Origin of the sequence: Mycobacterium sp. SMC-13, assembly GCF_045311035.1 — a bacterium.
Classification (GTDB): domain Bacteria; phylum Actinomycetota; class Actinomycetes; order Mycobacteriales; family Mycobacteriaceae; genus Mycobacterium.
On sequence record NZ_JBJIAI010000007.1, the window covers coordinates 1 to 57,671 of the forward strand.

Here is a 57,671-nt window from a genome sequence, read left to right on the forward strand (position 1 = left end):
CCGCCATACGGACATCCTTCCCGCAGGACCAGCAGTCCCACCAGTTAGGTGTCCACCATCAGGGGTCAAGCCCAACACCGCAATGCCCTCCTCCTCTCTGCTCGCCCCCACCCGCACTGCCGTCACGGTCCGCCGGACCGTGCGCCGGGACGCCGAGATCACCCGGATGACCCGCTACCGCGGCGGCACCTATTCGCCGACCGTCGATACCGTGGTGTTCACCGACGGAACGACGGCGCGCACCGACCTGATCCGGCTGAACCCGAACATCGACGCGTACTCGCTGGACTTCCTCGGCGTGGCCCCCACCCGGCCGTCCCAGTACCGGCCGGCGAACTGGTCGGCGGTCCCCAACGTGGCAGCGCGTGCCTTCGAGGCCGAGGTCGACTGGATCATCCGCAACTCGTACCCCACCCTGGGTACGGTCGAGCTGAGCCGCCGGGTACGCGGGGCGGGCCACCTGAGCGGTGACGCCCACCTGGCCGAGCACGAGGCCATCGCCGCGACGCAGGCCGCGATCTGGCATTTCACCAACGGCCTGCGCCTGGACAACCGTCCCCTCAACGTGCCGGTCGCGATCACCACGGAACCAGGTGCCATCACCTTCGAATTCGACGGCGAACCCCAATTGGGCAGCTACACAGTCGAATTGACGAGCGACGCCGCCGTCTCGCTGGTGCTGCAGAAATCGGTCGACGGGACGTCATGGCGCGAAGTGGCCGCATCGGGACTCAACGTCGGGGCGGGCTACGGGCGTCACCGCCGGGGCATCGGGGTCGGTGCCACCGCGTCGGACAGCCGCCCGGGCCGTCAACACCGCGGGTACCGCTTCTACCGTCTGCAGATTCTCGCCGACAACGGGGCGTTCGTCGACATCGAAGACGTGCGCTTCACGCTCCATGGGTCCGGCCACTACCGCAACGCCGAACGCGTTGTCGCGCTGTACAACTACCTCGTGGCCGGTGCCGAGGCGGCACGGAGCCTGACGGTGGTGCCGCGGCTCACCGCCGACCGCGCAGTGGTCGCCGATGTGGTGGGACCCTTCCGGTTCGAGGCCACCGACGCCGCGACGCTCGCCGCCGCCGGCGGCACCCTCGTCGACGCGGCCGGGGAGTCGATCTCCGCCCCGGTCGCCCCCGGCAGCGACGTCTACCTGCGGCCAGCACCACAGGTTCGGCGGGTGACCATCACCGCGAGTGTGCCTGCGGCACAGAACGGTTTCGGCGGCCGCGTCATCACCGGGGTGGCGCACGACAGCAGCCTGACGCCCGTCGCACTCGCGGTGCCGACCCCGACCGTCATCGACTTCGAACTCACCTTCTAGCCGCGGGATTTGTGCACGTTTTTCCGCGGCCACCGCGGAAAAACGTGCACAAATCGCTCACTACATCGGCGCGTTCGCGGGCTGGAACACCCCGCTGCTGTCGGCTTCCTCTTCGGCGCGGATGACGTGCACGACGGCGTTGATCAACGCCAGGTGCGTGAACGCCTGCGGGAAGTTGCCCAGGTGCCGGCCCGTGCGCGGCTCGATCTCCTCGGCGTACAGATGCAGCGGGCTGGCGAACGACAGGAGTTTCTCGCACAGGTGCCGGGCCCGGCTCACCTCGCCGATCTCGACCAGTGCCGACACCAGCCAGAACGAGCAAATGGTGAAAGTGCCTTCCTCGCCGGACAATCCGTCGTCGGTCTCCTCGGTGCGGTAGCGCAGCACCAGGCCTTCCTCGGTGAGCTCTTCGGCGATGGCCATCACCGTCGCGCGCACCCGAGGGTCGTCGGCCGGCAGGAACCGGGTGAGGATCGCCAGCAGCAGTGAGGCATCGAGCGCGTCGTCGCCGTACCGCTGGGTCAGCACACCGCGCTTGTCGACACCGTGGGCCAGGACGTCGGCCTTGATCTCGTCGGCGATGGCACGCCACTGCTGCGCGTACGACTTTTCCCCTTGCAGCTCAGCGAGTTTCGAGCCGCGATCCAATGCCACCCAGCACATGATCTTGCTGGAGGTGAAGTGCTGCGGCTCGCCGCGCACCTCCCAGATGCCGCGGTCGGGTTCCTTCCAGTGCTTGATCGCTTCTTCCACTTGGTTTTTCAGCACCGGCCACAGCATCTCGGGAATCTGCTCACGGGATTTGGCGTGCAGGTACACCGAATCGAGCATGGTGCCCCAGATGTCGTGCTGCATCTGGTTGTAGGCGCCGTTGCCGATCCGAACCGGCCGCGAATAGTCGTAGCCGGACAGGTGGTGCAGTTCTTCCTCGACGAGGCTGCGTTCGCCGCCGACGCCGTACATCACCTGAAGGGGATGTCGCTCACCGTTGTTGGCGCCGGACACGTCGGCGATGAACGAGAAGAAGTCGTCGGCCTCGCGGTCCAGTCCCAGGGTGTACAGACCCCACAGCGCGAACGTGGAGTCCCGGATCCACGAGTACCGATAATCCCAATTCCGTTCGCCGTGAGGGGTTTCCGGCAGCGACGTGGTGCTCGCGGCCAGCAGCGCGCCGGTCGGGGAGTACGTCAGGCCCTTCAGTGTCAGCGCACTGCGCTGCAGGTACGACCGCCACGGATGGTCCGGGAAGTCGCCGACGTTGATCCACTGCCGCCACGCCTCGCTGGTCTTCCACATCTTGTCGGAGGCCTCGTCGAAGGTCTGCGGCGACGGGTGCTTGGACCACGACAGCGCGACGAAAACCTTGTCACCCTCGGTCAGCCGCGTCCGGGCCCGCGCTTCGTGGCCCTCCAGGCCGATCCGCAGGTTTGTGGTCAGCCGCAGGGTCGGGTGCGCCTCCGGGTTCTTGCCGGCCCGCGCGATCGCCTCGCCGTAGGCCGCGGCCGAGTACTCCCACGTCGCGCTCTCGCGGTGGTAGTCGAACGACGGCTCACAGCTCATGACGAACTCGACGGTGCCGCTGACGCAGCGGACGGTGCGCAGCAGGATGTGCTCGGCGTCCCAGTCCATCGGGGTGCGACGGTGTGTGCGGGACCGGGTCTCGATGTCGTGCCACGGCCCCATCACGAGGGCGTCGCGCACGATGGCCCAGCCGGTGTGCGTCTGCCAGGTGGTCTCCAGGATGAGCGAGCCCGGCAGGTACCGCCGCGCCGACGGCACCGTCACCCCGTAGGGCGCCAGGCGGAAGTGGCCGGCACCGCGGTCCAGGATCGAGCCGAAGACGCTGGGGGAGTCCGGCCGCGGCACGCACATCCACTCCACGGAGCCCGCGGACGAGATCAGGCAGGTGTTCTCGCAGTCGGAGAGGAAGGCGTAATCCGCGATGGGTGGAAACGGCGTGCGGACCGCCGTCGAGATCGCACCGCCAGTCAGTGAATCGTCGCCCGCTGCGGCGAGGTGAGGAATCCCGTGGCCGTTCGCCAGGATGTGGCCTGGGTCGCTGGATTGGCCCGACTTGTCCGTTTGTGGCAGCACCATTCGCACATCATCGACTGCATCTGCGGTTGCCGTCCACCGAAAGCCCCGACGGGGCCTGCCGGATTCGACCCAGCGCGATTCGAAAGGGCACACACCGTAGGCTGAGAATCGATGAACGGCATTCTGAATTGGTGGGACGGCGTCGAGCTGTGGCTGTCCGGCCTGTCGTTCGTGGTGCAGACGATCATCGTGATGCCCGTGGTGCTGGCGCTCGCATACGGCCTGGCAGTGGTGCTCGACGTGGCGCTGGGCTACTCCATCACGCTGCTGCACCGGGCCCGCCACGTCGAGGAGGACGCGCTGTGAACGGACTGCCGCAGTCACGAGTGACGCTGATCCTGGTGCTGCTGGTGGTGCTCGTCATCGTCACGTGGCTGCTGACTCGCTGAGCAGTGGCTACGAGCCGGCCTCTGATATTCTTCCGGCCATGCACGCAGCGTCCGGCACAACCGAGGGCCACATCCTGGCCCTCATTGCCGTGGGTACCCGCGCTGTTGCTGACGTCGCCTGTTGTCGCTGACCCCGTTTCCGTCCGCGGTTTCCGGGATCGGCGTCGGCTTCTGCTATGCCCACGTGCTGATCGATCACCTTGCCGTGTGACGGGTAGTCCATCCGTAAACCAGCAAGGAAGGCCCATCAATGCACAAGATCATCAAGAACTGGCGGCCCGCCACCGCGGTCGCTGCCGTCGTGGCCAGCACGACAGTGCTCGCCGCATGCGGTGGCGGAGCGAGTGACGTCGCCGGCGGTGGCGGTGCACAGTCGGGCGCCAACACCACCCTGACCCTGGTGGCCTACGCCGTGCCGGAGCCCGGTTGGAGCAAGATCATCCCGGCGTTCGCTGCCACCCCTGAGGGCAAGGGCGTCGCCGTGACCACGTCGTACGGCGCATCGGGCGACCAGTCGCGCAAGGTCGAGTCCGGTGCTCCCGCCGACATCGTCAACTTCTCGGTGGAGCCCGACGTCACCCGCCTGGTTAAGGCCGGCAAGGTCAGCAAGGACTGGAACGCCGACGCCACGAAGGGCATCCCATTCGGTTCGGTGGTGTCGCTGGTCGTGCGCAAGGGCAACCCCAAGGGCATCAAGGACTGGGACGACCTGCTCAAGCCGGGCGTCGAGGTCGTCACGCCCAGCCCGCTGAGCTCGGGTTCGGCCAAGTGGAACCTGCTGGCGCCGTACGCCGTGAAGAGCAACGGCGGCAAGGACGCCCAGGCGGGTATCGACTTCGTGCGGCAGCTGGTCGTCGAGCACATCAAGACCCGTCCGGGTTCGGGCCGCGAGGCCACCGATCTGTTCCTGCACGGCACCGGTGACGTGCTGATCAGCTACGAGAACGAAGCCATCAACGTCGAGCGTCAGGGCAAGGACGTCGAGCACATCAACCCGCCGCAGACCTTCAAGATCGAGAACCCGGTGGCGGTCGTGACCTCGGGCCCGCACCAGGACAAGGCCAACGCGCTGAAGAACTTCCTCTACACCGCGGACGGCCAGAAGCTGTGGGCGCAGGCCGGGTTCCGTCCGGTCGATCCGGCCGTGACCGCTGAGTTCGCCAAGGACTTCCCGACGCCGGAGAAGCTGTGGACCATCGCTGACCTGGGTGGATGGAAGACCGTCGATCCGGCGTTGTTCGACAAGGAAAATGGCAGCATCACCAAGATCTACAAGCAGGCCACTGGATGACGAGCACTGTTCAGTTCGACGGCGTCCCGGCCCGGCCCGAGTCCAATGGTGACTCGGCCGGGCCGGGCCCTGGCGTGAGGAACGCATTGGGCACGACGTCGTTGCGCGTGGGAGCGGCGAGCATCTGGCTGTCCGTCATCGTGCTGCTGCCGCTGGCCGCGATCCTGGTCCAATCCGCTCGCGGCGGCTGGGGATACTTCTGGTCGGCGGTGACGTCCAACTCGGCCATCGCGTCCTTCCGGGTGACGCTGGAGGTCTCCGCGGCCGTCGCGCTCATCAACCTCGTCTTCGGGCTGTTGGTGGCGTGGGTGCTGACCCGGGACGACTTCGTCGGCAAGCGGCTTGTGGACGCCGTCATCGACCTGCCGTTCGCGCTGCCCACGATCGTGGCCAGCCTCGTGATGCTCGCGCTCTACGGTCCGGCCAGCCCGGTGAATCTGCATCTGCAGCACACCAAGTGGGGCATCGGCGTCGCGCTGCTGTTCGTCACCTTGCCGTTCGTGGTGCGGTCGGTGCAGCCGGTGCTGCTCGAACTCGACCAGGAGACCGAAGAGGCTGCCGCGTCGTTGGGCGCCAACAACTTCGTCATCTTCACCAGGGTCGTGCTGCCGGCACTGCTGCCGTCACTGCTGTCGGGAGCCGGCCTGGCCTTCTCCCGCGCCATCGGCGAATTCGGTTCGGTGGTGCTGATCGGCGGCGCGGTACCCGGCGAGACCGAGGTGTCGTCGCAGTGGATCCGCACCCTGATCGAGAACGACGACCGTACCGGCGCGGCCGCGATCTCGATTGTGCTGCTGGTGATTTCGTTCCTGGTGCTGTTCGTGTTGCGGGTCATCGGATCGCGGGCGGCCAAGCGTGAGGAGCTGGCGCCATGACCCTCTCGCCGCTGATTCGCTACCTGGCCCGGTACGTGGCGCTGGCCTACATCACCGTGCTCGTCATCGTGCCCGTCGGCCTGATCCTGTGGCGCACGTTCCAGCCCGGCCTGGGGGAGTTCTTCGCCCAGATCACCACGCCGGCAGCCATTTCCGCGCTGCAGCTGTCGCTGCTCGTCGTCGCCATCGTGGTGCCGCTCAACGTGCTGTTCGGCGTGCCGACCGCGCTCGTGTTGGCCCGCAACCGGTTCCGCGGCAAGAGCGTGCTGCAAGCGGTGATCGACCTGCCGTTCGCGGTGTCGCCCGTCGTCGTCGGTGTGGCCCTGATCCTGCTGTGGGGCTCGGCCGGCCTGCTCGGCTTCGTGGAGAACAGCTGGGGCCTCAAGATCATCTTCGGCTTCCCCGGCATCGTGCTCGCCAGCATCTTCGTCACCGTTCCGTTCGTGATCCGCGAGGTCGAACCGGTGCTGCACGAACTGGGCACCGACCAGGAAGAGGCGGCCTCCACCCTCGGCGCGCAGTGGTGGCAGACGTTCTGGCGGATCACGCTGCCGTCCATCCGCTGGGGCCTGACCTACGGCATCGTGCTGACCGTCGCCCGAACGCTGGGGGAGTACGGCGCCGTCATCATGGTGTCCTCCAATCTGCCCGGCCAGTCCCAGACCCTCACCCTGCTGGTCTCGGACCGGTACAGCCGCGGCGCCGAATACGGCGCCTATGCCGTGTCGACTCTGTTGATGGCGGTCGCGGTGATCGTGCTGATCGTGCAGGTAATCCTCGACGCCCGGCGTGTCCGGGCGGCACAATAGCTTTTCGATAGGAAGAACCGATCATGAGTGACGAGCAGAAGCAGGGCAGCACTCCCGCCATCACGGTGCGCGGTGCCAACAAGCGGTACGGCGACTTCGCGGCCCTCGACAACGTCGACTTCGACGTGCCCGAGGGCTCGCTGACCGCGCTGCTGGGCCCCAGTGGGTCGGGCAAGTCGACGCTGTTGCGGGCCATCGCCGGCCTCGACACCCCGGACACCGGCACCATCACCATCAAGGGCAACGACGTCACCGGGGTGCCGCCGCAGCGCCGCGGCATCGGGTTCGTCTTCCAGCACTACGCGGCGTTCAAGCACCTCACCGTGCGCGAGAACGTCGCGTTCGGCCTGAAGATCCGGAAGAAGCCGAAGGCCGAGATCCAGGAGAAGGTCGACAGCCTGCTCGAGGTCGTGGGCCTCAGCGGCTTCCAGACGCGCTACCCCAGCCAGTTGTCGGGCGGCCAGCGTCAGCGCATGGCGCTGGCCCGGGCCCTCGCGGTCGATCCCCAGGTGCTGCTGCTCGACGAGCCGTTCGGCGCCCTCGACGCCAAGGTGCGTGACGACCTGCGCAGCTGGCTGCGCCGTCTGCACGACGAGGTGCACGTGACCACCGTGCTCGTCACGCACGACCAGGCCGAGGCGCTCGACGTCGCCGACCGGATCGCGGTGCTGAACAAGGGGCGCATCGAGCAGGTCGGGTCGCCGACCGAGGTCTACGACAGCCCAGCCAACCCGTTCGTGATGTCGTTCCTCGGCGCCGTGTCGACCATCAACGGCACGCTGGTGCGCCCGCACGACATCCGCGTGGGCCGCAACCCCGACATGGCGATCTCGCAGGCCGACGACGACGTCGCGGCCACCGGCGTACTCCGGGCCAAGGTCGACCGCGTCGTCGTCCTCGGCTTCGAGGTTCGCGTCGAGCTGACGACCGCGGCCGACCACACGCCGTTCACGGCCCAGATCACGCGCGGTGACGCCGAGGCGTTGCAGCTCATCGAGGGCGACACCGTGTACGTCCGGGCCACCCGCATCCCGCCGATCGCGGGGCAGACGCAAGAAGTCGAGGCGGTCCTCGCCGGGGCCTGAGCCACGAGGGATCACGCACCGCGGCCGCGCAACCAGACTGGTTGCGCGGCCGCAGTGTTTTCGTGTTGACCCGGTGGCCGGGTGCGTCAGATGTACATCGCGGGGTCGATGTAGGTCGTCGGGTCGACCGCGGGTTCGCGCTGTTTCTCGGTGCGCGGGCGCACGATCGCCGGAATGCCGGTGGCGATGGAGTCCGCCGGAACATCATGTGTCACAACGGCATTCGCGCCGATCGCCGAATCGTCGCCGACGAGGATGGGGCCGAGAACCTTGGCGCCGGCGCCGACGGTGACGCGGTTGCCGATGGTCGGGTGGCGCTTGCCCTTGTTGAGGCTGCGGCCGCCGAGGGTCACGCCGTGGTAGACCATGACGTCGTCGCCGATCTCGGTGGTCTCGCCGATCACCACGCCCATGCCGTGGTCGATGAAGAACCGCCGCCCGATGGTCGCGCCCGGATGAATCTCGATGCCGGTGAGGAACCGCGTCACCTGAGCCAGCACGCGGGCCGGCCCGCGCCCGGCCGGCCGGGCCCACAGCCGGTGGGCCAGGCGGTGCGACCAGATGGCGTGCAGGCCGGAGTACACCAGGGCGTTCTCGAAGTCCCCGCGTCCCGCCGGGTCGTGGCTGCGCGCGTTGTCCAGGTCCTCGCGGAGGGTCGAAAGAGCCCCGGCGAACAGCGTCATTTTTGTTTCTTTTCCCGTCGCTTCGCTCGCCCCGGTCAGTCCCGGATGTGCTCGTACAGCGCCGTGGAGACGTACCGCTCGCCGAAGTCGGGGATGACCACCACGATGAGCTTGCCGTCGTTCTCGGGGCGCTTGGCGAGCTGCAGGGCCGCCCAGACGTTGGCACCCGCCGAGATGCCGCCGAGGATGCCCTCCTGGGTGCCCAGCTGCCGCGCCACCTCGATGGCGTCCGGGAAGGAGACGTCGATGATCTCGTCGTACACGGCGCGGTCCAGCACCTCGGGGATGAAGTTCGCGCCGATGCCCTGAATCTTGTGCGGCCCGGCCTGGCCACCGGTGAGGATGGGGGAGTCCACCGGCTCGACGCCGACGATCTTCACGTCGGGCTTACGGGACTTGAGGACGTGCCCGACGCCCGTGAGGGTGCCGCCGGTACCGATGCCGGCGACGAAGATGTCGACCGCGCCGTCGGTGTCGGCCCAGACCTCCTCGGCCGTGGTCTTCTCGTGGATCGCCGGGTTGGCGGGGTTGGCGAACTGATCGGCGGCGACGGAGTTCGGGGTCTCGGCGAGAATCTGCTTTGCCTTGGCGACGGCGCCGGCCATGCCTTCTGAGCCCGGCGTCAGCACGATCTCGGCGCCATAGGCGCGCAGCATCACGCGTCGTTCGAGGGACATGGTCTCCGGCATGGTCAGGATGACCTTGTAGCCACGGGCCGCACCCACCAATGCCAGCGCGATGCCCGTGTTGCCGCTCGTGGCCTCCACGATGGTGCCACCGGGCTTGAGTTCACCGGACTGCTCCGCGGCGTCGACGATCGCCACACCAATGCGGTCCTTGACGCTGTTCGCCGGGTTGTAGAACTCCAGCTTCGCGACGACCTGCGCGCCGGCGCCTTCGGTCAACCGGTTGAGCCGGACCAGCGGCGTGCGCCCGACCAATTCGGTGACATTGGCGTAGATCTTGCCCATCGGTGACCTCTCGTCGGCGCTAGCTTGGTGAAATTGTGGTGCCCGCGCAGGCACCTGCCGAATCTGCTGAATGGCAGGTGTCCCGTCAAGGGTTTCATTCATCACAAAATCTATCTGTTTGCGACAACGCGCGAGCCCGGGGTGGGTATTTCACACCTCGATACGGGAGCCCAGGATCACCGTGCGGTCGAGGGGCAGCCGGAAGTAGGCTGCGGCATCTGACGTGATGTAGGACGTGCCGATGAAAAGCCTTGTCCGCCATGGCGCCATCGATGGCTCCTTGCCCATCACCAGATCGACTTTGGACAGGAAGTAGGTCGCGCCGGCCAGATCCAGTGGACCTTCGGTGCGGGCCGAGTCGAGCAACGCCAGCGCGGCCGGCACGTCGGGCCGGTCCATGTATCCGTAGGTGGCGGTGACGTGGATGATGCCGTCGTCGCGGTAGCCCAGATCGTCGACCGCCAACCGGGCGCCGTCGGCGACCCTCGGCACCGTCGCCGTCTCGAGCGACAGCACCACGACGTGCTCGTGCAGCATGCGGTTGTACTTCACGTTGGCGCGCATGGCCAGCGGTGCGGTCTCGATGCCGCGGTTGAGGAACACCGCGGTGCCCGGCACCCGGGTCAACGGGGGATCGCTGGTGACGATCGATTCCACGAACTGCCGCAGTGGGCCTTCGACGGCGTCACGGGCCCGGGTCACCACCGCGCGGCCGTCCTGCCACGTCGTCATCACCGTGAACGCGATCAAGCCGATCAGCAACGGCAGCCAGGCGCCGTGGACCAGCTTGGTGAGGTTGGCGGCGAGGAACAACAGGTCCACCGTGAGCAGCGGGACCCCGATCGCGATGACGGACCACAGGGGCCAGTTCCACCTGGCGCGCGCGATGTTGAGGAACAGCAGCGTGGTGATGGTCATGGTCCCGGTGACCGCCATGCCGTACGCGTAGCCCAGCGCGGCGGAGCTGCGGAAGGCGAAGACCAGGGTCAGCACGGCGATCAGCAGCATGCTGTTGATCCACGGCACGTAGATCTGGCCCATCGTGGATGCCGACGTGTGCAGGATTCGCAGCCGCGGCAGGTAGCCGAGGTGCGCGGCCTGGGCGGCGACGGAGAACGCCCCGGTGATGACGGCCTGCGACGCGATCACCGTTGCCGCGGTGGCGAGCAGGACCATCGGCAGCCGGCCCCATTCGGGCGTCAGCAGGAAGAACGGGGCATCGTGGACGTTCGGGTTCTGCAGCAGCAGCGCGCCTTGCCCGAAGTAGCTCAACATGCAGGCCGGGAACACCAGCAGCAGCCAGGCGACGGTGATCGGTTTGCGGCCGAAATGCCCCATGTCGGCGTAGAGGGCCTCGGCGCCGGTCACGGATAGGACCACGGCCGCCAAGGCGAAGAACGCGATGTGGAAATGTCCGGCCATGAAGCCCAGCGCGTACAGGGGATTCAGCGCGCGCAGGATGTCGGGCTCCCTGATGATGCCGCCGACCCCGCAGGCACCGATCACCGTGAACCACACGATCATCACCGGACCGAAGAACTTGCCGACGACCGCGGTGCCCCGGTGCTGCACGCTGAACAACGCGATGATGATCACCGCGGTGATGGGCACCACCCAGTCCGCAAGGCCCGGGTCGATGGTTTTCGAGCCTTCGACGGCCGACAGCACCGAGATGGCCGGGGTGATCATCGAGTCCCCGAAAAACAGTGCGGCACCGAGGATTCCGAGCGCGGCGAGGAAGGCCGCGGTGCGCCTGCCGAGTTTGTTCGACGACTGTTTCACCAGGGTGATCAGCGCCATGACGCCACCCTCGCCGTCGTTGTCGGCGCGCATCACCAAGCTGACGTAGGTGATGGTGACGATCAGCATCACCGACCAGAACACCAGGGAGACGACGCCATAGATGTTGTCGTGGCTGATCGGCACCGGATGCGGGTCATCGGGATTGAACAGCGTCTGCATCGTGTAGATCGGGCTGGTGCCGATGTCGCCGAACACGACGCCCAGTGCACTGATGGACAGGCCCGCTCCCAGCCCCTTCCGACCGGTGTCGGGGTGTGTGCCCACGCGCGGCGTCTCCTTCGTCCGGATCGTTGACCAACCGTCCGGATCGTAGGCGACGTAGCCGTGCAGTGTTGTCAGGTTCGGACTGCGCCCGACGGCGGGTTGCGGCGGTTGACGCGCCGGCACACCAACAGCACCGTCGCCGGCAGCGCCATCATCGACAGCAGTTGCAGCAGCTCAGACATCGGTGGTCCCGAAAACTCGCATGGGGCCGAGTCAACCGGCGCCGTGGGCGCGGTGCCACGATCTATACGCAATCCATACGGCGCCGGCCGCGGTCTTGCCGGGATTCAGACGAGTTACGCGGCGCGCGGAATCGCGGCGACCTCGTCGAAGCGGTCCAGTACGGTCTCGGCGACGAGCCGGTGCGCGCCCAGCGGCTGGGCCATGGCGATGTGTTGTGCCGCAGCGAATTCGGCGACGCGGTCGGTGATCGTGCCGTGCGCCAGGAACCAGGGCGCGATGACCAGACGCGTCGCACCCTGATCCCGCAACAGCTCGGCGGCTCGGGCCAGGTTGGCGTGCGGGCCGGTGGCGAACGCCGTCGTGGCGTGCCAGTGGGTGCCCGCGGCGAGCCCGGGGGCCACGGTGGCGGTGCGTGCGTTGGCGGCGGCCGACGACGAGCCGACGGCCGTCACCAGGACGCCGACGCTCGCGTCCAGCCGGGACACCCCGCAGTGCGTCAGCCGCTGGCTCAGCACGTGGATCAGCCGATCGTCCTCGCCGAGCACTGGCGCTTGCCGGACCGCCGGACCGGCGTCGGCGATCATCGCGGGGATGTCGACGCGCGCGTGGTAGGCGTCGACCAGCAGCAGCGGCACCACGACGCCGTCGGCGGGAGACTCGGCCAGCACGTCCCGCAGATTCGGCGAATTCTGCTCGCAGAACGCCACTTTGACGTCGACGTCGCGCCGTAGGGCGGCCACGGTGCGGGCCACCTCACGGGCGTTCGCCGCAGACCGCGGATCGGCACTGCCGTGCGCGGTGAGGATCAGTTGCACTAGTTCCTTCCCGTCGCTGCGCTCGCCCAGGGCGAACTCAGGACGCGTGCAGACCGCACTCGGTCTTGGCCAGGCCGGCCCAGCGACCACTGCGGGGATCGGCGCCCTCGGCCGGCTTCTGGGTGCACGGTGCGCAGCCGATGGACGGATAGCCCTCGTCCACAAGCGGATTCACCAGAATGCCGTTGGCTTCGATGTACGCCTGCATGTCGTCATCGCTCCACGCGGCGATCGGGTTGATCTTCACCAGACCGAACGCCTCGTCGAAACTGATCAGCGGCGCGTTGGCGCGCGTCGGCGCCTCGACACGGCGGATGCCCGTCACCCACGCCGAGTAGCCCTTGAGCGCCTTGGACAGCGGCTGCACCTTGCGCAGGTTGCAGCACTGCGCCGCATCACGTGCGAACAAGTCCTTGCCGAGGAGCTGATCCTGCTCGGCGACGGTGTGCTCGGGCGTCACGTTCACTACGTGCACGCCGTAGACGGCCTCGACGGCGTCCCGGGTGCCGATGGTCTCGGCGAAGTGGTAGCCGGTGTCCAGGAACAGGACATCGACGCCGGGATGGACCTTGGCCGCCATCTCGACGAGAACCGCGTCCTGCATGTTGGAGGCCACGACGTACTGGCCGGAGAAATTCTCCTCGACCCAGCGCAGCAGTTCCTCAGCAGTGGCGTCGGCCAGTTCGGCAGCGCCGCGCGCCGCCAGTTCCCGTAGGTCAGTTTCTGAAACGTCCGTCATATCAGCGGTCACCTCAAGTCAGCTTCGTCGGCCCGAATGGCCCACTGGGCGAAACGCTCGCCGGCCTCGCGTTGTTTCACGAAGTTGCGCACGACACGGTCGATGTAGTCACCTAGCTCGGTGGCCAGCACCTTGTGCTGACGCAGCTTGCGCCCAAAACCGCTGTCCAGGCCCAGGCTGCCGCCCAGGTGCACCTGGAAGCCCTCCTCGGGGCCGTTGCCGTCGTCGATCATCTGGCCCTTGAAACCGATGTCGGCGATCTGGATGCGGGCGCACGAGTTGGGGCAGCCGTTGAGGTTGATGGTGACCGGCACGTCCAGTTCGGCGTTCAGGTCGGCAAGGCGCTGCTCCAGCTCCGGGACCAGCGTCTGCGCCCGGACCCGGGTCTCGGCGAACGACAGCTTGCAGTACTCGATACCGGTGCAGGCCATCAGGTTCTTGCGCCAGTGCGACGGCCGGGTCTGCAGGCCAAGCGCGTCCAGGCCGGCGATCAGTTCCTCGACCTTGTCGTCGGGCACGTCGAGGATGATCAGCTTCTGGTACGGGGTGAGGCGGATCCGGTCGGAGCCGGCGGCCTCGGCCAGGTCGGCGACCTTGGTCAGGATGGTGCCCGACGAGCGGCCGGCGATGGCCGCGACACCGACGGCGTTCAGGCCGTTCTTCAGCTTCTGCACGCCGACGTGGTCGATGGTGTGCGGCACCTGCTCGGGCGCCGGGCCGTCGATGAGCTTGCGGCCGAGGTATTCGGTCTCGAGAACTTCGCGGAACTTCTCCACGCCCCAGTCCTTGATCAGGAACTTAAGGCGGGCCTTGGAGCGCAGACGGCGGTAGCCGTAGTCGCGGAAGACCTTGGTGATGCCCTCCCAGACTTCGGGCACCTCCGCCAGCGGCACCCACGCGCCGAGGCGCTGGGCCAGCATCGGGTTGGTGGACAGGCCGCCGCCGACCCAGACGTCCAGGCCGGGGCCGTGCTCGGGGTGGTTGACGCCGATGAAGGCGATGTCGTTGATCTCGTGCGCGACGTCCTGCAGACCCGAGATGGCGGTCTTGTACTTGCGCGGCAGGTTCGAGAACTCCGGGTTGCCGACGTAGCGGCGCACGATCTCGTCGACGGCCCAGCTCGGGTCGAGCACCTCGGTGAGGGACTCACCGGACAGTGGGCCACCGAGCACGACGCGCGGGCAGTCGCCGCACGCCTCGGTCGTCTGCAGACCGACCGATTCGAGGCGACGCCAGATCTCCGGCACGTCCTCGACGCGGATCCAGTGGTACTGGATGTTCTCGCGGTCGGTGATGTCGGCGCTGTCGCGGGCGAACTCGACCGAGATTTCGCCGATGGTCCGCAGCGCGGCGCTGGTCAGGGCGCCGCCGTCGCAGCGCACCCGCATCATGAAGTAGGGCGCCTCGAGAAGGTCGGCGTTGTCGTCGCCGGTGTAGGTGCCGTCGTAGCCCTGCTCGCGCTGCGTGTACAGACCCATCCAGCGGTAGCGTCCGCGCAGATCGTCCTTGCTGATCGACTCGAAGCCCTGCTTGGAGTGGACGTCGATGATGCGCTGCCGCACGTTGAGGGCGTCGTCCTCCTGCTTGAACACCTCGTTGGGGTTCAGCGGTTCACGGTTGCCCAGCGCCCACTGGCCTTCGTCGCGGGTCTTGGCGGGTTTTGCTGTTGTCACTGGGTGGTTTCCTTCGCGCAAGAGCTGGCGTTGGATCACGCGTACACCGGGGGGCTGTCCGGCACTGCCGATCCTGTGCCGGCTGAAAGATTCTGGTGGTCAGAACTAGGGCATCAAGGCAGCATCAAGGCAGACAGCAACAGCTGCATACGCGCTTGAAGTCGACATGCCGCCGCATTACCAATGCGGAACCGAGGGCGCGGTTGAGGCTGGCGGACACCCGGCCATTCTGCCACGAACAGGACATTCGGCCTAACCGGGCCAGGTTCGGAATCATCGCGAGCAAAAAGTTCGCCAGCGGTGATGGGACACTGATTCACATGAGTGACGCCGACGCCAGCCGTCTCGGGCCGTTCGGCATCTATATCCATGTGCCGTTCTGCGCCACCCGCTGCGGATACTGCGACTTCAACACCTATACCGCCAGTGAGCTGGGCGGAGCCAGCCCGGAGGGCTGGCTGAACGCCCTGCGCACCGAGCTGGCGATGGCCGGCGCGCAGGTCGACCTGCCGGTCGACACGGTGTTCGTCGGCGGCGGTACCCCGTCCCTGCTCGGCGGCGCCGGGCTGCGGTCGGTGCTCGACGCGGTGCGGGACAATTTCCGCCTCGATCCCGGCGCCGAGGTCACCACCGAGTCGAATCCGGAGTCGACCTCGCCCGAGTTCTTCGCCGAACTTCTCGATGCCGGCTACACGCGGATTTCGCTGGGCATGCAGTCGACGGCGCCGCACGTGCTGGCGGCGCTCGACCGCACCCACTCGGCAGGCCGCGCCCCGGCGGCGGCGCGCGAGGCGCTGGCGGCCGGTTTCGCGCACGTCAACCTCGACCTCATCTACGGGACGCCAGGGGAGTCCGACGACGATCTGCGCCGTTCCGCGGACGCGGCGATCGAAGCCGGTGTCGACCACGTCTCGGCGTACGCGCTGATCGTCGAGGACGGCACCGCACTGGCCCGTAAGGTCCGGCGCGGCGAGATCGCGGCGCCCGACGACGACGTGCTCGCGGCCCGCTACGAGCTGCTGGACACGCACCTGAGCCGGGCCGGCCTGGACTGGTACGAGGTGTCGAACTGGAGCTGTCCCGGCGGCGAATGTCGGCACAACCTGGGCTACTGGGACGGTGGTCAGTGGTGGGGCGCCGGGCCGGGCGCGCACGGTTTCGTCGGGGCCCGGCGGTGGTGGAATGTCAAGCACCCCAACGCTTATGCCGAGGCGCTGGCCGAGGGCAGGCTGCCGGTCGCGGACTTCGAGGAGCTCGACGACGCCACCCGTCACGTCGAGGACGTCATGCTGCGGTTGCGGCTGCGCAGTGGTTTGCCGGTCGCGGTGCTCACCGCGGCCGAGCGCGACCGCGCGCAGGGGGCCGTGGCCGACGGCCTCGTGGCGGTCGCCGACGACCGTCTGGTGCTGACCGAGTCCGGCCGGCTGTTGGCCGACGCCGTGGTGCGCACCGTCCTGGACTGAACGCTTCGGCCGAACCGAAGCGGGCGGGTGCTCGTACCCCGCGGCCTGTCGCTATGGTTAGGCAAACCTTAGTCTTCGGGTGGAGTGGGTAATCGTATGACCAACGCAGAACCGTCGCCCCGTGAGCAGCTCAAACAGGCCAAGCTCGCGGCAGCGCAGGACCGCGTCGCGCTCAAGGAACTGCTGGCCCCGGTGCGCGGCCGCACCGCGCTGGCGCAGCTGTTGCAGCTGATCGCCGCGGCGGCCACGGTGGTGCCGTTCATCGGCATCGTCGAGCTGGGCCGGTACCTGCTGGGTGGTGGTCCGATCGACGCGGTGCGGGTGTGGACCATCGTCGCGGTCTTCGTCGGCGGCGGCCTGGCGGTACGCACGCTGGCCGGCGGGCTGGCGCTGACGCTCACCCACCACGCCGACGTGCAGTTGCAGGGCGAGCTCCGTCGCCGGTTGGTCGCCACGCTCGGGCGACTGCCGCTGGGCTGGTTCGGCGCGACGTCCTCCGGTGAAGTGCGCAAGGCCGTCCAGCACGACGTCGGCGAACTGCACCACCTGGTGGCGCACGCCGCGGTCGAGAAGACGGGAGCGCTCGCCACACCGGCGTTCGGCCTGGCGTACTGCTGGTACCTCGACTGGCGGCTGGGGCTGCTGGCCATCGGCACCATTCCGATCTACCTCGTGGTCTACGGCGTGCTGATGCGCGGCGCGATGGCCCGCATGGCGCAGATGAACGAGGGCATCGCGCAGATCAGCGCGACCATCGTCGAGTTCATCGCCGGGGTCTCGGTGGTCAAGACGTTCGGGGAAACCGGCAAGGCGCACAAGCGATTTGCCGACGCTGCCGACGAGTTCAACGACGGTTTCGCCGGATTCGTCGGGCCCATGGTTCGGCTGCGCGCGGTGTCGTCGGTATTCGTCGAGGCGCCGGTGGTGCTGCTGGTGAACCTCGCCGGCGGTCTGTGGTTCATCCGCAACGGCTGGGTGACGCCGATCGAGGTCCTGGGGTCGACGCTCGTCGCCGTCACCATCCCCACCGCCGTGCTGGCCGTCGGGTACTCCGCCGCCGCGAGCCGCCAGGCCGTCGCCGCAGCCGGCCGGCTGACGGCGTTGCTGACCGCCCCCGAGTTGCCGATCGCCCAGAACCCGCAAGTGCCGCAGGATAATTCGGTCAGCTTCTCGGGCGTCGAATTCTCGTACGACGGCACCAACACGGTGCTGCACGACATCTCGCTCGATCTGCCCGCCGGCAGCATCACCGCGCTGGTCGGCCCGTCGGGCAGCGGCAAGTCGACGCTTGCGACGCTCGTCCCGCGCTTTCACGACGTCACCGGTGGCGAGGTGCGCATCGGCGGCGTGGACGTCCGTCAGATCGACCCCGCGGTGCTGTACCGGCACGTTGGTTTCGTCCTGCAGGACGTGCAGCTGCTGGGCATGAGTGTGGCCGACAACATCCGCCTGGGCCGTGCCGATGCCGACGACGATGCGGTGCACGCCGCCGCGCGCGCCGCACACATCCACGACCGGATCCTGGCCCTGGCCAAAGGGTATGACTCGGTGGTCGGCGAGGACGCGCACTTCTCCGGCGGCGAGGCGCAGCGCATCAGCATCGCCCGCGCGCTGCTCGCCGACACCCCGATCCTCGTGCTCGACGAGGCCACGGCATTCGCCGACCCCGACTCCGAGGCGCAGATTCAGGCCGCGCTGTCGACCCTGATCGAGGGCCGCACAGTGCTGGTGATCGCCCACCGGTTGGGGTCGATCGTCGGCGCCGACAACATCGTCGTCCTGCGGGACGGGCGCATCATCGAACAGGGGCGCCACGACGAATTGCTCTCCCGGGAAGGTGTTTTCGCGCGCATGTGGCAGACGTACACGGCCACCGGTGAGTTGGAGGCGGTGCGATGACGATGATCAACGGGTTCCTGCGGATTCTCGGCCCCGAGCGTGGCCGCATGTACAGCTTCCTGGCCTGGGCCGTCGGTTACGGCCTGCTGCACGGTCTTTCGATGACGCTGCTGGTGCCGATCTCGCTGGCGCTGTTCGACGGTGACTTCGGTGCGGCGGGCCGCTGGCTCGTCGTCCTGGCGGTGGTGGTGCTGCTCAGCGCCGTCGCGCACTATGTGCAGGCCGCGCAGTCGATGCGGATGGCCCTGACCACGATGCGGCTGCTGCACCACCGGCTCGGCGACCACATGGTGACCCTGCCGCTGGGCTGGTTCACCCGCGAGCGGGTCGGCCAGGTGTCCCAGATCGCGGTCAAGGGCACGACTTTCGTCGGCACGAGCAGCGCGCACCTGGTGACGCCGCTGGTGGTCAACACCACCAGTGCACTGACCGTCGTGGTCGGGCTGTTCGTCTTCGACTGGCGCATCGGCGTCGCGGCCCTGGCGGGTGGGGTGGTCCTGATCCTGGCCACCCGGGCGTCCGCCGCGTTGATCGCGTCGGCCGAGGCGCGCACCCATGCCGCCGAGATCGAGGTGAACTCCCGTGTCATCGAATTCGCGCGCTGCCAGCCGGTGCTGCGCGCGTTCGGCCGGACCGGGGCCGAATTCGATCCGCTGACCGGGGCGCTGGCCGAGCAGGAGCGGGTCGGCAAGCGGGCGCTGTGGGCCTCGGTGGCCGGCATGATGCTGAGCGGCGTCGGCGTGCAGGCGGTGCTGGGCGGACTCATCACAGTGGGCGTCTGGCTGGCCGTCGGCGGTGCGATCAACCCGGTGACGCTGGTGGCCATCCTCGGGCTGGCGGCGCGCTTCACGTCGCCGCTGTCGGAACTGGCCGAATACGGCTCCGCGATGCGGATGGCCGGTGCGGAGCTGGATCGGATCACGTCGGTGCTCGACACGGCGGCGCTCCCGGAACCGGCTGCACCGCAATCGGTTACGACGCCCGGGCAGGTCGAACTGGACGGCGTCGCCTTCAGTTATCCGGGGCGCCGCGTGCTGGAGGACGTCAGCTTCGTCGCGACGCCGGGCACCATGACGGCGCTGGTCGGCCCGTCGGGCTCGGGCAAGACCACCATCACGCGGCTGTTGGCGCGCTTCTACGACGTCGACGCCGGCGTGGTCCGTGTCGGTGGCGTCGACGTCCGGGACCAGAGCACGGCGGAGCTGATGGCTCAGCTGTCCCTGGTGTTCCAGGATGTGTACCTGTTCGACGACACCCTGTGGGAGAACGTGCGGATCGGGGCCCCGGCCGCGTCCGACGACGACATCCGGGAAGCGGCCCGCACCGCCGGTCTGCAGTCCGTCGTGGACCGGCTGCCGGCGGGTTGGCAGACGCGGGTCGGTGAGGGCGGTTCGGCACTGTCGGGCGGTGAACGCCAGCGCGTCTCGATCGCGCGGGCATTGCTGAAAAATGCTCCGGTGGTGCTGTTCGACGAGGCCACCAGCGCGCTGGACCCCGAGAACGAACGCCACGTCGCGGCGTCCATCCGCGAACTGGCGGACCGCAGCACCGTCATCGTGATCGCGCACAAGCTGTCGACGGTCACGGCCGCCGACAAGATCGTCGTGCTGTCCGATCGCGGCACGGTGGACGACAGTGGCACGCATGACCAGCTGATGGCGCGCGGGGGCCGCTACGCCGACTTCTGGGCGCAGCGGACGTCGGCCAGTGGGTGGACCGTCGCGACGCGGGAGGCGAAAGCCGGCGCTGGGTCCTGAATCACAGGGGCGGGCAGTGTTTTTTGGGTGAGGTTAGGCTAAATTAACTTTCGTGACTGCTGAAGCTATAGACGCGGCGTCGGTGACGCGCATTGCTTTGCCCGCCGACGTCGTCCCGGCCGATCTGATCGCGCAACTGGCAGCCGAACTTCCCGAGCGCTCCGGCGCCGACTATGTCGGCTATGAGCACTCGGGCGAGTGGGTGCTGGCCATCGGAGTGCGCACCGCCATCGAATTCGACAGCGACGAATTGCGGATCGTCGACGCCGGTGGCGCAGTCGCCCGCCAGGCGTGGAGCGGCCGGCCCGGCGAGGTGCTGGGCGACGCCGTCGACCGGCTGCTCTTGGAGACGGACCGGCTTTTCGGTTGGGTCGCTTTCGAATTCGGCACCTACCGCTTCGGGCTGGCACAGCGACTGCCGGCGGGGACCCCGCTGGCGCGGGTCTTCGGCGCGCAGACGCAGGTGGTCGTCGCCGACGGCGAGGTGTGCGTGTCGGGCGACGGGGACATGGTGGTCGAGACGCTGAATCGGCTGCTGCAGTCCGGTATTCCGCCGGCCGGGGCCACCCGCGCCGTCGACGTGAGCGTCGACGGCAGTGACTACCCGTCGCGGGTTGCCGCCGCCGTCGCCGAGATTGTGGCGGGCGACTACCAGAAGGTGATCCTGTCGCGCCGGTTCGAGGTGCCGTTCGCGGTCGACTTCCCGGCGACGTACCGGGTGGGCCGGGCGAACAACACCCCGGTGCGGTCATTCCTGTTGCGGCTGGGCGGAATTCGTGCGCTGGGCTTCAGTCCGGAGCTCGTCGCCGCGGTGCGGGCCGACGGCACCGTGGTCACCGAGCCGCTGGCCGGCACCCGGGCCTTCGGCCGCGGCGTGGATCACGACCGCGCTGCCCGCGCCGACCTGGAATCGAACTCGAAAGAGATTGTCGAACATGCGATTTCGGTCCGCAGCTCGCAGGAGGAGATCGCCGAGGTGGCCAAGCCCGGCACCACGGTCGTCAGCGACTTCATGACGGTGCGGGAGCGCGGCAGCGTGCAGCACCTGGGCTCGACGGTGTCCGGCGAGCTGTCGGAACAGATGAACCGGATGCATGCGCTGGAGGCGCTGTTCCCGGCGGTGACGGCCTCGGGCATTCCCAAGGCCGAGAGCGTCGACGCCATCATGCGGCTCGACGAGTCGCCGCGTGGTCTGTACTCCGGCGCGGTCGTGATGTTCAGCGCCGACGGCGGTATGGACGCCGCGTTGACGCTGCGCTCGGCCTACGAGGCCGACGGCCGGACCTGGCTGCGCGCCGGCGCCGGGATCATCGCCGAGTCGACGCCGGAACGCGAGTTCGAGGAGACCTGCGAGAAGCTGACGACGCTGGCCCCGTATCTGGTGCCCCGCGCCTGAGCTAGAAGTCCAGGCCGGCCGGGGCGTCGGCGGGCGGTTCGCCGCCGGCGTCGGTGAACGCGTGGAGCGCGCGGACCAACCCCATGCGCTCACGGGCCGGCATGACCTCGACGATCCGGGCGATCTCGGCACGGCGGCGGGCGGTCACGGTGTCCACGACGGCGCGTCCCCGGCGGGTCAGCTCCACGACGATCTCGCGGCGGGAACCGGGGTTCGGGTGCCGGTCGATCAGACCGGCCGTGACCAGGCGCTCGGTCATCCGGCCGATCGTCGAGGGCTGTACGTCGAGCTGACCGGCAAGTGTCGTCAGGTTGCTCGTGCCGTGTGCCGCCAGGATCGCCAGGACCCGCAGCTGGGGGATTGTCAGCATGTCGTCGACGACCGCAACGGAGCGTGCCGTGATGTCCAGGAGCAGGCGCGATGCGGTCACGAGAGCGTCGGCGATGGTGTCGACCGACGGCTCGGCGGCGGTTCTCGGTTGGGCGGACACCGCGGTTCCTCCTCGTTGGGTAGAGACAATTTACCAGCTCGCCAATTTTGAAGCCGTTACCAAACGGTGACCTGCGGGGTATGGTGCACCGGTGGACAAGCCCGGATTAGCTACCGCGACGCGCGCCAGGCGCCGCTGGTCGGTGGCTCTGGCGGCGCTCGTCATGCCGGCCGCGGCGTTCGTCACCGCCGGCACCGCGACCCAGGCCGTCACCACCGCCACTGACGTGGATGTCTGCTGCGCGCAGGTGGTCCTGGCCGAGCGGGCCGCTTCCCATCCGGGTTCGCTGATCGTCGCCGAGGCCGCCGAGAGTTCGCGTGCCATGGTGCGCACCATGGCTTTGCCGGTGGGCGTCGCCGCCGAACGCGGCCTGCAGGTCGACACCATCCTCGCCGAACGCGCGGTCAGCGCGACGTTCCCGGAGATTCACACCATGACCGGGGTCCGGCCGGACGCGCTGCGCTGGCATCCCGAAGGCCTGGCGCTCGACGTGATGGTGCCCGACTACGGGTCGTCGGCAGGCAAGGCGCTCGGGGACCGCATCCTGCGGTACGTGCTGGCCAACGCGCAGAAGTTCGATCTGAACCATGTGATCTGGCGGCAGGCCATCTATTTCCCGGACGGCACTGCCCACCGGATGCCGGACTATGGCGGGCCCGACGCCAATCACTACACGCACGTGCACATCTCGACCAACGGCGGCGGCTACCCGACGGGCAACGAGTCCTACGTCTTGTCCGCTTCCGGGCCGACGTTGGTCAAGGGTTCATCGACGCCGACCGTGACGTTCGTCAGCGCGCACTGAGTTCGCCCCGCGCTGAGCCGGGCCCCGGCGAGCGCACCGATGAAGAGCGCCAACAACATCCAGCCCGCGCTCGTGCCCAGCCCGTTCTTGGCCATCAGCAGCAGCGCCACCCCGGCCGCGCAGACCAGCACACCGGCCGCGGTCGAGGCACGCCCCGTCGCCCGGACGCGCGCGTCCCACCAGCGCAGCCGGTTGTGCTCGAGCGGGGACAGCAGCAGGAACATGACCGTCATCACCACGGCGAAGACCAGCGCGCGGATCGCGATGTTGCGCCAGAAGTACGGGGCCGCCGGGTCGTACGCGTCCAGGCCCACCGCATGCAGGCTGAACGTCGCGATGGCGATGGCCGCGATGTGCCACAGGTACAACGTCATCGCCCCGCTGTTGCCCACGACGATCAGGTACCAGATGCGGGGACGCCCGGCCCACCGGCGGACCGCACCGGCGCAGGCGATGAACAGACTGGACATCCAGACGCATTGCAGGGCAAGCAGCAGCGTCGGCGGGGTGACGTTCGACATCCGTTCGGAGCCGGTGACCACCAGTGACACGTCGTAGGGGCCGTATCTGGCAACCAGCACCTGGACGGCCAGGGTGCCGATGGCCACGGCCAGCGCCGTCCTCGGTGCGATGAGCCGGTGCGCGTACGCCGCGCCGATGACCATCGGAATCAGCCAGACCACAATCAGATTCGCCGCGCCGGCTTCCAGCATGTGCGTGCTGATCCGGGCCCAGTCGCCGAGCGCCGCAGCCGCCATGAGGGCCGCGACGACCAGTGCGGCCGACCGTGCCGAGCGCAAGCGGGCCAAGGCGGGGACGAACGCCAGCACGATCAGATAGGTGCCGAGGAACCACAGCAGTGCGACGGCCTCGTTGCCCAGGGCCGCCGCGGACTCGGCACCCATGGTGAACCGCACCACGATCAGGGCGACGGTCCAGGCGCCCAGGTACCACAGCGCCGGTCGGCACAGGCGTTGCGCGCGGGTGAAAAGCCAGGTGCCCCAGGGCGTCCCGGCGCGCCAGCTGTGAATGCCCGCCGCGGCTCCGGCGAAGAAGAACAATGGCATGACCTGCAACATCCAGGTGGCCGGCTGCAGGCCGGGAACGGCGCCCAGGGTGTTGCCGATCTGGACGCCGTCGGCGGTGATGGTGGCCAGCAGCAACGCGCAGTGACCGAACATCACCACCAGCAGCGCACCCAGGCGCGCCACGTCGATGCTGCGGTCGCGGTCGGGCGCGGTGCCGTCGATCACGGTGTGGAAATCGGGCAACAGTCTCGGCATGAGCTGATGATGCCCGAGCGCCGGGCGGCGCGGATGAGTGTGACTACTCAGACCCGCCGGCGACCACCGCGACGTCGGCGGCACCGTCGTGCTGCCCGACGAACCGGCGAATGCGGGCCACCGCGAACACGATGCACAGCACCACGAGCGTGGGGCCGGTCGCGACGATGACGAACTGCGAGATGTCGACCGGGTAGTTGAAGATCATGTACAGCGCGAAGACGGGATAGAAACCGCACAGGAGCCCGAGCCCGACGCACAGCTGCGTGTGCAGCCGGTGCCAGTCCTGGATGCTCTGCTCGGTCCAGCCGCGTTCGGGCAGCGCCGGCTCGGCGAGCGCGGGGGAGATGACGCCGGCCATCTTCTTCGAATTCGGTTTGCGCAGTAGCCCGCTGATGGCGAAGGACCACACCAGCAGCGACATGGGGACGAGTTCGAGGGCCTGCACGATGCGCGGGTTCCTGGTGGTGAGCGCGATGATCAGCGAGCACGCGGCGCCGACGATCACCACGACGTTCGCGGGCTCGACCTTGCGCTTGCGCACCATGGTCAGGACCCCCTGCGCGGCGGCGGTGATGATGGCCCCGACCAGCGCCAGGTACGGTTCGAAGTCGAACACGCGCAGTACGTAGTACGCGATCAGCGGTGGAATGGTGTTGATCGCCGTGTTGACGATGTACTCGCGCAGGGTCTTCGGGGTATCGGACATGGAAGCTGGCTCCTAGCGGGGGTCGGTTTATCCCGCGAGCAGACGTAAAACTGTCGATATCTGGCGAAATTCGACAGTTTTGAGTCTGCTCGCGAGGGATTTCATGGTCAGGCGGATGTGGCGGCCGCGATCGCCCGGGTGATGGCCTTCTTGTCGACCTTGCCGACGGCCGTCACCGGCAGCGATGGCTGTGCGATCAGGGTGTCGGGCCGGCTGTGTACCGCAACGCCGCGGTCGTCGAGGTAGCTGTTGAGGTCGCTGAGGCTGACGGCGGGACCGCTGAATACGACCACCGCGCATATCTTTTCGCCCAGATAGGGGTCCGGCAGCGGGACGGCGGCTGCGGCCCGGATCGACGGGTGCGTGAGCAGGTGTTCCTCGAGATCGAGTGCCGAGATCGTCTCCCCGCCCCGGTGGATGACGTCCTTGATGCGTCCGGTGACCTCGAGGTAGCCGTCGGCCCTGCGGCGCACGCGATCCCCGCTGCGGTAGAAGCCGTCTGGGCTGAATGACCGCTCGTTGTCGGACGGCGCCCGGTAGTAGCCGTTCAGGGTGTACGGCCCACGCACCAGCAGCTCACCCTCGCCGCCGACCGGCACGTCGGCGCCCTCGTCGTCGACGATGCGCAGCTCGTCGTCCGGGCACAGCGGTGCCCCTTGGGTGTGGTCCAGAAGTTCGGGATCATCGCCGGGACGGGTGTAGTTGATCAGCCCCTCGGCCATGCCGAAAACCTGCTGCAGGCCGGGCGTCAGCGCGACGCGTGCGGCCGCCGCGTCCGGTGCGGACAGTTTGGCGCCGCCGACCTGGAGCAGTCGCAAGGTGTTGGGGCGCTGCGGTTCCCAATCGCAGGCCTGCGTCCAGAGGGTGGCCAGTGCGGGCACCAGAGCGCAGACGGTGACGCGGTGCCGGGCAATGGTGGCGAACGCGGACTCCGGGCTGGGATCGGTGGTGAAGACCGTGGTGGCGCCGACGGACATGGCGCCCAGCATCCCCGGGCACGACAGCGGGAAGTTGTGCGCAGCCGGCAGCACCGTCAGATACACGTCGTCACCGGTCATTTCGCACACCGCGGCGCTGGCGGTGGCGTTGTAGTAGTAGTCGTCGTGGGTGCGGGGGATCAGCTTCGGCGCCCCGGTGGTGCCGCCGGAGACCAGCAGCAGGGCGGGTTCCGCGGTGTCGATGGCCGGCGCGGCTGCCGGCGCGTGGCCGAAAAGGGAAGTCCAGCTGGTGAATTCGCGGGCCTCGCCGCTGACGACCACGTGCCGCAGGCGCGGGTGCTCGGCAACCAGCTCGCGCGCCATGTCGCGATAGTCGAAGCCGCCGAACCGGTCGGCGATGACGAGCGCGACAGCGCCGCTGACCGTGGCGAAATGACCGAGTTCGGCGCGTCGATGAGCGGGCAGGCACATGACGGGCACCGCACCCGCGCGCAGCAGTCCGAACAGGGCGATGGCGAAGTCGGTGGTGTTGGGCATTTGCAGCAGTACGCGGTCGCCGGTTTCGATGCCGAGAGCGGCGAAGCCGGCGGCGGCTTCGGCGGCTAGATGATCGAGTTCGGCAAACGTGTATGACGAAGACGGGTCGACGACGGCGACGCGGTCCGGCCACTGTCGCGCGGCGTCGGACAACAAGCTGTCCAGCGGTTTACCTGCCCAATAGCCCGCCTCGCGGTAACGCTCTGCGCGGTCGTGCGGAAACCGAACGAATCCATTCAGCAAATGCTGGTCGGCCTCGGTGGAGACAGTGGTGCGCGTCACGGCGGATCCCTCGGGGTAGGCATGGAGGTAGCGGCAATATAGGGTAGCCTAATCAAAATTAGGACAGCCTGTCTTTAACGTGTTCGGGAGGGTTTTGTGGGCGTCGTGGCAGTGAATTCGCAGGCCATCCGCGAGGAGGTTGCCGAACTGCTGGGTGCCCGTGCCGACACCCTCGACCCGGGCGCCGACCTGATCAGCCAGGGCCTGGATTCGATCCGCATGATGTCCCTCGCCGGACGCTGGCGGAAGCAGGGCATCGACATCGACTTCGCCGCACTGGCTGCCGAGCCGACCATCGCGGCCTGGTCCGAACTGCTGTCCGCGGCGGGCGGCCTGCAGCGCGCCGAAACCTCGGCACCCCAGGATGATTCGGAACACGACCAGCCGTTCGGCCTGGCCCCGATGCAGCACGCCATGTGGATCGGGCGCGAAGACGACCAGCAATTGGGTGGCGTCGCCGGGCACCTCTATGTCGAATTCGACGGCCACGGCGTCGATGCCGAGCGACTGACCGCCGCCGCAACGGCTTTGGCGGCGCGGCACCCCATGCTGCGCGTACAGTTCCTCGCCGACGGCACGCAGCGCATCAAGGCGCTCGACGGCGGCTTCCCGGTGACGGTCACCGACCTGCGGGACTTGCCGGCGGAGCAGATTGCCGAGCAGCTGGCTGCCACCCAGCGCCGCAAGGCGCACCAGCAGTTGACCGACCAGGTCTTCGAACTGACCCTGACGCTGCTCCCGGACGGCAAGACCCGTCTGCACGTCGACCTGGACATGCAGGCCGCCGACGCCATGAGCTACCGCACCCTGATGACCGATCTCGCGGCTCTGTACCGCGGTGTCGAGCTGGCTCCGCTGGCCTACACGTACCGCGAATACCGCGTGGCCACAACGCAATCGGCGCAAGAACCCAATCCCCGCGCCGACGCGGATCGGCAGTGGTGGGGCGAGCGGCTCCCGGAACTGCCCGACCCGCCGCGCCTGCCGCTGGTTCCGGTTGCCGAGCAGAACGATCCGCGGCACACCACGCGGCGCTGGCACTGGCTGGCCCCCGACGTGCGGGACGCACTGTATGCCGCGGCCCGCAGGCGCGGCATCACGCCCGCGATGGCCCTGGCCGCGTCCTTCTCCGATGCCCTGGCCTGCTGGTCGGCCGGACAGCGCTTCCTACTGAACGTGCCGCTGTTCGGGCGCGATCAGCGGCACGCCGACGTCGACCGCCTGGTGGGTGACTTCACGTCGTCGCTGCTGCTCGACGTCGACCTGACCGACGCAGCCACCGCGACGGCGCGCTGCGGCGTCCTGCAGGATGCATTCCGCAGCGCCGCAGCGCATTCCGAGTACTCCGGGCTCGAGGTGCTGCGCGACCTGAGCCGGCACCGCGGCACGCAGGTGCTGGCACCCGTGGTCTTCACCAGCGCCCTCGGCCTCGGCGAACTGTTCGGCTCGGCCGTGCTCGAGACGTTCGGTACGCCCGGGTGGATCAATTCGCAAGGGCCGCAGGTGATGCTCGACGCCCAGGTCACCGAGTTCAACGGCGGCGTGCTGGTCAACTGGGATGTGCGCGAGGACGCATTCCCCGACGGCGTCATCGACGCCATGTTCGCCCGGCACATCGCCGAGCTCGAGCGGCTGGCCGGCGACGACGCCGCATGGGAGGCACCCACCCCGGAGCCCTTGTCGGCGGCGCAGCGCGCGGTCCGTGACGCGGCCAACAGCCGCACCGCGGCGCCCAGCGGCGCGGCGCTGCACACCGGCTTCTTCGCCTCGGCAGCCGCCCGCCCCGACGCCACCGCCATGATCGGCGAGTCCCGGCAGTGGACGTATGCCGAACTGGCCGAGGAGGTTTCGGCCGTCGCGTCCGCGCTGCAGATCGCCGGTATCGTGCCGGGCGACACCGTGGCCGTCCTCGGCCCCAAGGGCGCCGAACAGATCATCGCGCTGCTGGCCATCCTCGCCGCCGGCGCGGTCTACCTGCCGATCGGCGTGGACCAGCCCGCCGACCGCACCGAGAAGATCCTGGCCACCGGCGGCGTCCGGATGGCGCTCTACTGCGGTGACCTGGCACCGTCGTGGAAGCCGTCGCTCACCGTGGCGGAGGCATTGCGGATCGGGCGTCGCGCCGAGGGACCGTTCGTCCCGGCCGCCACCGATCCGCACGAACTGGCCTACGTGCTGTTCACCTCCGGCTCCACCGGTGAGCCCAAGGGCGTCGAGGTCACCCACGACGCGGCGATGAACACCGCGGAATTCCTGTACGGGCACTTCGACATCGGACCGGCCGACCGCTGCCTCGCGCTGGCCACCCTCGAGTGCGACCTGTCGGTGCTCGACATGTTCGCCACGCTCGCGACGGGCGGCAGCATCGTCGTCGTCGACGAGCCGTACCGGCGCGACCCGGACCGGTGGGCCGCCCTCATCGCCCAGCACGGCGTGACGGTGCTCAATTTCCTGCCGGGCTGGCTGGAGATGCTCGTGGAGGTCGGTGCGGGGCGTCTGGACACCGTCCGGGTGGTTCTCACCGGCGGCGACTGGGTCCGGACCGCCATGGTCCGGCACCTGCAGGCGCAGGCGCCCGGTGTCCGCGTCGCGGGCCTCGGCGGAGCCACCGAAACCGCCATTCACGCAACGATTTTCGAGGCCGGCGAGTTGCCGGACACCTGGTCGGCGGTGCCCTACGGTGTGCCGTTCACCAACAACGCGTGCCGCGTGGTCAACGAGTCGGGCCAGGACTGCCCCGACTGGGTGGCCGGCGAACTGTGGTTCACCGGACGCGGCATCGCCTCGGGCTACCGCGGCCGGGCAGATCTCACCGCCGACCGCTTCGTGCGCTACGCGGGCCGAACCTGGTACCGCTCCGGCGATCTGGCGCGCTACCGGCCGGACGGCATCCTGGAGTTCGTCGGGCGTGCCGACCACCGCGTGAAGATCAGCGGCTACCGCATCGAGCTCGGTGACGTCGAGGCCGCACTGCAGCGGGTTCCGGGCGTGCGTGCCGCGGTGGCCGGAGTGGTCCCGGGCGGGGAGCGTGGACATGACGTGCTGGCGGCCCTCGTCTCGGTCGACGACGCGGAGCTGACCGCCGAGCGCATCTCCGCGGCCGTTGCCGAACTCGTACCGCCGCACATGATCCCGCGGCAGCTGCAGGTGGTTGCGGCGATTCCGTTCACCGTCGGCGGCAAGACCGACCGCCGGGCCGCGGCCGGTCAGCTCGCGGCACTGGTCCAGGCGGCCGACGGCGCCGGACGGGCGCAGCCGGAGACGATGCTGGAGCGCGCCCTGGTGGCGATCGTCTCCGAGCTGGTCGCAGTCGATGCGGGTGTCGAGGACGACTTCTTCGAGCTCGGCGGTGATTCGGTTCTGGCGACCGCCACCGTCGCGCGGATCCGGAAGTGGCTGGATACCCCGACCGTGGGCGTGCCGGACATCTTCGCCGCCCGGACGGTGCGGGCGCTGGCGCAGCGGCTGACCGGCCGCGAGAACGGCAGCGACCGACTGGAAATGGTCGCCGAGCTCTACCTGGAGATTTCCGAGATGAACCACGACGACGTGCTCACCGCGCTGGACCCGGCGGCCGTCTCATGACCGACGTGCATACCGGCTCCGCGACCGAGCCGAAAAGCGCCTTCGCGCCCTGGATCAAGCACTACGCGGGCTCCGGCGACGCCGGAGCGGTCGTGATCTTCCCGCATGCCGGCGGGGCCGCGGTCGCCTACCGGGACCTGGCCACCGCCTTGTCGGGCAAGGGGATCGACGCGTATGTCGTCCAGTACCCGCGCCGCGCCGACCGGCTGGCGCATCCGGCGCACCCGACCGTCGAGCAGCTGGCCGCCGACCTGTACGCCGCGGGCGACTGGCCGGGCCTCGGCCCGCTGCGACTCGTCGGGCACTGCATGGGTGCGGTGGTGGCCTTCGAATTCGCACGCGTGGCAGAACAGAGTGGGGCCACCGTGCACAGCCTGTGGGCATCGGCCGGCCAGGCGCCGTGCGATGTGGTCGACGCGCCGCCGCTGCCGACCGGCCCGCGCGAAATGCTCGCCGAGATGGTCGATCTCGGCGGTACCGACCCCCGGCTGCTCGCCGACGTGGATTTCGTGGAGATGCTGCTGATGGCGGTGGGGGCCGACTACGAAGCCCTCAACCGCTACGTGGGCGGCGGCCGCATCGCCGCCGATATCCATGCTCTCGGCGGACGCGACGACCGCCGCATCGACCGGGACATGCTGCGTCGCTGGGAGAACCACACGTCGGGCGCTTTCACGCTGGCCGAGTTCGATGGCGGCCACTTCTACCTCAATGACCAGCTGGACGCGATCGCGGAAGTGATCAGTGCGCGCTGAATCGATGAGCGCCGACTCGGCAACGGACGATCCGGTGGTCATCGTCGGGATGGCGGTCGAGGCCCCCGGTGACGTGGACGACGCGGAAAGCTATTGGCAACTGCTGTCTTCCGGCCGCGAGGCGCTCGGCGCGTTCCCGGAGGACCGCGGCTGGGCCGTGCGCGACCTGCTCGCGGGCTCGCGCCGCGACGGGTTCAAGCGCATCCACAACCGTGGCGGATTCCTGACCGGCGCAGCGCTTTTCGACCCCTCGTTCTTCGGCATCTCGCCGCGCGAGGCGGTGGCGATGGACCCGCAGCAGCGCGTCGCGCTGCGCGTGACCTGGCGGGCGCTGGAGAACGCGGGCATCAACCCCGATGATCTGGCCGGGCACGACGTCGGCTGCTACATCGGCGCTTCGGGCACCGGATACGGCCCCGATCTCGCCGAATACTCCGACCTGAGTGGGCATCTGATCACCGGGACGTCGCTGGGCGTGATTTCCGGACGAATCGGTTACCTGCTGGGCCTCGACGGCCCGGCGCTGACGATCGACACGTCGTGCTCGTCGGCGCTGACCGCGTTCCACACCGCGGTGCAGGCACTGCGCTCGGGTGACTGCAGCATGGCGCTCGCCGGCGGGGTGTGCGTGATGGGTTCGCCGGGATACTTCGTCGAATTCGCCAAACAGCACGCCCTCTCCGACGACGGGCACTGCCGGCCGTACAGCGCGCAGGCCAGCGGCACCGTCTGGGCCGAAGGCGCCGGCATGTTCGTGCTGTCACGGAAGTCGGTGGCGCAGCGGGGCGGTCACCGCGTGCTCGCGGAGGTCCGGGCCAGTTGCCTCAACCAGGACGGCCGCAGCACCGGCCTGACCGCGCCGAGTGGGCCGGCGCAGGCGCGGCTGTTCGCCCGCGCGCTCGATCTCGCCGGTGCCCGGCCCGACCAGATCGGGATGATCGAAGGCCACGGCACCGGAACCAAACTCGGGGACCGCACCGAATTGAATTCGCTGGCGCAGACCTACGGTGCCACCGCACCCGGCCGGGGCGCGGTCCTCGGTTCGGTGAAATCCAACGTCGGACACAGCCAGGCCGCCGCCGGTGCGCTGGGACTGGCCAAGGTCCTCGTGTCGGCCGAGCACGCCACCATCCCGGCAAGCCTGCACACCGCGCAGGCCAGCGCCGAAATCGACTGGAGCGCACAGGGATTACGGCTCGCGACCGACCACACCCCATGGCCCGCCGTCGGTGGTGAGCGCCTTGCCGCGGTCTCGGCGTTCGGCATGAGCGGCACCAACGCGCACGTCGTCGTCGCGATGCCGGAGGGATTGGTGGCGTGATGAGCCTTTCGCACTTTCCCGACGGCCGCGTCCCCGTCCTGCTCAGCGCGCACACCGAGGAGCTGCTTGCCGCTGAGGCGACCGGCGTCGCCGACTACCTGGACCGGCATGGTGCCGTGGGCCTGGGCGCGGTGGCCGCGATGCTGTTGCGGCTGCGCCGTCGCCGGCGGTTCCGGGCGGTGGTCCGGGCCCATGACGCCGCCGAGCTGACCGCCGCGCTGCGGGCACTGGCGGCGGGGGAGGAGCATCCCCTGGTGGCCGTCTCCGCGCGGACCACAGCGCCCCGGACGGCCTTCGTGTTCCCGGGCAATGGCGGCCAGTGGCCGTCGATGGGCACCGATGCGTACCGGCAACTGCGGGTGTACCGCGCCGCGGCCGACCGCTGCGCCGCCGCATTCGTCGCCGCGGGCATCGACTCGCCGCTGGCCTTCCTGGTCGACCCGGCCGACCGCGAGTGGTCGCAAATCCACAGTCAGAGCGCGCAGTTCACGCACGCCGTCGGTCTCGCGGCGGTGTGGCGGGCACTGGGCATCGAGCCCGACGTCACGCTGGGGCACAGCCTCGGTGAGATCGCTGCGGCGTATGTCGCCGGGGCCATCACACTGGACGAGGCCGTCGCCGTCGTCATCGCCCGGGCCGGGGCACTCGACAGCCTGACCGGTGATTTCGGCGCCGCGAGCCTGGGGATGAGCGTCGACGAAGCGCAGCAGGTGGTTTCGGACGCCGCGGGGTGGATGGAACTGTCCGTGGTCAACTCGTCGGCATCGGTCGTGGTGTCCGGCGAGCGCACCGCCGTCGCCGACCTGGTGTCCGAGCTGCAATCGCGCGGCCGCTTCGCGCGCGTCATCGCCATGAGCTTCCCGGCGCACACCAGTGCCCTGGATCCGCTGCGCGCACAACTGCTTTCCGGCGTGCCGAAGGCACAGTTCGGTGTCGGCGCGGTGCCGTTCATCGGATCGGTGACCGGCGCGGCAGTCGACGCGGGCACCGAATTCGGTGAGTACTGGTACCGGAACCTGCGGAACACCGTGCGGTTCGACCGGGCCGCCGCCGCGGCGCGGGACAGCGGCGTCGAAGCCTTCGTCGAGATGTCGGCGCACCCGGCGCTGCTGCACGCGCTCGCCGATACCGATGCGCCGCTGGCAGTCGGCTCGGGACGCCGCGACGAGGCGCTGCCCGACGTGCTGTCCGACAACATCGCCACGGTGGCCGTGTCCGACCCCGATTACGACTGGGCCGGGCACATCGAGCCGAATCAACCTCTGCTGCGCGGATTTCCGCATGCCCCCATGGCGGCGATGCACCTCTGGGCGACTCCCGAACCGCTGCCGCCGGTGGCCGGCCTGACGGTCGGTGCCGAGCAGTGGCTGCCCCAGCCGGACGAGACCGTGCCGCTGATCATCCGGCGCGCTGCCGTGGTCGAACTGGCGGGACCGCGCGGCGAGCTCGCCGACCAGCTGCGCGACGGGGTGCGGGCCAACCTCGGCACGGTGCTGGTCGAGCCCGTCGACGCCGATCTGCTCATCGTCGTCGCACCGATGCTCGACCACCCCGACGCCGAAACGGCAGTCACCGACCTCGCCGAGCTGATCGCCGGCGGGCTGTGTGACTACCCGAATGCCATTGGGCCGCAATGCGCCGACGTGTGGCTGGTCACCGTCGGCGGCGAGCACGTGCGCGACGACGAGCCGGTGGCGCTGCCGGCCCAGGCGGCCCTCGCCGCCATGCACCGCAGCATCGGCTTCGACCATCCGGACCAGTCCTTCCGGCACCTCGACCTGGCATCCTGGGAACTCGACGCACCGGCGGCCACCGCCGTCATCGAGACCATGCTGGGCACCGGAACCGAAGTGGCGCTGCGTGATTCGCAGCAGTACCGCCGCGGTCTGCAAGCCCTGCCGGACGCCGACGCACCGCCGCCCGGGCTCCTCGACAACGTCGTGATCACCGGCGGCAACGGTGCGGTCGGGCTGCATTTCGCGCGGGCCCTCGCCGCCGCGGGCGCCCGGCGCATCGTGCTGGTGAGCCGCAGCGGTACCGGCGCGCAGCAACTGGCCGGCCTCGACGGCACCGACGTGGTGTCGGTGCAGTGCGACATCGCGTCGCCCGAACAGCTTTCGGCCGCCGCGGCCGCCCACGGCGGTGACGGTGCGACGCTCGTGGTCCATGCAGCCGGTGCGGCGGTGTTCGGCACCGAGGTCGGTGCGGACGAATTCATCACCACCGCGGCCGCGAAGGTCGGCGGTCTGGCCCGGCTGGCCGAGTACTGGCCGCTGCGTCCGGGCGCCCGAATCCTGGTGTGCTCGTCGGTGTCCGGACTGTGGGGCGGGCTCGGTCATGTCGCGTACGCGGCCGTCAACCGCATGCAGGACGTGCTGGCCGGGCAGTTCCGCGCCAAGGGCCTCGACTGTGTCGCCGTGCGGTGGGGACTGTGGCCCGGTGCCGGCATCGTCGGGGCCGACGAAGTGGCGCGCATCGAGCGCGCCGGACTGCGGGAGATGGATCCCGACATCGCGATCGAGGCGGCTCTCGGAACCCAGGCGCCCGCACCGCTGATCTTCAGCGCGGACGCCGAGCGGCTGGCGACGCTGCTCGGCGCTGCGCCGCTGGCCGCGGAACCGGCTGCACCGCAGCATGTTCCGGCGACCCTCGGCGCCGGTGCCGACGCCGCGGACGTCGTCCGGCACGAACTTTCGGCAGTGCTCAAACTGGGCGACCCCGCTGCCATCGACCTGACCGCGGCCCTGTTCGACCTGGGCCTGGATTCGCTGCTGGCGCTGGACCTGCGTAAGCGACTGCGCCGGGGCACCGGCCGGTCCGTGCCGCTGGCCGGGCTGCTCAGCGGCATCACCGGTATCGAACTGGTGGATTTGCTAACCGACAGAACAGAAAAGGTGGAGAGCTAGCGTGACCGAGACCGACATCGGGGCACTGCGCACGCGAGGAGCAAACGGGGCAGACGACGCGCGCCTGGAGCTGTTGCGGCGCAAGCTGGCCGAGCGCGGCCTGCAGTCCCAGAACGGCACGCAGTCGGGCGATGGCGCCCCCGCCGTGCCGGTGCTGTCCGACGGCCAGCGCCGGATGTGGTTCGTGCAGACCGCCGACCCCGCCGGCGCACTGCTCAATGTCTGTGTGTCCTTTGCGATCACCGGTGCGCTGGACCACGAGCGCCTGCGGGACGCGGTGAACGCGGTGGCCCGCCGCCACCCGGTCCTGCGCACCACGTACCGGGCCGATGCGACGGGCGAACCCGGGCTGACGGTCCACGACGAACTGGCGCCCGGCTGGAGCACACACGACCTCAGCGACCTGTCCGAATCGTCGCGCGCCCTGCGGCTCGAAGTGCTGGCACAGCGGGAGTTCGGCACGCCGTTCCAGCTCGACACCGAATCACCCTTGCGGATCAGCCTGATCCGCACCGGGACCGACGAGCACATCATGCTGCTCACCGCACACCACATCGCCTGGGACGACGCCTCGTGGCAGGTGTTCTTCAGCGATCTCACGCGTGCTTACGAGGGCGAGCAGCTGGCCGAGGTGATTCCGGCCGCGGTGCCCGCCGACGACCACACCGAGGAACTCGAGTACTGGCGCTCGGTGCTCGCCGATCCGCCTGAGCCCCTGGAGCTCCCGGGTGCGCACGGCTCCCTAGTGCCGACCGGTCACCGCTCGCAGCGGGTCACGCGGCGCATCGACGCCGACACCGTGGCCCGGATTTCCGAGCTGGCGCGTCAGACCGGCTCCACTCCCTACACCGTGCTGCTGGCGGCGTTCGGGACCTTGCTGCATCGCTACACCCACGCCGACGACGTCCTGGTCGCCACGCCGGTCCTCAACCGCAGCGGTGGCACCGAGGAGGCGCTGGGGTACTACGGCAACACCGTGGCGCTGCGGCTGCGCCCCGACGCGCGCCAGAGCTTCGGGGAGTTCGTCAGCCATGCCAAGGACACCACCCACGGGGCCTTCGCCCATCAGCAGATCAACCTGGATCGCGTGGTGCGCGAGCTGAACCCGGACCGCCGCCACGGTGTCGAGCGGTTGGCCCGGGTCTCCTTCGGCGCCCGCGAGGCCGACGGCCGGGGCTTCTGCCCGTCCGGAATCACCTGCCGCCGGGCCGAGTACCGGGGGCACCAGACCCAGTTGCCGCTGGGCTTCATGGTGGAATTCGACGACGCCGGGGCAATCGTCGAGGCGGAGTACCTGACCGAGATCCTCGACGCCACGCTGGCCGACCAGATGCTGCGGCACTACGTGGTGCTGCTGGAATCCGCGCTGACCGACCCGGGCCGGGCAATCGCCGAGCTGGACCTGATGGACGAGCACGACGCCGACTGGCTGCGCCGGATGGCCATCGGCGAGCAGTTCAGCACCCCGGACACGACGCTGGCCGCGCTGATCGAAGCCCAGGCCGAACGCACCCCGGACGCGGTCGCCGTCGCGTACGAGGGCCGGTATTACACCTACCGCGAGCTCAACGCCGAGGCGAACCGGTTGGCACACTGGCTGATCGGGCAGGGCATCGGTACCGAGGACCGCGTCGCGGTGCTGCTGGAGAAGTCGCCCGAGCTGGTGATCACGGCGCTGGCCATCGTCAAGGCCGGCGGTGTGTACCTGCCGGTCGACCCGACCTATCCCGAGGACCGGCTGTCGTTCATCCTGAGCGACGGTGACCCGAAACTGGTCATCCGCGAGCCGATCACCGACCTCGACGGCCTGCGCGACGACAACCCGACCGATGCCGATCGGGTGCGGCCGCTCACGGCGGCCAACACCGCCTACCTGATCTACACGTCGGGTTCGACGGGTCTGCCCAAGGGCGTGCCGGTACCGCACCGTCCGGTCGCCGAGTACTTCGTGTGGTTCGTCGACGAGTACCAGATCGACGCCGACGAACGCCTGCTGCAGGTTGCGTCGCCGAGCTTCGACGTGTCCATCGCCGAGGTGTTCGGCATGCTGGCCTGCGGTGCGCGCCTGGTCATTCCGCGCCCGGGCGGGCTCAACGACATCGGGTACCTGACCGAACTGCTGCGCACCGAAGGCATCACCTCGATGCACTTCGTGCCCTCGCTACTGGGGCTGTTCCTGTCCCTGCCCGGCGTCAACGAATGGCGCAGCCTCAAGCGCGTGCCGATCGGCGGCGAAGCGCTGCCGGGCGAGGTGGCCGACAAGTTCCACGCCACGTTCGACGCGCTGCTGCACAACTTCTACGGACCGACCGAGACGGTCATCAACGCCAGCCGGTACCGCGTCGAGGGCAAGCAGGGCACGCGCATCGTGCCGATCGGCAAGCCGAAGATCAACACGCAGATGCACCTGCTGGACGACGCGTTGCGCCCCGTCCCGGTCGGCGTCATCGGTGAGATCTACATCGGCGGTACCCATGTCGCGCATGGTTACCACCAGCGTCCCGGCCTGACCGCCGAGCGTTTCGTCGCCGACCCGTTCACCCCGGGTGGTCGGCTGTACCGGTCCGGCGACCTGGCCCGGCTCAATGCCGACGGTGACATCGAGTTCGTCGGCCGGGCCGACGAGCAGGTCAAGATCCGCGGCTTCCGCATCGAACTCGGCGAGATCGCCGCCGCCATCGCGGTGGACCCCAGCGTCGGCCAGGCGGTCGTCGTGGCGAGCGATCTCCCCGGGCTGGGCAAGAGCCTCGTCGGCTATCTCACCCCGGCCGAGCGCGGCGACCTGGATTCGGTCGACGTGCCACGGATCAAGGCGCGGGTGGCGGCAGCACTGCCCGAGTACATGGTGCCGGCCGGGTACGTCGTGCTCGACGAAATCCCGATCACCGCGCACGGCAAGATCGACCGCCGCGCGCTGCCTGATCCGGACATCCAGTCCCGCACCGCATTCCGGGAACTGACGACCGACACCGAGCGGAAGGTTGCCGAGCTGTTCGCCGACCTGCTCGGCGTCGAGCAGGTCGGTGCCGACGACTCCTTCTTCGAACTCGGCGGGCACTCGCTGCTGGCCACCAAGCTGGTCGCGGCGATCCGGGCGCGGTGCAACGCCGACATCGGGGTGCGTGAGGTGTTCGAGTTGGGCACCGTGGCCGAGATCGCCGCGCGGGTCGACACCGGCGCGCCGCGCAACCGGCCGCCGCTGCTCGCCATCGAGCACACCGGCCCGCGCCAGATGTCGGCATCGCAGCTGCGCCAATGGTTCCAGTACCGCATCGACGGTCCCGGGCCGGTCAACAACATCCCGTTCGCGGCCCGGATCACCGGACCATGTGACGTCGACGCCTTCGTCGCGGCGCTCGGTGACCTGGTCGAGCGGCACGAGGTGCTGCGCACCACGTACACCGAAATCGACGGTGTGCCATACCAGGTCGTGAACGACCCGGCGCCGCTGCCGGTGCGCCGCGCGCGCGGCGCCGACGAGGACTGGCTGCAGGCCGAACTCGACGCGGAACGTCGCTACGTGTTCGACCTGGAAGCACAGTGGCCGATCCGGGCCGCGGTGCTGTCCATCCCCGGGCAGCACGTGTTGTCGATCATGGTGCACCACATCGCCGCCGATCACTGGTCGGCCGGCGTGCTGTTCACCGACCTGGTCACCGCCTACCGGGCGCGCCTCGAGCAGCGGTCACCCGAGTTCGCGCCGCTGCCGGTGCAGTACTCGGATTACGCGGCCTGGCAGGCCACGCTGTTGTCCGACGAGTCGGGAACGCTTGCCGCGCAACGGGACTACTGGCGCAGCCAGCTGGCCGAACCGCCCGCCGACCCGGGTCTGCGTCCCGACTTCACGCGGCCGCCGGTGCTCTCGGGTGAGGGTGCGTCGGTGCCGTTCGTCGTCGGCCCCGACGTGCGGACCAAGCTGACCGCGCTGACCCGCGAACTCGGTATCACCGACTTCATGCTGCTGCAGTCCGCGGTGGCGGTGGCGCTCGCGAAATCAGGTGAGGGGCTCGATATTCCGCTCGGCACCCCGGTGGCCGGGCGTACCGAGGCCGAACTCGACGCGCTGGTCGGCTTCTTCATCAACATCCTGGTCCTGCGCAACGACCTGAGCGGGGATCCGACACTGCGCGAGATTCTGGTCCGGTCCCGAGACACCGCACTGGCCGCCTACGCGCACCAGGACCTGCCGTTCGATCACGTCGTCGACGCGGTGAGCCCGGCCCGGTCGCTGTCACGCAACCCGCTGTTCGGCGTCGTCGTGCACGTGCGCGAGGACCTGCCCACCGACCACGTCATCGATTCCCGGGCCGACGGCGACACCACGTTCACCGCGCTCGAGCCGACGTTCGACGTGGCGCACGCGGACCTGTCGGTGAATTTCTTTGCCACCCAGGACAGTTACCGTGGCCACCTGATCTACCGCACCGATCTGTACACGGCGGAGACCGCGCAGCGGCTCGCCGACCGGTTGGTCCGGGTGATCACGGGCATCGCCGAGGACGCCGATCAGCGGCTGCGGGACCTGCGGGTCGACGAAGCCGTCCGAGGCAAAGACGGGGTGCAGGTGCTCGATGAGTGGCAGCAGCCCGTGGGCCTCGGCGTGGTGGGCGACATCTACCAGGAGTCGGCACCCACCGGCGAACGCGGCAGGTGGCTGGCCGACGGACAGCTCGAGCGCATCGAGGCCGTCCAGTTGCGCGCCGTGCGCACCGGGTCGGCGGTGGCAGAGCCCGCGCGTACCGACACCGAACGCGCCCTCATCACCCTGCTGACCGAGGTGCTCGACGCCGAAGGCGAGATCGGCCGGGGCGACGACTATTTCAGCCTGGGCGGCGACAGCATCAAGGCGGTCCAGCTGGCGGCGCGGGGCCGCGACGCGGGCATGAAGCTGACGGCCCGCATGGTCTTCGAGTACCCGACGGTGCACGAGCTGGCCGCGGCGATCGACGCCCGGTCGTCGGCGGAAACCCAAGGGGCACCAGGTGAGGACCGCGAACACGCGCCGATGACGGTCTCGGGCCTGTCGGCCGACGAACTCGCCGAGCTGACCGCATCGTTCGCGTCATCGTGGAACGCACCGCAGGAGCCGCAGTGACAACGGTGCAGCCGGCGCCGGTCATCGAGGACGTCCTGGCGCTCAGCCCGCTGCAGCAGGGGCTGTACTCGATGGCGCAACTCGATCAGGCGGACGACCCGTATCTGATCGCGATGTCCGCCGACATCGACGGCGACGTGGATGCGGCGCTGCTGCGGGACTGCGCGGCCGCATTGCTGGTGCGTCACCCCAACCTGCGGGCCAGCTTCGTGCAGGCCGGAGCCCGTACGGTGCAGGTGATCCCGAGTGCGGTCGACCTGCCGTGGCGGCAGCTGACCGCCGCGTCGCCCGATGCCGCCGACGACCTCGAAGCGCAGGAACGGCGCCGGCCCTTCAGCCTGGAGCGCGGCCCGGCGATCCGGTTCCTGCTCGTCGAAATGCCGCAGCAGCGTTGGCGTTTCGCGGTCGTCGCGCACCACATCGTCATCGACGGGTGGTCGCTGCCGTTGTTCGTCGGTGAACTGCTCGCGCTGTATGCCGCCGGCGGCGACATCTCCGTGCTGCCTGCCGCGCCACGCCCGTACCGCGACTACATCGGCTGGCTCGCGGCCCGTGACCCCGAGGCCAGCCGCGGGATGTGGCGGCAGCACCTGGCCGGGCTCGACGGCCCCACGATGCTGGCTCCGGCCCTCGGCTCCGGTGAACTCGGCGACGACCTGCCGCACACCACCGAGATCAAGGCACCCAAAGACGAGACGCACCGTCTGGTCGAGGCCGCGCGGGCCCGCGGTGTCACGCTCAACACCCTCACCCAGATGGCCTGGGCGGCAATCCTGTCGGTGCTCACCGACCGCCGCGACGTCGTCTTCGGCGTCACGGTCTCGGGCCGGCCGGGCGAGCTCGCCGGCGTCGAGACCATGGTCGGTCTCTTCATCAACACCGTGCCGCTGCGAGTTCGCCTGGACCCGCTGCGCCGCGTCGGCGAGCAGTGCCTGGCCCTGCAGCGCGACGCCGCCGAGCTGCGCGAGCACAGCTACCTGTCGCACACCGAACTGCGCTCGCTCGGCGGTGTCGGCGAACTGTTCGACAGCCTCCTGGTCTATGAGAACTTCCCGCCGGGCGGGCTCGTCGGCAGTGGCGAATTCGACGTCCGCGGAGCCACATTCCGGCCCCGGGCGCTGCAGAGCCTGGCGCACTTCCCGGTCACTGTCGCAGCGCACCTGACCGATGGCGAACTGACCATCCTGGTCGAGACGAAAGACGGCGCCACCGGGCTCGTGCCACCGGAGAGCCTCGGCCGGCAGGTGCTCGCGGTGATGCAGCGCCTCGTCGACGGCTGGGACCGCCCGTTGCGTGACGTCGGTATCCACCTGACCGCGCCCACGGTGGCAGCGCATCCCGCCACCACCGAAACCGGTGGCATCCACGAGAAGTTCACCACTACCGCGCGCAGCAAGCCGGGTTCGGTGGCACTGAGCTATGACGGCGGCGCGCTGACCTTCCGCGGTCTCGACGAGGCGTCCGACCGCGTCGCCACCGAACTGCGGCGCCGCGGCGTCGAGACCGAGACGCCGGTGCCGGTGCTGCTGCGCCGGGGACCCGATTACGTGGTGGCGATGCTCGGCGTGCTCAAGGCCGGTGGGGTGATCGTGCCGCTGGATCCGTCGATGCCCGCCGACCGGATCGAGGAGATCCTCGGCCAGACCAATGCGTCGGTGGTCGTGGACGACGCCCTGCTGGCGGCTGCAGGTAACCACCCCGCCGGCGAATTCACGCCGCTGCCAACACATCCCGGCCAGGGCGCCTACATCGTGTTCACGTCGGGTACCACCGGCAAGCCCAAGGGCGTCATCGGCACCCATGACGCGGTGCTGGCCTATGCCGCCGACCATGCCGCCCGGGTGCTGCGGCCCGCGGTGGCGAAAGCCGGTCGGCCACTTCGGGTCGCGCACGCCTGGTCGTTCACGTTCGACGCGGCCTGGCAGCCGCTGGCCGCGCTGCTGGACGGCCACGGTCTGCACATTATCGGCGACGAGGTGCAGCGTGATGCCGAGGCACTGGTGGCGACCATCGGGCAGTACGGCGTCGACCTGATCGACACCACACCGTCGATGTTCACGCAGCTGCAGGCCGAAGGCCTCCTGACGACGGTGCCGTTGACCGCGCTGGCGCTGGGCGGTGAAGCCGTCGACCCGAACGCGTGGGCGGCCATCCGCAACGAGTGCGACCGCACCGGCATGTCGGCCTACAACTGTTACGGCCCAACCGAAACCACGGTCGAAGCCGTCGTGGCCGCATTCACCGAGCACGACACCCCCTCGATCGGGCACCCGACCACAGCGACGCGCGCCTACGTCCTCGACGCCTGGCTGCGCCCGGTGCCGGACGGCGTCACCGGTGAGCTCTACCTGGCCGGTGGACAGCTCACGCGCGGCTATCTGGGCCGCGCCGGCGAGACCGCCGCGCGATTCGTCGCCGACCCATTCGTGGCCGGCGCGCGGATGTACCGCACCGGCGACGTGGTGCGCCGCGACCCCGGCACCGGTGGCCTGCAATTCCAGGGGCGGTCCGACAATCAGGTGAAGATTCGCGGATTCCGGGTGGAACCCGGTGAGGTCGCCGCGGTCCTGCACGCGCACCCGGGTGTGCGGCAGGCGCACGTCACCGTCCGGCGGCACGGCAGCGGGCCGCGGCTGGTCGCGTACGTCGCCGGGGCGGCAGGGACCACCGAGTTGCGGCGCATGCTGGCGTCCCGGCTGCCCAGATACCTGGTGCCGCACCACATCATCGCCGTGGACGAGATTCCGCTGACGGTCAACGGCAAAGTGGACGACGCGGCACTGGCCGCGATCGATGCCGCCGCCGGCGCCGGGCAGGCGGCAGCGCCGGCGACCGCAACGGAACTGGCCGTGGCCGAGTTGTTCGCCGACGTGCTGGAGGTGGCCGACCCGGCCGGACTCGACGTCACCGCCGATTTCCTCGATCTGGGGCTCGACAGCATCGTCGCGCTGTCGGTGGTCCAGGCCGCGCGCCGCCGCGGACTGGCGCTGCGTGCGCGGATGATGCTGGACTGCAGCAGCATTCGCGAACTGGCCGACGAACTGGACGCCGAGAACGAATTGGCCGCGACGGCGGTCGAGGAGGCGGGCCCGGTACCCGTGCTGCCCAACGTGCATTGGCTGTATCAGTACGGCGACGGCCGCCGCCTGGCCCAGACCCAGGCGGTGCGGCTACCGGATGCCATCACCGCCGAGCACCTGACCACGTTGCTGCACAGCGTCATTGCCGCGCACCCCGCCCTGCGAAGCCGCTTGGACCGGGCCACCATGACTCTGGTCGACCATCCGGTGGGCGACGTCCTGTCCGAGGTCACCGTCGACGGTGACGTCGTGGCCGCGGTGGCCGAGCAGACCGATCTCGCGGTCGAACGCCTCGATCCCGAGCAGGGGCGCCTGCTGCAGGCGGTGCTGCTGAACACCACGTCCAGCGGCAAGGTGCTGGTCCTCAGTGCTCACGTGCTGGCTGTCGACCCGGCATCCTGGCGAATTGTGCTCGGCGAGTTGGAGAATGGCTGGCACGCGCTGGCCTCCGGTGCCCGGCCCGCAGTCATCCGCGAGCACACCAGCTACCGGGCCTGGTCACGGCTGGTCGCCGAACGGGCGCAGCACCTCGACACCGTGGACTTCTGGGAGGCACAGGTCGCCGGCCCGGATCCCGCGCTCGGCCGTCGCCGCGTGCAGCCCGAGACCGACTGTGCCGCAGACGTGGTGGTCGCCATGTCGATCATCGACACCGACCTGACGGCGCGCGTACTGAGGGCCGGCCAGCCGGTCACCGATCTGCTGGCCGCGGCGACCGCGCGCACCATCACCCGGTGGCGGCAGCGTCGCGGCCAGGACACCCCGGCGCCGCTGGTGGCGCTGGAGACCCATGGCCGCGCAGACACCGTCGTCGCCGGTGACGACGTAGACACCGGCGACACCGTCGGGTTGTTCAGCGCCATCTACCCGGTGCGCATCAGTTCCGAAGCGCCACAACAGGTCAGCGCCGAGATCGCCGCGGTCCCCGGCCACGGCATCGACTTCGGGCTGCTGCGGTATCTGCGCGCGGACACCGCGGAGCGGTTGGCGGCCTACCCCGAACCACAGGTGCTGCTGAACTATCTGGGCCGGGTACACCTCGGGGCGAGTGGGGCCGCACTGCAGCTCGACGGTGCGCTCCTGGCCGGTGCGTCACCGGTGCCCGAACCGAACTACGCGGTGCACCACGACCTGACCCTCCTGGCGGGAATCATCGACCATGACGGCACCGCGGCGCTCGGTGTCCAATGGCGCACGGTGCCAGACATTTTCAGCGCAGAAGACATTGCCGAATTGCAACAGCTGTGGGAATCACAGCTCAGGGAAGTGATGAAATGACCGACACCCGAAATACCCTGGCCGTCATCGGCGCCGGCGCCAAGGCGGTCGCCGTGGCCGCCAAGGCCGCCGAGCTGCGGGCCATGGGCGTGGACGCGCCCGACGTCATCGCGGTGGAGCGCCTGGGCGTCGGCGCCAACTGGCAGGCCGCAGGCGGCTGGACCGACGGCCGGCACCGGCTGGGCACCGGCCCGGAAAAAGACGTCGGCTTCCCGTACCGGTCGGCGCTCGTGCCGCGCCGCAACGTCGAGCTCGACGAACGGATGATGCGGCACAGCTGGCAGTCGTACCTGATCTCGACGGGACAGTTCGCCGAGTGGATCGACCGCGGCCGGCCCGCACCCACCCACCGGCGCTGGAGCCAGTACCTGGCGTGGGTCGCGGAAAGCGTTGCCATGCAGGTGGTCACGGGTGAGGTCACGCAGCTGTCGGTCGACGGCGACCAGTGGTTGCTGCACTGCCGCGATCAGCAGGTGCGCGCCGACGGCGTGATGATCACCGGGCCGGGACAGGCCGAGCGGTCCATCCTGCCGGGGCATCCGCGGGTGCTGTCGATCGCTCAGTTCTGGCACCGCGTCGCCCAGGACGAGCGCATCAACGCCGAGCGGGTCGCCGTCATCGGCGGTGGAGAAACCGCCGCCACCATGCTCGACGAGCTGTTCTCGCACCGGGTTTCGACCATCACGGTGATCTCCCCGGGTGTCACGCTGTTCACCCGCGGCGAGGGCTACTTCGAGAACACCCTGTTCTCCGACCCCACGGGCTGGGCCGGGCTCAGCATCTCCGAGCGCCGAGATGCCATGGCCCGCACCGACCGTGGCGTGTTCTCCGCCCGCGTCCAGGACTCGCTGCTGGCCGACGACCGCATCCGGCACCTGCGCGGCCGCGTCGCCCATGCCGTGCCCCGCGAAGACCGGATCCGGTTGACCCTGCAGACCGAACGCGACTCCGGCTGCCTGGAGACGGTGCACGGCTTCGATCTGGTGATCGACGGTTCCGGCGCCGATTCGATGTGGTTCGCGCCGCTGTTGAGCCAGGATGCGTTGGACGTGCTGGAGCTCGGTATCGGTGCGCCGCTGTCGGCCGACTCCCTGCAGCGGTCCATCGGCTACGACCTCGCCGTCAGCGGCGTCACACCGAAGTTGTTCCTGCCCAGCCTGTCCTGGCTCACGCAGGGCCCCGGATTCCCCAACCTCAGCTGCCTCGGTCTGCTCAGCGACCGCGTGCTGGGGGCCGAATACGCCACACCATCCGTGAGGAGAAGCGATGAGCAGCAATCCGTTCGATGACGACAGCGGCGCGTTCTACGTCCTGATCAACGACGAAGAGCAGCACAGCCTGTGGCCGGTCTTCGCCGACGTGCCCGCCGGCTGGCGGGTCGTGTTCGGTGAGAGCACGCGCGCCGACTGCCTGGCCTACGTCGAAGAGACCTGGACCGACATCCGGCCGAAGACGCTGCGGGAGACCCTGGCCGGCTGAGCCCGGGTAAAGTCGCGGAAGCCAGAGCTGACCAGGGGGAGTGCAGCAATGACGTATCCGGATCCGCGATATCCGCAGCAGCCGCCGCCGGGGCCGTATCCCGCACCACCGGCCTACCCGCAGCCCTACGGCTACCAGCAGCAACCGCCCGAGCCGAAGACCAATGGCAACTCCGCGGGCTGGCACGCCGCGAGCATCGCGATGGCCACGTTGTTCCGTGGCACCTACCGGCTGGGTGGCGACGCCCGCAGCCGCGTCGTCACAGCGCTGATGTGCCTGGGCATCGGGCTCGTCGCGCTGGTGCTCGTGGTGCTGGTCGGCACGTACCTGCGCTAGCGCGCGCTCAGTCGCCGGCCGGCGAAAGCTGCTGCGACAGCGGCACATCCATGTCGTACACCCTTGCGTGCAGCACCACCCGGTTCCGCAACGCCGACCGCACCGCACGGTGCAGGCCGTCCTCCAGGTAGATGGTGCCCTGCCAGCGCACGGCGTGCGGGAACAGATCGCCGTAGAACGTCGAATCCTCGGACAGCAGCCGGTCCAGGGCGAGCACCGTCGTCGTGGTGACGATTTCGTCGAGACGCAACTGGCGCGGCGGAATCTGGGCCCATTCGCGGTAGCTCAGCCCATGCTCCGGGTAGGGCTTTCCGTCGCGTACCCCTTTGAAAATCATGAGTAGATCACTCTGCAAAGCTCCCCGTGAGCCGAGCGGGTCCGCGGTGACAGCGTCGGCATACAGGTGACCCTAGCGGGTCGACTCGGCGTTTGCCGAGGCATCCGACCACCAGATGCTGCCGAATGACGTCTGTCGACCGCCCGAATCCATCGTCACCGTAAAATGGCGGTGAAACTGGAGGTGACGAATGGGTAGTGCCGACGACCGTCGCTTTGAAGTGCTGCGTGCCATCGTTGCCGACTTCGTCTCCACGAAGGAGCCCATCGGCTCCAAGACGCTTGTCGAGCGCCACAACCTCGGCGTTTCGAGCGCCACGGTGCGCAACGACATGGCTGTGCTGGAGGCGGAGGGCTACATCACGCAGCCACACACCAGCTCGGGCCGGGTGCCCACCGAGAAGGGCTATCGCGAATTCGTCGACCGGATCGACGACGTCAAGCCGCTGTCGTCCAGCGAGCGCCGGGCCATCCTGAGTTTCCTCGAATCCGGCGTCGACCTGGACGACGTGCTGCGCCGCGCGGTGCGCCTGCTCGCGCAGCTCACCCGGCAGGTCGCCATCGTGCAGTACCCCACCCTGTCGCGCTCCACGGTCCGCCACCTCGAGGTCGTGGCGCTCACCCCGGCCCGGCTGTTGCTGGTGGTCATCACCGATACCGGACGCGTCGACCAGCGCGTCGTCGAGCTCGGCGACGCCATCGGTGAACACGAGCTGTCGCAGCTGCGGGAGCGGCTCGGCGCGGCCCTGGAAGGCAAGCTGTTGTCGGCCGCGTCGGTCGCGGTGGCCGACCTGGCATCGCAGATGGACGGTCACGGCGGCCTGGGCGACGCGGTGGGCCGCGCGGCGACGGTCTTGGTCGAGACGCTGGTCGAGCACCAGGAGGAGCGGCTGTTGCTCGGCGGCACCGCCAACCTGACGCGCAACACCGCCGATTTCGGCGGGTCCCTGCGGTCGGTGCTGGAGGCGCTGGAGGAGCAGGTCGTGGTCCTGCGGTTGCTGGCCGCCCAACAGGAGGCAGGTAAAGTCACGGTACGCATCGGCCACGAAACCGAGGCCGAGCAGATGGCTGGGACGTCCGTCGTGAGCACCGCCTACGGCAGTTTGGGCAAGGTTTACGGCGGCATGGGCGTGGTGGGCCCCACCCGGATGGACTATCCGGGCACCATCGCCAACGTCGCGGCTGTCGCCCGGTACATAGGCGAGGTACTGGGCACCCGGTGAGGGTGCCCAGCAGTTCGAGAGATTAGGCAAGGTTCTTAGGCGTGGCACGCGATTACTACGGCCTGCTCGGCGTGAGCAAGGGCGCCAGCGACTCGGAGATCAAGAAGGCCTACCGCAGGCTGGCCCGGGAGCTGCACCCCGACGTCAATCCCGACGAGGGCGCGCAGCAGCGGTTCGCCGAGATCAGCACCGCGTACGAGGTCCTCAGTGACCCGGAGAAGCGGCGCATCGTCGACCTCGGCGGCGATCCCATGGAGAGCGGCGGCGGTGGCGGCGGTGCCGGTGGCTTCGCCGGTTTCGGTGGCCTCGGCGACGTGTTCGAGGCCTTCTTCGGTGGCGGCGCGTCCGCGCGCGGTCCGATCGGCCGCGTGCGCCCGGGCTCGGACTCGCTGCTGCGCCTGCGGCTGAACCTCGAGGAGTGCGCGACAGGCGTCACCAAGCAGGTCACCGTCGACACCGCGGTGCTGTGCGACCTGTGCCAGGGCAAGGGCACGCACGGCAATTCGCAGCCCGCCCGCTGTGATACCTGCCACGGCCAGGGTGAGGTCCAGACGGTCCAGCGCTCGCTGCTCGGCAACGTGATGACATCGCGGCCCTGTCCCGTGTGTGGCGGTGTCGGCGAGGTCATCCCCGACCCGTGTCACCGCTGCGGCGGCGACGGCCGGGTGCGCGCACGGCGCGACGTCAGCGTGAAGATTCCGGCCGGCGTCGGCGAGGGCATGCGGGTGCGCCTGGCGGCCCAGGGCGAGGTCGGCCCGGGTGGTGGCCCCGCCGGCGACCTGTACGTCGAGGTCCACGAGCAGCCCCATGAACTGTTCCTGCGCGACGGCGACGACCTGCACTGCACCGTCTCGGTGCCGATGGTCGACGCCGCGCTGGGCACCACCGTCACCGTCGACGCCATCCTCGATGGGCCCACCGAGATCACCATCGCGCCGGGTACCCAGCCCGGTTCGATCACCACGCTGCGCGGCCACGGTATGCCGCACCTGCGGTCCGGGGTTCGCGGCAACCTGCACGCGCACATCGACGTGGTGGTGCCGACACGGCTCGACAACCGTGACCTCGAACTGCTGCGCAAGTTCAAGGAGCAGCGGTCCCGCGACGTCACCGAGGTGCGCTCGACGCAGGCCGTGGCCGGCGGCGGGGGCGGCCTGTTCAGCCGCCTGCGCGAAACCTTCAGTGGCCGTTAGCCTTCGGGGCTATTGGTGAGCCGGGCGCTGTTCTACGTCGACGCTGTACCCGAGGTCGGCGGTCTCGCCGTCGTCGACGGCGACGAGGGCTTCCACGCGGCGACGGTGCGACGCATCCGTCCGGGCGAGGAACTCGACCTGTCCGACGGTGCCGGGACGCTGGCGCACTGCGTCATCGAAGACGCCGTGAAGGGCCGGTTGACAGCACGGGTGCTGTCGATCACCGACGTCCCGGCCGCGGTGCCGGCGGTGACGGTGGTGCAGGCCCTGCCCAAGTCCGAACGCTCCGAGCTGGCCATCGAATTGGCCACCGAGGCCGGTGCCGACGCGTTCGTCGCGTGGCAGTCCGAGCGCTGCGTCGCGCGCTGGGACGGTACGGCCAAGGTGGAGAAGGGTCTACGGCGCTGGAGTGCGGTGGCCCGGTCGGCGGCGCGGCAGTCCCGTCGCCCGTACGTACCTTCGGTCAGTGGCCCGGTGTCGACGGCTGAGTTGGTCGCGTCGATCGGCGAGGGCAGCGCCGGGACGGGTCACGTCACGCTCGTGTTGCACGAATCCGCGGAAGTTCCTGTGCGCGAGGTGGTTTCGGCAGCCACCGAGGCGGTGACGCTGATCGTGGGCCCGGAAGGCGGCATCACCGACGGCGAGGTGGCGGCGTTGGTGGACGCCGGCGCCGTCGCCGTTCGGCTGGGGCCGTCGGTGTTGCGCACGTCGACCGCGGCCGCGGTTGCCTTGGGTGCCCTGGGTGTGCTGACGCCGCGCTGGCAGGTCTAGAACCAGCGCGGCCGGTCACGGCGGGCGAACCTCTCAGTCGCCCAACCATGTTCGGGCCGGCTATCGATGCTCACCGCGCAGGTATGCCGCCTCTGCCTCGGCGACCGCGTCGTCGGCCTGTCGCGGTGTCGGCAGGTCGGGCGCGTTCATCTCGATGATGGTCTCGACGCGCTCTTCGTCGAGCCCTTCGGCCGCGAGGACGCCTTCGATGAGTGCCCGTTGCACCGCACGGCCCTTCATGTTCGCGAGCTTCGCGGTCGCCAGGATGCTGCGGGCGAGTTCGGCCTCGGGCATCGAGGCCGCCTTGGGCGCCAGCTTGATCCGCTGGATCGACCCGGCGATGGACGCCTCGGCCGTGACGTTTCCGGCGGGATCGGAGACCGCGAACACCACCACCCGGGGTGCGTCGTCGTCCGACGTTTCGTCGTCGGCGTCGTCCACCGCGCCACGGACATTCGGCGCGATGGCGTCCGCATAGGAGCCCGCCGTCTCGTCGTCGTACGTCTCGTGATCCGACGTCACCAGGTGGTCGAGACCCGAATCGCCCGGGTCCGGGTCGTCAGTGCCGTCGGTGGTGAAGTAGTCGAGCGAGCTCTCGGGTTCGGCGAGATGCTCGTCGTCGTCGTGGTCGTCCCAAGAATGGTCTGACATCGATCAGATCTGCATCTGCTTGCCGAGGTTGGAACCTTCCTGCGCATCCGTCTGGTCGTATTGCGCCGCGGCCTTGTTCAGGTTCGAGGCCAGGTTGCGCGACTTGTTCATCATCTGCTCGCAGGCGGCCTTGCGCGCGTTGTTCGCAGCACTCAGTGCCGACTGTGTCGACATGCACAGCGGCCCGTGGGTCGCGAGCACCTTGACCTCGACGTAGGACGTGGTGTTGCCGGCGGCGCTGAACGTCGCGGCCGCATCGGTCTGTTTGGTGGAGAGCGCCTGCAACTCTGAGGTCTCCACGGTGAGCTTGCCGCCCATGTGTTGCTCCTTTCGGGAAAGCCGGAAAAACTAGGTTTCGGTCGTGATGCGCGGGGGCGCAGTGGGATTCGACGGGTCCAGGCTCACGTGCACGGGGCCTTTGGCGGTGTCGGGATCGACGGCCACCTCGACGTGGTGCGCGCCGTCGTCGAACGACACCTGGATGGGCGCCCGTCCCGCGCGCGACTCCGTCCCGGCTGCCGCGCCCGGCGGATTCGCTTCCGCGGGTTGGGCATTGGGGTCGGCGGCCGGATCGTCCGGCTTGCCGTCGCCGTCTTTGTCTTCGCCGAGCGCGTTGGGGTCCTGTGCGTTCGGATCCTGCTTGCCCTGCTGGGCGGCCTGGGCCGCCTGCGTCGCGGTCTGTGCCGCCTGGCCGGCCAGGCCGGCGAGGGTGCCGAGGAGACCGCCGCCTCCGCTGCCGGAGCCACCGCCGCCCATCTGCGGCAGCGACGGCATACCGCCCATACCGGACCCGGCGCCGGTGCCGGCACCCGATGCCGCTGGGGCGGAAGGCATCTCGGGTACCTCGGGCATCTTCGGCATGCTCGGGGTGCCGCCGCCACCGGCGCCCGAACCGCCGCCGGAGCCCGAGCCGCCGCCACTGCCCGAACCGCCACCGCCGCCACCGGTGCCCGTCGGGCTGCCGGTGGCGGGCGGGTTGCCCGTGGGCGGACCGGACGGCGTGCCCGTCCCCGGCCGCCCGGGCTGGTTGGGATTGCCCGGCGCGTTGGGGTCGGCATTGCCGAAATCCGGTCCGTCGCCCGGCTTTTTGGCCGGGGGCGGCATGGTGCTCAGCGGCGGAGCGTGCGAGGCGCTCTGGTACATGCTCGTCGCCTGGCTCAATTGCGCTGCGTTGCTCGATGACTGAGCCATCATGTTGTTCATCGTCACGGCCGAAGCCGCGGCGGCGACGGCGACGGATGCGGCCTGCAGCGCGAGCGACTCGGGAGCGCCGATGACCGTCGCCTCCAGGGCGAGGCAGACGGGGATCATCGCGCCTAGGCAGGTGGCGATGTTGTCCATCTGCTGGCGGCCCGCGTCGACCTGCTCGGCTTCGGCGCTCAGGATTTGTACGACGAGATTGTCGGCCTGCAGCAGCTGTTCGGCGCTGCCGATCTGTTCGGCGTTCCGGTTGGAGTAGGCCGTGGAGGAGGTGCCCTGCCAGACGGTCGGATAGGCGCTGCTGAGTCCGTCGCCGGCGGCCTGGAAGAGCTCGGCACCGTCGGAGAACGATTCGCCGGTGTCCGGATCGCCGATGCCGAAACCGAGCCCCGCGAGATCCAGGGCCCACAAGCCGCCCTCGATGATGGGCGTGCCGGCGGCCGCGGGCATCAGCATCTTGGCGATGTCGCCGGCATCGCTGATCAGCCCGACGGCGCCCATCGGATCGCCTTCCATCAGCTTCTTGACGTTGTCGGCGATGTCCGAGGCGGTGTCCAGGACGTCGTTGGCCTTGTCGAGGATGTCGTTGATCTTCTCGCCGAGGCTCGGGCTGTCACCGCCGTCGTGGTCACGCTGGTGCGAGTTGCCGTCGTGATCGTCGTGGCGCCGCGGGTTGTGGTCGTTGCGGTCGTTGTGGTTCGGCCGGGGGATGCGGACGGTGGGCTCGTCGTCGTGGCGCGGATGGCGGTTGCTCGGCGAATTGTGCGAACCGCCGTGATGACCGCGACCCCTACCCATGCAGAACCCTCCCCGATTCCTCATCGCCCCGGCGGACCCTCGCCGGTGAATCGAGCGTAACAGCGGCCGGCGCCCCTCCAATGCGCTAATTCCGAACTCCGCGACGTGGCCTTTCGGGCCATTCCTGTGGCCTGGGTTACAGCAATTCCTGCCAGTAAACACTAATTTCCTGCCAGCGGAATTAATCCTTTGACCTGCCTGTTTACATGGATGTCACAGCGGCTCGGGCCGCCAGGGGACAAAGACGGACAGAAGACGCAAAGGGAACACTCCATGAAGAATTTCGGAATTGCAGCAGTTATCGCCGGTGCATTGGCCGCCGGTGCCATGGGGTTCGCCGTTCCCGCCGTAGCCGCCACCGGACCGGCCCCGACAGGGGTGCAGGCAACTGTGGTGCCGACGGGAGTTGATCACCTGAACTGGCTGGACGACGTGCACCAGGGCGCCAAGTCGCCCAAGGTCGACACCAACGTCCACCAGAGCCGGTAATCGGCGACCCAACTACTACGCAAGCCGCGGGCGGTACCGAAAGGTGCCGCCCGCGGCTTGCGTGACCAGCCAACTCGTTGGGCGTGCCTTCGGCCCGGCGGTAGAATGTGCTCCTCAGCTCGACACCAGAAAGCAGGCATCGAAAACCACGTGACGCCCCGCGATACGAACGCCGCCGCGTCGCGCTCCCCGGAGCTCGACCCGTCGGTTCGAAGCAGCATCACTGTTCCGCCTGATCTTGTCGTGGGCCTGCTCGGCTCGGCCGACGAGAATCTGCGAGCTCTCGAGAACCTGCTGGCGGCCGACATCCACGTCCGCGGCAATTCGCTCTCGATATCGGGCTCGCCCGCCGACGTGGCGAAGGCCGAGCGCGTGGTCAGTGAGCTCATCACGATTGCCGCCGGCGGGCAGACACTGACCCCGGACGTCGTGCGCCGCAGCGTCGGCATGCTCGACGGCGCCGACGCCGAGTCGCCGGCACAGGTGCTGACGCTCGACATCCTGTCGCGGCGTGGCAAGACCATCCGGCCCAAGACGCTCAACCAGAAGCGCTACGTCGACGCCATCGATGCCCACACCATCGTCTTCGGCATCGGCCCCGCCGGTACAGGCAAGACCTATCTGGCAATGGCCAAGGCCGTCAGCGCTTTACAGACCAAACAGGTCAGCCGGATCATCCTGACGCGTCCCGCCGTCGAAGCGGGGGAGCGCCTCGGCTTCCTGCCGGGCACGCTCAACGAGAAGATCGACCCGTATCTGCGGCCGCTGTACGACGCGCTGCACGACATGATGGACGCCGAGATGATCCCGAAGCTGATGGCAGCCGGGGTGATCGAGGTCGCGCCGCTGGCATACATGCGCGGCCGTACGTTGAACGACGCCTTCATCATCCTCGACGAGGCGCAGAACACGACCGCCGAACAGATGAAGATGTTCCTGACCCGCTTGGGTTTCGGTTCGAAGATCGTCGTCACCGGTGACGTCACACAGGTCGACCTGCCCGGCGGATCGAAGTCGGGTCTGCGGTCGGCCATCGAGGTCCTGGACGGTATCGACGACATCCACATCGCTGAGCTCACGAGTGCAGATGTGGTGCGCCACAAGCTGGTTTCGGAGATCGTCGACGCGTACGAAGCGGCGGAAGCCAAAGTGAGCGAGCACGGTCTGGCCAACCGCGCGCACCGTCGAGCCACCGGCCGGACGAGGCGGTGACACAGTGACGGTCGAGGTTTCCAACGAGTCGGGAATCGACGTATCCGAAGACGAGCTGATCAGCGTGGCGCGGTTCGTCATCTCCAAGATGGACGTCAACCCCGCCGCTGAACTCTCGATGGTCCTGGTGGACCAGTCGGCCATGGCCGATCTGCACATGCGCTGGATGGACCTGCCGGGCCCCACCGACGTGATGAGCTTCCCGATGGACGAGCTCGAGCCCGGCGGCCGGCCGGATGCGCCCGAGCCCGGGCCGTCGATGCTCGGGGACATCGTGCTGTGTCCCGAGTTCGCCGCGAATCAGGCTGAGGCCGCCGGACATTCACTGGGTCACGAGCTGGCGCTGTTGACCGTGCACGGCGTGCTGCACCTGCTGGGCTACGACCACGCCGAGCCGGACGAGGAAAAAGAGATGTTCGACCTGCAGCGTCAGCTGCTCGAGGAGTGGGTCGCCGACCAGGTGCACGCCTACCACAAGGATCGGCAGACCGAGAAAGACCGCCGGCTGCTGGACAAGTCGCGGTACTTCGACGAACCGTGACCGGATTGACGCCGTTGATCGGCGCCATAGTGCTCGTCGTGATCGGCGGGGTGTTCGCGGCGATCGATGCCGCCATCAACACCGTCTCGATCGCGCGGGTCGACGAGCTGATCCGTGATGAGCGGCCCGGTGCGGTGCGGCTGGCAAAGATCGTCCGGAACCGGCCGCAGTACGTCAATCTCGTTGTGCTGCTGCGGGTTGTCTGCGAGGCTTCGGCGACCGTCCTGCTGGTCGACTACCTCGACGAGCTGATGACGCGCGGGTGGGCCCTGGTGTCCGCCGCGGCCATCATGGTTGTCGTCAGCTTCGTCGCCATCGGCGTCGGCCCCCGCACCGTGGGGCGGCAGAACGCCTACTCCATCTCACTGCTGTCGGCACTTCCGCTGCAGGTGATCGCGGTGCTGCTGACCCCGATCAGCCGGCTGCTGGTGCTCATCGGTAACGCCCTGACGCCGGGCCGCGGTTTCCGCAACGGACCCTTCGCCTCGGAAATCGAACTGCTCGAGGTCGTCGACCTCGCGCAGCAGCGGGGTGTCGTGGCCGCCGAAGAGCGGCGAATGATCAAGTCCGTCTTCGAACTCGGCGACACCCCGGCACGTGAGGTCATGGTGCCCCGCACCGAGATGGTGTGGATCGAGAGCGACAAGTCGGCCGGCCAGGCGACGTCGCTGGCGGTCCGCAGCGGACACTCCCGCATCCCGGTGATCGGGGAGAACGTCGACGACGTCGTCGGCGTCGTCTATCTCAAAGACCTTGTGGAGCAGACCTACAACTCCACCAACGGCGGTCGCGAGACCAAGGTGGCCGCGGTGATGCGTCCCGCGGTGTTCATGCCGGACTCCAAACCGCTCGACGAGCTGCTCAACGAGATGCAGCGCACCCGCAACCACATGGCGTTGCTGGTCGACGAGTACGGCGCGATCGCCGGCCTGGTGTCCATCGAGGACGTGCTCGAGGAGATCGTCGGTGAGATCGCCGACGAATACGACACCGACGAGGTGCTGCCGGTAGAAGAACTGGGCGACAACCGGTTTCGGGTGTCGGCCCGGCTACCGCTGGAGGACCTGGCCGAACTGTGCGGCTTCGAGGTCGACGGCGACCTCGACGTGGACACCGTCGGCGGGCTCCTGGCGCACGAACTGGGGCGCGTGCCGCTGCCGGGCGCCGAGGTCCGGGTGTCGTTCCCGTCGCATCGATCGCAGTACCCGGCGACCCTCCAGCTGCGGGCCGAGGGCGGCCGGGACCATCGCGGCCGGGTCCGGATCGGCACCGTCCTGGTGACGCCGGTGGAGCCGGAACGCACTGATGACGTGGAAGAAGGAGAACCCGATGAGTGACGAATTCCGTTCCGGCTTCGTCTGTTTGGTCGGCCGGCCGAACACCGGCAAGTCGACGCTGACCAACGCGCTCGTCGGCACCAAGGTCGCGATCACGTCGAATCGCCCGCAGACCACGCGGCACACCATCCGCGGCATCGTGCACCGCGAGGACTTCCAGATCATCCTGGTGGACACGCCCGGTCTGCACCGGCCGCGCACGCTGCTCGGCCAGCGGCTCAATGAACTGGTCAAGGACACCTATTCCGAGGTCGACATCATCTGTCTGTGCATCCCGGCAGACGAGGCCATCGGGCCCGGCGACCGCTGGATCTACCAGCAGATCCGTGCTGTCGCACCGCGAACCACGCTGCTGGTGGTCGTCACCAAGACCGACAAGGTGCCGCGCGACAAGGTGGCCGCGCAGCTGCTGGCGGTCAGTGAGCTCACCGAGGGCAAGGCCGAGATCGTGCCGGTGTCCGCGGTGGCCGGCGAACAGGTCGACGTCCTGATCGACGTGCTGGCCGGCAAGTTGCCGCCGGGTCCGGCGTTCTACCCGGACGGCGAACTGACCGACGAACCCGAGGAAGTGCTCATCGCCGAGCTCATCCGCGAAGCCGCGCTGGAAGGCGTCCGCGACGAACTGCCGCACTCATTGGCGGTGGTCATCGAGGAGTTCACCGAGCGCGAAGGCCGTACCCCCGAGCAGGGCGAGATGTGTGACATCCACGCCATCATCTACGTCGAGCGCGACAGCCAGAAGGGCATCGTGATCGGCAAGGGCGGCTCCCGCTTGCGTGAGGTCGGGACGGCGGCGCGGACGCAGATCGAGAAGCTGCTCGGCACCAAGGTCTATCTGAACCTGCGGGTCAAGATCGCCAAGAACTGGCAGCGTGACCCGAAACAGCTTGGCAAGCTGGGCTTTTAATCACCCGCGAGCGGCCGTGTCTGTACGCGACACGCGGGTCTTGGTGCGCCGTCCGCGCACGCTCGCGGCCGGCGAGCGCGACGATAGTGCTCGGTTCACGCGGCGTGTCGCGGGCAGACACGCACGCTCGCGGAAAATGAATGGCCAGGGCCTCGGGGCAAAGGCCAGGGCCTAGGGCTGAGTCCACCAGTTGTCGGGCTGCTTGGTGGCCCAGCCGGTGATCGCCTCGAGGCTGGCGGCCAGCGAGATCAGGAGCGGCTCGCTGCCTTCCGGGCCCATGAGCTGCACGCCGATGGGCAGCCCGTCAGCGGTGAAGCCGGCCGGGATGTTGATCGACGGCCAGCCGAGTGCGTTCCACGGCCAGCACACCGGGCAGGCCGCGATGATCGCGCGGTCGGTGGCGGTGCTGCCCAGCCGGTCGAAGGCATCGATCAGTGGTGGCGGCTGCGCCGTGGTCGGCGCCAGCACGACGTCGACGAGGTTGAAAATCCAGCCGATGCGGCGCGCCAGCGTCTTCTCCCGCTGCCGTGCCTGCCGGAGGGCGTGTTCCGACATCAGCCACCCGGTCCGGATGTTGCTGCGGGTGCGCGGGTCCAATGCCACACCGGGTCCGACGCG

The 57,671-nt window shown here is 69.0% G+C and carries 46 protein-coding genes (1 of these 46 running past the window's edge); 29 read left to right on the forward strand and 17 right to left on the reverse strand.

Annotated elements, in window-relative coordinates:
• Positions 1-82: 82 nt before the first annotated feature.
• On the forward strand, positions 83-1,324 hold the full coding sequence (locus tag ACJH6I_RS12005) for a thioester domain-containing protein (RefSeq protein WP_318985333.1): 1,242 nt from the start codon (positions 83-85) through the stop codon (positions 1,322-1,324).
• Positions 1,325-1,384: 60 nt separating this feature from the next.
• Here the strand turns inward: ACJH6I_RS12005 and ACJH6I_RS12010 are convergent, their stop codons facing one another.
• Entirely contained in the window at positions 1,385-3,421 is a 2,037-nt protein-coding gene (locus tag ACJH6I_RS12010; RefSeq protein ID WP_110767782.1) for a glycoside hydrolase family 15 protein, read from the reverse strand.
• A 111-nt stretch (positions 3,422-3,532) separates the two neighbouring features.
• Here ACJH6I_RS12010 and ACJH6I_RS12015 point away from each other — a divergent pair, with 111 nt between their 5' ends.
• The 6 genes from ACJH6I_RS12015 to ACJH6I_RS12040 all read left to right on the forward strand — a co-directional run bounded on the left by ACJH6I_RS12015 (position 3,533) and on the right by ACJH6I_RS12040 (position 7,870).
• On the forward strand, positions 3,533-3,727 hold the full coding sequence (locus ACJH6I_RS12015; RefSeq protein WP_212812270.1) for a hypothetical protein: 195 nt from the start codon (positions 3,533-3,535) through the stop codon (positions 3,725-3,727).
• Positions 3,728-3,848: 121 nt separating this feature from the next.
• Positions 3,849-3,941, forward strand: coding sequence for an Ms4533A family Cys-rich leader peptide (locus ACJH6I_RS12020; RefSeq protein ID WP_350224460.1), 93 nt, complete (start codon positions 3,849-3,851; stop codon positions 3,939-3,941).
• A 119-nt stretch (positions 3,942-4,060) separates the two neighbouring features.
• A complete protein-coding gene (locus tag ACJH6I_RS12025; RefSeq protein WP_061006468.1) occupies positions 4,061-5,101 on the forward strand; it encodes a sulfate ABC transporter substrate-binding protein in 1,041 nt (346 codons plus the stop codon).
• A complete protein-coding gene (gene cysT / locus ACJH6I_RS12030; RefSeq protein ID WP_406784113.1) occupies positions 5,098-5,976 on the forward strand; it encodes a sulfate ABC transporter permease subunit CysT in 879 nt (292 codons plus the stop codon). Before ACJH6I_RS12025 ends, cysT begins: the two co-directional genes overlap by 4 nt.
• Positions 5,973-6,785 (forward strand): sulfate ABC transporter permease subunit CysW, encoded by an 813-nt coding sequence (cysW, locus tag ACJH6I_RS12035; protein ID WP_406784114.1) that lies wholly within the window; start codon positions 5,973-5,975, stop codon positions 6,783-6,785. The genes cysT and cysW overlap by 4 nt, the downstream gene beginning before the upstream one ends.
• Before the next feature lie 23 nt (positions 6,786-6,808).
• The gene (locus ACJH6I_RS12040; RefSeq protein WP_318985330.1) at positions 6,809-7,870 is read left to right on the forward strand and encodes a sulfate ABC transporter ATP-binding protein; all 1,062 of its coding nucleotides are present in this window, start codon (positions 6,809-6,811) and stop codon (positions 7,868-7,870) included.
• Between the two features lie 86 nt (positions 7,871-7,956).
• Here ACJH6I_RS12040 and epsC read toward each other — a convergent pair whose 3' ends face one another.
• The 7 genes from epsC to ACJH6I_RS12075 form a co-directional block, all read right to left on the reverse strand.
• On the reverse strand, positions 7,957-8,553 hold the full coding sequence (gene epsC, locus ACJH6I_RS12045) for a serine O-acetyltransferase EpsC (protein ID WP_318985329.1): 597 nt from the start codon (positions 8,551-8,553) through the stop codon (positions 7,957-7,959).
• Between the two features lie 35 nt (positions 8,554-8,588).
• The gene (cysK, locus tag ACJH6I_RS12050) at positions 8,589-9,524 is read right to left on the reverse strand and encodes a cysteine synthase A (RefSeq protein WP_406784115.1); all 936 of its coding nucleotides are present in this window, start codon (positions 9,522-9,524) and stop codon (positions 8,589-8,591) included.
• 150 nt (positions 9,525-9,674) lie between these two features.
• Complete coding sequence (locus tag ACJH6I_RS12055) at positions 9,675-11,591, reverse strand: potassium transporter Kup (RefSeq protein WP_406784116.1); 1,917 nt, start codon at positions 11,589-11,591, stop codon at positions 9,675-9,677.
• 296 nt (positions 11,592-11,887) lie between these two features.
• A complete protein-coding gene (locus ACJH6I_RS12060) occupies positions 11,888-12,589 on the reverse strand; it encodes a sirohydrochlorin chelatase (protein ID WP_406784117.1) in 702 nt (233 codons plus the stop codon).
• A gap of 37 nt (positions 12,590-12,626) precedes the next feature.
• The gene (locus ACJH6I_RS12065) at positions 12,627-13,328 is read right to left on the reverse strand and encodes a phosphoadenylyl-sulfate reductase (protein WP_406784118.1); all 702 of its coding nucleotides are present in this window, start codon (positions 13,326-13,328) and stop codon (positions 12,627-12,629) included.
• An 8-nt stretch (positions 13,329-13,336) separates the two neighbouring features.
• Entirely contained in the window at positions 13,337-15,001 is a 1,665-nt protein-coding gene (locus ACJH6I_RS12070) for a nitrite/sulfite reductase (RefSeq protein ID WP_406784119.1), read from the reverse strand.
• A 124-nt stretch (positions 15,002-15,125) separates the two neighbouring features.
• On the reverse strand, positions 15,126-15,278 hold the full coding sequence (locus tag ACJH6I_RS12075) for an Ms4527A family Cys-rich leader peptide (protein WP_406784120.1): 153 nt from the start codon (positions 15,276-15,278) through the stop codon (positions 15,126-15,128).
• Positions 15,279-15,321: 43 nt separating this feature from the next.
• Here ACJH6I_RS12075 and hemW point away from each other — a divergent pair, with 43 nt between their 5' ends.
• From hemW to ACJH6I_RS12095, 4 genes are all read left to right on the forward strand, one after another.
• The gene (hemW, locus tag ACJH6I_RS12080; RefSeq protein WP_406784121.1) at positions 15,322-16,464 is read left to right on the forward strand and encodes a radical SAM family heme chaperone HemW; all 1,143 of its coding nucleotides are present in this window, start codon (positions 15,322-15,324) and stop codon (positions 16,462-16,464) included.
• 96 nt (positions 16,465-16,560) lie between these two features.
• Positions 16,561-18,363, forward strand: coding sequence for an ABC transporter ATP-binding protein (locus ACJH6I_RS12085; RefSeq protein WP_318985324.1), 1,803 nt, complete (start codon positions 16,561-16,563; stop codon positions 18,361-18,363).
• Positions 18,364-18,365: 2 nt separating this feature from the next.
• The gene (locus ACJH6I_RS12090; RefSeq protein ID WP_406784187.1) at positions 18,366-20,120 is read left to right on the forward strand and encodes an ABC transporter ATP-binding protein; all 1,755 of its coding nucleotides are present in this window, start codon (positions 18,366-18,368) and stop codon (positions 20,118-20,120) included.
• Positions 20,121-20,172: 52 nt separating this feature from the next.
• A complete protein-coding gene (locus tag ACJH6I_RS12095; protein WP_406784122.1) occupies positions 20,173-21,516 on the forward strand; it encodes a salicylate synthase in 1,344 nt (447 codons plus the stop codon).
• A 1-nt stretch (position 21,517) separates the two neighbouring features.
• Here ACJH6I_RS12095 and ACJH6I_RS12100 read toward each other — a convergent pair whose 3' ends face one another.
• Positions 21,518-22,006 carry a MarR family transcriptional regulator gene (locus tag ACJH6I_RS12100; protein WP_318985322.1) on the reverse strand — a complete coding sequence of 163 codons (489 nt, stop codon included), beginning with the start codon at positions 22,004-22,006 and terminating at the stop codon, positions 21,518-21,520.
• A 91-nt stretch (positions 22,007-22,097) separates the two neighbouring features.
• Here ACJH6I_RS12100 and ACJH6I_RS12105 point away from each other — a divergent pair, with 91 nt between their 5' ends.
• Entirely contained in the window at positions 22,098-22,811 is a 714-nt protein-coding gene (locus tag ACJH6I_RS12105; protein ID WP_406784123.1) for a hypothetical protein, read from the forward strand.
• Here ACJH6I_RS12105 and ACJH6I_RS12110 read toward each other — a convergent pair.
• The 3 genes from ACJH6I_RS12110 to ACJH6I_RS12120 form a co-directional block, all read right to left on the reverse strand.
• Complete coding sequence (locus ACJH6I_RS12110) at positions 22,733-24,094, reverse strand: acyltransferase (RefSeq protein WP_318985321.1); 1,362 nt, start codon at positions 24,092-24,094, stop codon at positions 22,733-22,735. The two genes, ACJH6I_RS12105 and ACJH6I_RS12110, sit on opposite strands and share 79 nt — an antisense overlap.
• A gap of 43 nt (positions 24,095-24,137) precedes the next feature.
• The gene (locus tag ACJH6I_RS12115; RefSeq protein ID WP_406784124.1) at positions 24,138-24,803 is read right to left on the reverse strand and encodes a VC0807 family protein; all 666 of its coding nucleotides are present in this window, start codon (positions 24,801-24,803) and stop codon (positions 24,138-24,140) included.
• 107 nt (positions 24,804-24,910) lie between these two features.
• On the reverse strand, positions 24,911-26,560 hold the full coding sequence (locus ACJH6I_RS12120) for a (2,3-dihydroxybenzoyl)adenylate synthase (RefSeq protein ID WP_406784125.1): 1,650 nt from the start codon (positions 26,558-26,560) through the stop codon (positions 24,911-24,913).
• A 105-nt stretch (positions 26,561-26,665) separates the two neighbouring features.
• On the opposite strand from ACJH6I_RS12120, the gene ACJH6I_RS12125 reads away from it, so the two are divergent.
• Genes ACJH6I_RS12125 through ACJH6I_RS12165 form a run of 9 tightly spaced genes read left to right on the forward strand, consistent with a single transcriptional unit; the run spans position 26,666 to position 46,395 of the window.
• The gene (locus tag ACJH6I_RS12125; protein ID WP_406784126.1) at positions 26,666-30,145 is read left to right on the forward strand and encodes an amino acid adenylation domain-containing protein; all 3,480 of its coding nucleotides are present in this window, start codon (positions 26,666-26,668) and stop codon (positions 30,143-30,145) included.
• Positions 30,142-30,900: a thioesterase II family protein gene (locus ACJH6I_RS12130; protein WP_406784127.1), complete on the forward strand. Its 759-nt coding sequence runs from the start codon at positions 30,142-30,144 to the stop codon at positions 30,898-30,900. The genes ACJH6I_RS12125 and ACJH6I_RS12130 overlap by 4 nt, the downstream gene beginning before the upstream one ends.
• Before the next feature lie 4 nt (positions 30,901-30,904).
• Entirely contained in the window at positions 30,905-32,221 is a 1,317-nt protein-coding gene (locus ACJH6I_RS12135) for a polyketide synthase (protein WP_406784128.1), read from the forward strand.
• Entirely contained in the window at positions 32,221-35,127 is a 2,907-nt protein-coding gene (gene mbtD, locus ACJH6I_RS12140) for a mycobactin polyketide synthase MbtD (protein WP_406784129.1), read from the forward strand. Before ACJH6I_RS12135 ends, mbtD begins: the two co-directional genes overlap by 1 nt.
• 1 nt (position 35,128) lies before the next feature.
• Entirely contained in the window at positions 35,129-40,222 is a 5,094-nt protein-coding gene (locus ACJH6I_RS12145; protein WP_406784130.1) for an amino acid adenylation domain-containing protein, read from the forward strand.
• Entirely contained in the window at positions 40,219-44,580 is a 4,362-nt protein-coding gene (locus ACJH6I_RS12150) for an amino acid adenylation domain-containing protein (RefSeq protein ID WP_406784131.1), read from the forward strand. The genes ACJH6I_RS12145 and ACJH6I_RS12150 overlap by 4 nt, the downstream gene beginning before the upstream one ends.
• Positions 44,577-45,869 carry an NADPH-dependent L-lysine N(6)-monooxygenase MbtG gene (gene mbtG / locus ACJH6I_RS12155; RefSeq protein ID WP_406784132.1) on the forward strand — a complete coding sequence of 431 codons (1,293 nt, stop codon included), beginning with the start codon at positions 44,577-44,579 and terminating at the stop codon, positions 45,867-45,869. The genes ACJH6I_RS12150 and mbtG overlap by 4 nt, the downstream gene beginning before the upstream one ends.
• Entirely contained in the window at positions 45,847-46,059 is a 213-nt protein-coding gene (locus ACJH6I_RS12160) for an MbtH family protein (protein WP_318985311.1), read from the forward strand. Before mbtG ends, ACJH6I_RS12160 begins: the two co-directional genes overlap by 23 nt.
• 48 nt (positions 46,060-46,107) lie before the next feature.
• The gene (locus ACJH6I_RS12165; RefSeq protein WP_406784133.1) at positions 46,108-46,395 is read left to right on the forward strand and encodes a hypothetical protein; all 288 of its coding nucleotides are present in this window, start codon (positions 46,108-46,110) and stop codon (positions 46,393-46,395) included.
• A gap of 7 nt (positions 46,396-46,402) precedes the next feature.
• Here ACJH6I_RS12165 and ACJH6I_RS12170 read toward each other — a convergent pair whose 3' ends face one another.
• Entirely contained in the window at positions 46,403-46,732 is a 330-nt protein-coding gene (locus tag ACJH6I_RS12170) for a type II toxin-antitoxin system VapB family antitoxin (protein WP_406784134.1), read from the reverse strand.
• Positions 46,733-46,922: 190 nt separating this feature from the next.
• On the opposite strand from ACJH6I_RS12170, the gene hrcA reads away from it, so the two are divergent.
• Genes hrcA through ACJH6I_RS12185 form a run of 3 tightly spaced genes read left to right on the forward strand, consistent with a single transcriptional unit; the run spans position 46,923 to position 49,918 of the window.
• Complete coding sequence (gene hrcA, locus ACJH6I_RS12175; protein ID WP_212812251.1) at positions 46,923-47,954, forward strand: heat-inducible transcriptional repressor HrcA; 1,032 nt, start codon at positions 46,923-46,925, stop codon at positions 47,952-47,954.
• A 41-nt stretch (positions 47,955-47,995) separates the two neighbouring features.
• Positions 47,996-49,147, forward strand: a complete 1,152-nt coding sequence (gene dnaJ / locus ACJH6I_RS12180; RefSeq protein WP_212812250.1) for a molecular chaperone DnaJ — start codon at positions 47,996-47,998, stop codon at positions 49,145-49,147.
• A gap of 15 nt (positions 49,148-49,162) precedes the next feature.
• Positions 49,163-49,918, forward strand: a complete 756-nt coding sequence (locus ACJH6I_RS12185) for a 16S rRNA (uracil(1498)-N(3))-methyltransferase (RefSeq protein WP_406784135.1) — start codon at positions 49,163-49,165, stop codon at positions 49,916-49,918.
• Between the two features lie 60 nt (positions 49,919-49,978).
• On the opposite strand, the gene ACJH6I_RS12190 is transcribed toward ACJH6I_RS12185, so the two are convergent.
• The 3 genes from ACJH6I_RS12190 to ACJH6I_RS12200 are packed head-to-tail and all read right to left on the reverse strand — an operon-like array spanning position 49,979 to position 52,567.
• On the reverse strand, positions 49,979-50,569 hold the full coding sequence (locus ACJH6I_RS12190) for a hypothetical protein (RefSeq protein ID WP_212812248.1): 591 nt from the start codon (positions 50,567-50,569) through the stop codon (positions 49,979-49,981).
• A gap of 3 nt (positions 50,570-50,572) precedes the next feature.
• On the reverse strand, positions 50,573-50,887 hold the full coding sequence (locus ACJH6I_RS12195; RefSeq protein ID WP_064980653.1) for an ESX-1 secretion-associated protein: 315 nt from the start codon (positions 50,885-50,887) through the stop codon (positions 50,573-50,575).
• A gap of 30 nt (positions 50,888-50,917) precedes the next feature.
• Complete coding sequence (locus ACJH6I_RS12200) at positions 50,918-52,567, reverse strand: EspA/EspE family type VII secretion system effector (protein WP_406784136.1); 1,650 nt, start codon at positions 52,565-52,567, stop codon at positions 50,918-50,920.
• A 273-nt stretch (positions 52,568-52,840) separates the two neighbouring features.
• Between ACJH6I_RS12200 and ACJH6I_RS12205 the strand changes: the two genes are divergently transcribed.
• From ACJH6I_RS12205 to era, 5 genes are all read left to right on the forward strand, one after another.
• Entirely contained in the window at positions 52,841-53,056 is a 216-nt protein-coding gene (locus ACJH6I_RS12205) for a hypothetical protein (RefSeq protein ID WP_029105369.1), read from the forward strand.
• A 150-nt stretch (positions 53,057-53,206) separates the two neighbouring features.
• Complete coding sequence (locus tag ACJH6I_RS12210) at positions 53,207-54,268, forward strand: PhoH family protein (protein ID WP_212812246.1); 1,062 nt, start codon at positions 53,207-53,209, stop codon at positions 54,266-54,268.
• A 4-nt stretch (positions 54,269-54,272) separates the two neighbouring features.
• On the forward strand, positions 54,273-54,809 hold the full coding sequence (ybeY, locus tag ACJH6I_RS12215) for an rRNA maturation RNase YbeY (RefSeq protein WP_020102089.1): 537 nt from the start codon (positions 54,273-54,275) through the stop codon (positions 54,807-54,809).
• Positions 54,806-56,146 carry a hemolysin family protein gene (locus ACJH6I_RS12220; protein WP_212812245.1) on the forward strand — a complete coding sequence of 447 codons (1,341 nt, stop codon included), beginning with the start codon at positions 54,806-54,808 and terminating at the stop codon, positions 56,144-56,146. The genes ybeY and ACJH6I_RS12220 overlap by 4 nt, the downstream gene beginning before the upstream one ends.
• Positions 56,139-57,053, forward strand: a complete 915-nt coding sequence (gene era / locus ACJH6I_RS12225; protein WP_212812244.1) for a GTPase Era — start codon at positions 56,139-56,141, stop codon at positions 57,051-57,053. Before ACJH6I_RS12220 ends, era begins: the two co-directional genes overlap by 8 nt.
• A 171-nt stretch (positions 57,054-57,224) precedes the next feature.
• Here the strand turns inward: era and ACJH6I_RS12230 are convergent, their stop codons facing one another.
• Positions 57,225-57,671: the end of an amidase gene (locus ACJH6I_RS12230; protein ID WP_318985306.1), read on the reverse strand. It continues 981 nt past the right edge of the window; 447 of the gene's 1,428 nt are visible here — the last part of the coding sequence; its start codon lies off the right edge, out of view; its stop codon occupies positions 57,225-57,227.

Excerpts from the sequence above, each read along its gene's own strand:
- ACJH6I_RS12005 (WP_318985333.1), top strand. The coding sequence starts at position 83 with ATGCCCTCCTCCTCTCTGCTCGCCCCCACCCGCACTGCCGTCACGGTC.
- ACJH6I_RS12010 (WP_110767782.1), bottom strand. The coding sequence starts at position 3,421 with ATGGTGCTGCCACAAACGGACAAGTCGGGCCAATCCAGCGACCCAGGC.
- ACJH6I_RS12015 (WP_212812270.1), top strand. The coding sequence starts at position 3,533 with ATGAACGGCATTCTGAATTGGTGGGACGGCGTCGAGCTGTGGCTGTCC.
- ACJH6I_RS12020 (WP_350224460.1), top strand. The coding sequence starts at position 3,849 with ATGCACGCAGCGTCCGGCACAACCGAGGGCCACATCCTGGCCCTCATT.
- ACJH6I_RS12025 (WP_061006468.1), top strand. The coding sequence starts at position 4,061 with ATGCACAAGATCATCAAGAACTGGCGGCCCGCCACCGCGGTCGCTGCC.
- cysT (WP_406784113.1), top strand. The coding sequence starts at position 5,098 with ATGACGAGCACTGTTCAGTTCGACGGCGTCCCGGCCCGGCCCGAGTCC.
- cysW (WP_406784114.1), top strand. The coding sequence starts at position 5,973 with ATGACCCTCTCGCCGCTGATTCGCTACCTGGCCCGGTACGTGGCGCTG.
- ACJH6I_RS12040 (WP_318985330.1), top strand. The coding sequence starts at position 6,809 with ATGAGTGACGAGCAGAAGCAGGGCAGCACTCCCGCCATCACGGTGCGC.
- epsC (WP_318985329.1), bottom strand. The coding sequence starts at position 8,553 with ATGACGCTGTTCGCCGGGGCTCTTTCGACCCTCCGCGAGGACCTGGAC.
- cysK (WP_406784115.1), bottom strand. The coding sequence starts at position 9,524 with ATGGGCAAGATCTACGCCAATGTCACCGAATTGGTCGGGCGCACGCCG.
- ACJH6I_RS12065 (WP_406784118.1), bottom strand. The coding sequence starts at position 13,328 with ATGACGGACGTTTCAGAAACTGACCTACGGGAACTGGCGGCGCGCGGC.
- ACJH6I_RS12075 (WP_406784120.1), bottom strand. The coding sequence starts at position 15,278 with ATGATTCCGAACCTGGCCCGGTTAGGCCGAATGTCCTGTTCGTGGCAG.
- hemW (WP_406784121.1), top strand. The coding sequence starts at position 15,322 with ATGAGTGACGCCGACGCCAGCCGTCTCGGGCCGTTCGGCATCTATATC.
- ACJH6I_RS12085 (WP_318985324.1), top strand. The coding sequence starts at position 16,561 with ATGACCAACGCAGAACCGTCGCCCCGTGAGCAGCTCAAACAGGCCAAG.
- ACJH6I_RS12090 (WP_406784187.1), top strand. The coding sequence starts at position 18,366 with ATGATCAACGGGTTCCTGCGGATTCTCGGCCCCGAGCGTGGCCGCATG.
- ACJH6I_RS12110 (WP_318985321.1), bottom strand. The coding sequence starts at position 24,094 with ATGCCGAGACTGTTGCCCGATTTCCACACCGTGATCGACGGCACCGCG.
- ACJH6I_RS12115 (WP_406784124.1), bottom strand. The coding sequence starts at position 24,803 with ATGTCCGATACCCCGAAGACCCTGCGCGAGTACATCGTCAACACGGCG.
- ACJH6I_RS12130 (WP_406784127.1), top strand. The coding sequence starts at position 30,142 with ATGACCGACGTGCATACCGGCTCCGCGACCGAGCCGAAAAGCGCCTTC.
- ACJH6I_RS12135 (WP_406784128.1), top strand. The coding sequence starts at position 30,905 with ATGAGCGCCGACTCGGCAACGGACGATCCGGTGGTCATCGTCGGGATG.
- mbtD (WP_406784129.1), top strand. The coding sequence starts at position 32,221 with ATGAGCCTTTCGCACTTTCCCGACGGCCGCGTCCCCGTCCTGCTCAGC.
- mbtG (WP_406784132.1), top strand. The coding sequence starts at position 44,577 with ATGACCGACACCCGAAATACCCTGGCCGTCATCGGCGCCGGCGCCAAG.
- ACJH6I_RS12160 (WP_318985311.1), top strand. The coding sequence starts at position 45,847 with ATGAGCAGCAATCCGTTCGATGACGACAGCGGCGCGTTCTACGTCCTG.
- ACJH6I_RS12165 (WP_406784133.1), top strand. The coding sequence starts at position 46,108 with ATGACGTATCCGGATCCGCGATATCCGCAGCAGCCGCCGCCGGGGCCG.
- ACJH6I_RS12170 (WP_406784134.1), bottom strand. The coding sequence starts at position 46,732 with ATGATTTTCAAAGGGGTACGCGACGGAAAGCCCTACCCGGAGCATGGG.
- hrcA (WP_212812251.1), top strand. The coding sequence starts at position 46,923 with ATGGGTAGTGCCGACGACCGTCGCTTTGAAGTGCTGCGTGCCATCGTT.
- ACJH6I_RS12190 (WP_212812248.1), bottom strand. The coding sequence starts at position 50,569 with ATGTCAGACCATTCTTGGGACGACCACGACGACGACGAGCATCTCGCC.
- ACJH6I_RS12195 (WP_064980653.1), bottom strand. The coding sequence starts at position 50,887 with ATGGGCGGCAAGCTCACCGTGGAGACCTCAGAGTTGCAGGCGCTCTCC.
- ACJH6I_RS12200 (WP_406784136.1), bottom strand. The coding sequence starts at position 52,567 with ATGGGTAGGGGTCGCGGTCATCACGGCGGTTCGCACAATTCGCCGAGC.
- ACJH6I_RS12205 (WP_029105369.1), top strand. The coding sequence starts at position 52,841 with ATGAAGAATTTCGGAATTGCAGCAGTTATCGCCGGTGCATTGGCCGCC.
- era (WP_212812244.1), top strand. The coding sequence starts at position 56,139 with ATGAGTGACGAATTCCGTTCCGGCTTCGTCTGTTTGGTCGGCCGGCCG.